Origin of the sequence: Symbioplanes lichenis, from assembly GCF_030709675.1 — a bacterium.
GTDB classification, from domain to species: Bacteria; Actinomycetota; Actinomycetes; order Mycobacteriales; family Micromonosporaceae; genus Actinoplanes; species Actinoplanes lichenis.
Genome location: NZ_JAUZQD010000025.1, coordinates 1 through 57671, shown reverse-complemented (window position 1 = coordinate 57671; position 57671 = coordinate 1). Strand labels below are relative to the sequence as shown.

Genomic DNA, 57671 nt, shown 5'->3' with positions numbered 1-57671 from the left:
CACCGAGCAGGCCCACGAGCGGCTGGCCACCATCGCGCAGCACACCGAGCTCGGCGCCGGCATGTACGTCGCCATGAAGGACCTCGAGATCCGCGGCGCCGGCAACCTGCTCGGCGGTGAGCAGTCGGGCCACATCGAGGGCGTCGGCTTCGACCTCTACGTGCGGATGGTCGGCGAGGCGGTCAGCGCCTTCAAGGGCGACCGGCCCGAGGAGGAGATCGAGGTCAAGGTGGACCTGCCGGTCGACGCGCACCTGCCCACCGACTACATCGCGGTCGAGCGCCTGCGCCTCGAGATGTACCGCAAACTGGCCGAGGCCCGCGACGACGCCCGCCTCGACGAGGTGGTCGCCGAGATGACCGACCGCTACGGCGAGCCCCCGGCGCAGGTCGCCAACCTCATCGCGGTGGCGCGCTTCCGGCTGCTGGCCCGGGCCTACGGCCTGACGGACGTCTCCGTGCAGGGCAAGCACCTGCGCTTCTCGCCGCTGCCGCTGCCCGACTCGAAGCAGATGCGGCTCAAGCGCTACCACCCCGACTCGGTCTACAAGGCGGCGAACGACCAGGTCAGCGTCCCGCGCCCGAGCACCCGCCGGATCGGGGGCGAGCCGCTGCGCGATCTGACGCTGCTGCAGTGGTGCGCGCAGCTGCTCAAGGACGTGCTGGGGGAGGCGCCGGCTCCGGTCAAAGCCTGACATTCCCCGGGTACGCGTACGCAGGCCCGGGCCGTACCATCGTGCGGCCCGGCTCTGCGGTTTTCGTGCCGTATCCGGAGGCTCGAGGGACTTCCGTGACGCTTCGCGTTGTGCTGCCGGTGCTGCTCCTGACCACGATGGCCCTGGCCGCGTGCACCCGACCGGCCGGGCCTTCGCCGAGCGCGGCCAGCTCGAAGCCCGTGTTGGTCTCCCCGGCCAGTCCCTCGGTCACCCCGTCGCCGGCGCCGCCCCGACCGGTGATCAGCAAGGCCGGGCTCGGCTACTTCTTCGACATCGCGCTGGGCTCGGAGTACGGCGAGAAGTCCGCCCCCGTCATCCGCTGGACCAAGCCCCAGGTCACCATCCAGGTGCACGGCAAGCCGACGAAGAGCGCCAAGACCTGTCTGGCCAAGGTCGTCGCCGACTTCAACGCGCTCAGCCGATCGACCGACCTGAAGATCAAGAACGGGCCGGCCGACATCGACCTGCACTTCGCCCCGCTGGCGACGTTCAAGTCACTGGAACCCGACTACGTGACCGGCAACGACGGCTTCGTGCACGTCGAATGGAACGGCGCCCGCGTGATCACCTCGGCGAACGTCCTGATCCGCTCGTCGGGTCTCGGCTCCGCCGTCCGCTGTCACCTGATCCGCGAGGAGCTGACCCAGGGCATGGGTCTGCTCCGGGACTCGAACAAGCACCCGGGCAGCATCTTCTACGGCAAGTACTTCCCGGCGCCGACCCGCTATTCCAAGCTGGACAAGGAAGTCATCCGGCTCCTCTACAGCGACGCGATCCATCCGGGCGACACCAAATCGGTCGTCACCCGCGCCGTCACCGTCCGATAGCCGCCCACCGCATCGCGGGCGGGCGATCGAGCCCGGCAGCGCCTGCTCGGTCGGGGTGCTGCCTCACGGCCGGGCGACCGAGCCCGGCAGCGCCTGCTCGGTCGGGGTGCTGCATCACGGCCGGGCGACCGAGCCCGGCAGCGCCTGCTCGGTCGGGGTGCTGCATCACGGCCGGGCGACCGAGCCCAGCAGCGCCTGCTCGGTCGGGGTGCTGCTGAGCATGACCCACTGCAGGCGGGCGCGGCTGACCAGGCCGACCATCTCGCCTGGCAGCTGCGGCAGATAGGTCTGTGCCTGGCGGATGCCCAGCACCGACGCGGCCATCGCGGCCTCGGCCGGGCTGAGACGCTGGAGGACGACCACGTCGCTCTGCTGGAGCAGGCCCTCGTCCCAGGAGGCGAGGTCGTCGCGGACCACGAGGGTGGCCTGCCACGGGCCGCCGGCGCTGGGCGGGGGCCCGACCGCGGCGCCCGCGTCGACGATGACCAGGTGCGGGGCGCCGAGGGTGGCGGCGATGGGCGGGGCGCTCTCCGGAGGGAGGAACGCGGCCGTCTCGCGGCCGACGCCGCAGCGGCGCAGGAACGCGTCCCACACCTGCTCGCGGGCCGTCTGGATGAACAGCCGGGCGCCGATCGCCAGGGCCCGGAAGGCCAGCAGCTGCGCGCAGCCGACGCCGCCGATCACCAGCATGCGGGTGGGCGCGGGGCGGAAGGGGCGCAGCGTGACGGGCTGTTTCTGACGGTTGCGGCCGACGACCAGTCCGGCGCCGCCCGAGCGAAGGCCACCGTCGTCGAAGGTGCCGGCCCCGGCGGTGAACGTCGCGCCGATCACAGGAAACCTCCCAGGGGCAGGGTCGCGGCGAGGCCGAGCACCTGTTCCCCGTCGTAACGTTCGGTGCGGCCGCCCGCCGCCCGGACCGCGTCGTCGAGCGCCTGGTCGCCGGTGGCCAGCACGCCCGCGTCCGGGGCGGCCAGGCGGAAGGCGACCTCGACGAGGATCGACTCGTCCTCGGCCACGCGGGCCGGGTTGTGCGCGACGGCCACGGACAGCACACTGCCGACGGCCGGCAGCTTGAGCAGCATCTCCTCGGGCTGCCAGTCGCGCACCGGCCAGTGGACGACGCGGCGGCAGCTGTGCACGAGCTCCTCGACCCAGGCGGCCCGCCAGGTCTCGCGGCCGGTGGGCGGGGTCTCGGGGCCGGCCGGGCGCGGGGGTGTGCCGGAGAGGCGGCCCAGGTGGGTGACGGCGCTGACGAGCCCGTCGCGGTCGAGCACGCGGGCGGCCACCTTGTCCATGCGCAGGTGACGGCGGGCGCGCTTGACGGCGGAGAGCAGGGCGGGGCGCAGCTCGGCGTCGGCGTACGCGTCGGCGGTGCGCGCGGCCTGCAGGACCAGCCAGCTGCGGCGCTCGGCGGGGACCTCGTTGCCGGTCAACTCGCGATAGGACCGCTCGACCACGCCGGGTCCGACCACGGGCGCCGGTGAGACGGACACGAGCAGTTGCGCGGTGATCGGGAACGCGTGGGCGTCGGCGAGCGGGAGCAGGGCGACGGGCGACGGCAGGCGTACGGGCTCGCCGGCGAAGAGAACCGTGTCCTCCGGGCCCAGCTCGAGCACCGCGCAGAGGCCGCCCCGATGGGTGAGGAGGGCCACCGGCCGGTCGTCGAGCTCCACGGAGTCGAGGGCCACGGTCGGCTCGGCGAACCCCAGCAGGTCGAGCGCCGCGCCCTCGCCGGTGGCCGGGGCGCGGTGCGGGCGGCCCCGGAAGCGCAGCCACACGCCGAACCAGCGGTAGAGCCAGCGGCCGCGGAAGCGGATCAGCGTCGGCGAGACGAGCAGCAGGGCGACGACGGCGACGGCGATGGTGGTGACGAGGTTGCCCAGGGTGTACGCCGCGAGGATCGCCGCGGCCGCGAGCTGCCACGCGAGCAGCTGGCCGAGGCTGAGCGCGCCGAGGGCGGTCTTGGCGAGGCGAGGGTGGCCGGGCTTGGTGACGACGGCGGGCGGCGGGGGCTCCGCCGGGGCGGCGCCGGGGCGGAAGTCGTAGTCAGCCTGCGCGGTGGGGCGCGTTGCGGTCACCGTTTGCACTTGCGCCTGAGCAGCCGCAGCCGCGGCCGGACGAGCCTGACCCGCGTACGCCGGGAGGACAGGCTGAGGGGCGGCCTGTCCCGGGGCGGGCTGCGGCTGGGCGGCCGGCTGTCCATAGGGGAGGGCCCGCCCGTACGGATCGGTCATCGCGCGCCTCCGGTGGCCGCGACGACGTCGGCCACCTCGACGGTGCGCAGCTCGTCGAAGCTGGGCCGCCGGCCGGACTGCCGCAGCCGTTGCGCCTGCGCCTTGCGTACCCCCTCGAAGAGCTTGCGCGCCTCGCGGGCGTTGCCGAAATTCTGGTCGCGCTCGATCGTCGCGAAGTGGCGGTGCAGCACCTCGGTGACCTGGTCGGCGAGCAGGTATTCGTCGGCGGTGGCCATCCGGCTCACGATCGTCACCAGCTGCTCGGGCGAGTAGTTGCCGAACTCGATGGTCTTCGCGAAGCGCGACGCCAGACCCGGGTTGGCGTCGAGGAAGTCGAGCATCTCGCCGGTGTAGCCGGCCGCGATCACCGCGATCTCGTCGCGGTGGTCCTCCATGAGCTTGACCAGCGTGTCGATGGCCTCCTGGCCGAAGTCGCCGCCACCGCCGAGCGACCGCGACAGCGTGTAGGCCTCGTCGATGAAGAGCACGCCGCCGCGGGCCTTGTCGAAGGCGGCGGCCGTCTTCTCGGCGGTGTGGCCCAGGTATTGCCCGACCAGGTCGCGCCGCGAGACCTCCCGGAACGGGCCGCCGGGCAGCGCGCCGAGCGCGGCCAGCAGCTCGCCGTAGATGCGGGCCACGGTCGTCTTGCCGGTGCCGGGCGCCCCGGCGAAGATCAAGTGGTGGCTGACCGCGCTGACCGGCAGCCCCGAGGCGCGCCGCCACTCGTTGACCTGGATCTCGTCGATGAGCGCGCGCACCTCCTCCTTGACGCCCTCGAGGCCGACCATCGCCTCCAGCTCGCCGAGCAGCTCCTCGGTGCGCTCGGCGTCCTGCTGCACGGCCTGCGCCGCCGCCTCGGCCCCGAAGACCGCGCGCTTGCCGGACGCGCCCTCGACCACTGTCGGCGTCGCGCCCTCCTGAATCTCCACCGCCGGCAACCCGGTGTTTTCAAACGTGCACGCCTCGACACTGCCGCCGCAGCCCCGCCCGAACGAGACGGCCGGCCCGCGGGTGTCGTGGATCTTGCAGCGGACCAGCGACGGGCTGCTCTGCTGGGCCACGGCCACCCCGGCGCCGGAGGTCTGCGAGATGTCGCACGCCTCGATGACCGGTTTGCCGTACTGATAGACATAGATGCCGCGGCTCGCACAGCGGGTGATCGTCGTGGTGCGGATCGTCGGCGCCGCGCCGATGCGCACGATGATGCCGTCCTCCGAGAGGTCGGCGAACTCGCAGCCGTCGACCGTGCCGTCCGCCTCCTCGACGACCAGCCCGTAGCGGGCGCCGGTCACCTTGCAGCGGCTCAGGTCGAACTCCGCCCGCCCCTTGATCGACACGGCCGGGCCGTGACCCGCCGTGAGCGTGCACCCGCTCATCGACAGGCGCGTGTTGTCGCTGGTCACCACGGCCGCGTCACCGGCCTTCAAGGTGAGGTCGCGGAGCTCCACCTTGCCGCCGGTGCAGGTCACCGTCGCGTACGCCGAGCTCGACACGTCGATCGTGACGGTGCCCGCGCCCTGGGCGGCGACGATCGTCACGTCCCGGTCGGTGATGAACAGCGCCTCGTAATAGGTGCCGGGCGCGAGCGACACGACGGCGTCCTCGGCCACCGCGGAGAGCGCCTCACCGATCGACGGATAGGCGCCGGGCTGGCCGGGGGCGACGAGCAGGGTGCGTGACATGGATCCTCGCGGGCTGGGGTGGAACCCGACGATATCGCAGGTCGCCGGGTCCACGGGACCCCCGGCGAGGCCGCTACGCTGTCCTGCACACACGGGGAAGGGGAACAGGTGGCACACGAGCGGATGCTGCCCCTGGCGGCGGGTGCGCTCCTGGTCGGCGGCGCGGTGCACACGCACACGTCGATCCGGGGGGACGGCACGCCGAATCTGCATCCGGTCCTGCGCCGCCTGATCGACGAGCTGCCGGCCGGGCAGCGGGAGCGGTTCGCGGGGTGGTGCGCGGAGACCGTACTCATCTCGGACCGGCTGCACGACGCGGGCGCGGACCTGACGGCCATGGCGGCCCGGTCGCTGTTGTGGGGGGCCCAGGTGCAGGTCGTGCACGTACGCGAGGACGGGGACCCGTTGCAGGGTTCGTCGTTGCCGCCGTGCCGCACGTGTGCCGCGGTGCTCGATCACTTCGGGATGGAGTTCTCCGAGTCTGGGGTGCGTACCGTCGATGCTCCGGCCGCTCGTGACGAAGCTCGCGGGAAACGCTGGGCGCTCGATCTGGCGGCCAGTCGCCACACCGTCGTGCCGGCGGCGATCGAGGCCTGGTCGGCTTTCGGCGGCTTGGCGCAGGCCGCGGGGGAGACGGGCGAGGAGGTCGCTCCCCGGTCGTTCGTGATCGACCCCCGCCGCGTACGCGCCAGTGTGGCGACTCTCACGACGCTGGCCGCAGCCGTCGGAACGCCCCTGACGCCGCTGGGCGAGGAGGGCGACGGCACGGGCATCCTCTCGATCGACGCCGGCGGCCGGGTGTTCGTGAGCGATCACACCGGTGACTGGTTCCTCGGCCCGTCCGTGCGCGAGGCGCTGGAGGTCCTGACGCTCGGGCGCGCCGCCGCCCGGGTCTCCGCGGCGGGCACCTGGTGACCGAGTGGGTCCCCGTCACTGCGGCCGAGCGGGCGCTGCTGGCGGCCGGGCAGGATCCGGCGGCGCTGTTGGCCGCTTTGGTCACCGGGCCGCTGCTGATGCCGGTGTCGCCGGCCGCCGCGGCGGGGCACGAGCCGGCGGGCTGGGCCACCGGAACGTACGACGGTGTGACGCATGTCCTGGCCTTCACCTCCCCGCAGGCGATCGCGGCCTGCCTGCCCGGGCAGCCGGTCACCTATCGCACCGACAGCGTGCCGTCGCTCGTGGCGAACTGGCCGGACCCGTCGTGGCGGCTGGCCGTGAATGTTCGCCTGCCGATCGGCTTGATCCTCGACAGTGCCGATCTGGCCGCCCTGCCGGATTTGTCCGTGCCGGGGGAGGCGCCGCTGCGCGCCGCGGTGGAAGCCCGGGACGAGAACGCGGTGACCGCCGCGATGCTGCGCGCGGAGCTGATCGTGCCGATCACTGCGGCGACCCGCGACCTGGGCGACCCGGATTTCTCGTGGCCGCGCGGGCCGGAGGGGATTGCGGTTTACACCTCCGAGGAGCGGATGCGGCAGGCGGTCGGCGAGGCGGACTTCATCGCCGTCACCAGCCTCCAGCTGACGACGAACTGGCCTCTTGATGGCCCTGCGCTGCTGCTCAACCCGGGGACGCCGCTCGCGGTCGCGATCGCCGGATCGACCGTACGGGAGCTGGCCACGTGGTTCGGGGAGCTGCGCACGGCCATGTCGCCGGAGCGCTCCCAGCTGGTGATCGCGCCCATGTACGTGTCCGCTTATCTGGACCACGGCTACGACCGGGCGTCCGGGCAGGTGCACAGGCCGGTCGCCGGGGAGACGCCGCTCGCGTTGTACGAGCGGGTCGGGCTGCTGGGGGAGGGGTCGCCGTTCCAGCCGGACGACGACTGGGTCGTGGTGCTGCGCTTCGACGGCCCGGCTCCGGCCGAGCCTTCCTTCGTCGAGCCTTCCTTCGTCGTGCCGGACGGCGCTTCGCTGCACCGCATAGCGGCCGACGGGGGCGAGGTGCTCGTTGCTGTGTTCTCCGAGCGCCGCTGGGTCGCTCCTAGTTCTTGACTGTCTTGTAGACGGCGATCGCACCGGCGGCTGATGCCCCGGCAACAAGTGGGCCGATCATCGTGGCGTTCCACTCGATCTTCCCCTGGATCAGCAACGCCACGACGGCCACCAGGCACAGCCCGGCCGTGATGCCGGCCGCCTGCGGAAACCCGCTCTCCCGCACACCGGCGAGCACGGCCAGCATCGACACCACGTGCATGGCCGTGAAGGCGAGCGTGATGAGGCCGAAAAGCGTGAAGAGAACGTACGTAAAAACGACCCCCTCGCCGTCCGCCCCGACCAGCACCCGCACGCAGCCGACCGTGGCCGCACCCCACAGCACAACGGCCGGAATCAGCAGAACAACGGCGGCAATCCTATTGCTGCCGGCGGAAGCTTCCCCGGCTCTACGCGGCCGGACCCGGTTGTTCGCCGCATCGGCACAGTTGTCGACGATGGCCTTGGCCCCCGGCTCGTACGTGACCCCACTGAGCGTGACATTCGTCAACTCGGCCCGGCTGGTGCCACGGAGCTCGACCCCTCCGGCAATCTGTCCGAAATCGACCCGCCCGACGGCCGAATCGGCATGCAACGTGCCGTCGATGCTGGAGTGGCTGATCGCGTACGTCGTCCGGGCGCCGACCTTCACGGCCGCAACCAGCACGCAACTCTCCACCGTGAGCCGCCCGCCCTCCGCGACCACCGCGGCGCCCCGAACCCGCAGCCCCCTCAACGTGACCTGCGAATCCTTACAGCTGACCGCGTCGTACGCCGAACTGCTCACGTCGATCGTGACAGTCCCCGGCCCCTGCTCCGCCAACAGCGTGACGACCTTGTCCGTGAGAAAGAGCGCCTCGTAGTACGTCCCGGCGGCCAGCACCACGACGCCACCCTCGTCGCCCATCGCAGCCAGCGCGTCCCCAATCTTCTGGTGCGCCCCGTCCCGCCCGGGAGCAACAAGCAACTGCTGAGTCAAGGCCCCGCTCCCCACCCTGTCACCGGCTCAGGCCCCCGGCGGCCGCCGCCAACCCTGATCATCCTCAACCGCGCGCGCCGCCGGCTGTTGCTGCTGCTGCGCGAAAGCCGGCTCAGGAGCGTTTTGGCGCCGCTTCTTCCGAGACCGCCGAACCAGCAAAAACACAATCAACCCAATGACGATGCACAGCCCGCCGAAGAGGGCGACAATCTGCACCACCTGCTCGGCTGTCGACGGACAGCCGTCACACCCTTCGTACTGCGCCGCCCCGTTCAGCTCGCCGGTCGGCGTCGGGGAAGCCTGCGCCACCCGCTCGTCGGGCTTACCAGTCACCGCTCGTTCGAGATCGAGGACACCCCAGCCGTAATCGAGATCTTTACCCTTGTCCCCGGCATCCTTCGTCGTCCACAGGAGCTGCTCCTGCAGACCTTCGGAGTTGAGGTCCGGGAACTGCGCGAGGACGAGGGCCATCGCGCCGGCGACGATGGCGGTGGAGTCGCTTGTGCCGGAGCCTGCGGGATCGGTGTAACCGCCTCCGGGTGCCGCGGCGATGATGTTCTCGCCCGGCGCCGCGATAGCGGTGGCATTGTTCCTGCTGCTTTCCTTCGCCTTGCCGCCCTTCTCGTCGATGCCGGTCACCGCGATCGTCTCGCCGTAGGCGGCGGGAAAGCCGGAAGTGCTGTTCTTGTTACCCGCCGGCGCGATCACCGGCACCTTGCGTTGCCAGGTCTGCTTCATGACGGTGGCCAAGGTGTCGTCATAGCCGGTGCCGAGCGAGACGCTGATGACATCGGCGCCGTTATTCAGAGCCCAGGTGATGCCGGCGGTGATGCTCTCCCGGCTCATCTTCTTGTTCTCGTTCATCACGGTCACCGGCAGAATCTTCGCCTCGGGCGCGATGCCGAGCACGCCGTTGCCGCCGCCGCTGCCGTGCCCGTGGCCCGCGATGAGTGACGCCATGGCCGTGCCATGACCGAGCCGGTCCACCTGCCCTTTCGCCTTCTCGTCGAAGAGGTCGATGCCGGGCAGGACGTTGCCCTTGAGGTCGGGGTGATCCGCATCAACCCCGGTGTCGACGACGGCAACAGTGATGCCCTTGCCTTGGGTGACCTTGTGCACGGCCGCCACGTCGAGCGACTCGAGCCACCACTGCCTGTCCCGGGTGGAGTCGGCAAGAGCCGGCGTGGCAGGGGCGACCAACGTCGTGACCGCGGCGAGTGCGATCGCCACAAGCGTCACCGATCGGACGGCACGCATGTCGAACAACCTCCCGGGACCGCATGGCGGCCCACCAAATCGTTGGAACACCGGAGGGCCGGCCGCCTCTCTGGTGAGGTGGCCGGCCGCTGCCGGATCATCTGCAGTTCTGACTCAGCTCTGGCCGAGAGCGCGACCCTGCTCCTGGGGCCGGTGGTCGGCGGGAGTCTCGACGTTGCCGACCCCGGACTCGGTCACGAACAGTTCGTCGTCACCGTCATACATCCACTCGCCGGTTTCTTCGGACTCCTCCCGGCACCTGTCCCGGGGGCCTGGCACGGACGGTTGAGCCTGGCGGCCGCCCAACGCGGGCTTGGGACCCGTAGCCGGCGCTTTAGCACCCGCAGCGGGGCCGCGGCCTGTCAGATCCGGCTTCGCCGCGCCCGGCCGCACGGGTTGACCAAGACGCGCAGCTTGCGGCTCTGCCAGACCCGGTGTCCCGGGACGTGCGCCGCGGCCGCCGAGCTGCGGTGCGCCGGGCCGGGAACCCGGACGTGCACCGGCTTCACCGGGCATCGGGCCACGCTTGCCGCCGAGGTTGGGAGCCTGCGGACTCCGGCCGGTTCCCGGAGCGCCGGGACGTCCCGAGCCCGCGCCGGTGCTTCCGGGAAGCCGGGGCTGCCCGGGGCGAGGACCATTCGGTGTGCCCGGCGGGTTCGAGCGAGCGGTCGGCCCGCCCGGCCCCCGGGTTCCGGGCAGTGTCGGCTTGCTGGGCGCCGGCCCGCGCGTCGGCGGCGGGGTCGGACGTCCGGCACCGGGCAGGCTCGCTTTGTTGGGAACGACGGGCCGGCCTGGAGCCGGTCCGCCGACCGGAGGCAGCCCGGGCGTGACCGGCGGCGTGGGTGCCGGTCCCGAGGGCGGCGGTGCCGGAGCAGGAGCCGGTGTGGTGACCGGCGGCGGGGCAGTCGGAGCCGCCCCTCCGGCGAGGTCGACGCCGGGCGGGGTTGGAGGCGTCCCGGGCGGAGCGCCAGGCGGCGGAGCCGCTGGACCAGCCGAGGGCGGAGTTACCGGGGGGGTGCCGGGCGCTGGACCAGCTCCGGGCGTGGTCGGTGCCGTCGGTGGGGCGCCCGGGCCGCCGGCGGGAGGCGCGGCTGGAGCGCCGCCGCCAGGAATGCCCGGTGCGCCGGGCGCGCCGGGCGCGACCGGCCGGGTGCCACCAGGCATCGTGGGCGTGTAGACCGCGGAGTCCGTTGGTCCCTGATATGTCGAGCCGCGGCCGATCTTCTCGAAGTAGGCGTCCATGAAGGTGTCGGCGAGGGGCTTGACGACCGCCAAAGCTCCGGCCTTCGCGCCGTCACGCACCTCGTTGAAGCTCTTCGGGTTGTCGCCGAACGGGTTGATCTTGCCGAGGACCGTCTCCTCGTCCCGCTTCTTCTTCTCCGCGGCCTGGTCGGCGAGGTAGTTCTCGTAGATGGTCTTCATCTCACGCTGGGTCTGCGCGATCTTGGCGCCGACCTGCTCGAGGCCACTGGCGTTGTTGTCCGCGACCTCCTGCCACTCGTCCAGCGAGGCCATCGCGGCGCCGACCTTCTGCATGAAGACACGGCCGGCGTCGGAATCCCACCGTGCGGCCATCGCGTCGGCATGCCGCTGCAGATTGAGCCTGGTGGTGTTGAGCAGCGTGCTGGCGCGGCGCCACATGGCCGCGAGGGCGAAAGCCCGCTCGTCGCTCTCCTTACGGACCATCTCCCAGAGCTCGTCGATGCTCTTGCTGCCCCAGTCGGTCGCCTGGTAGGGCGTGGGCGTGCCGGAGGTGGGCTTGTAGTCGTCGGCTGCCCCGGCGTAACCCGGGATGTACGGCTTGCTGTAGCCGTAGTACTGATCGGACTGTCCAGACATGTCTCGTCCCCCGTCAGGACCTGTAGTCGGCGCTGTTCGAGACGTCGAGTGACGGATCGTTCACGCCCTCGTCGTCGGCGCCGACGATGTACTGACCCGACTCGCCCTCGGCCACGATCTGCTGGGCGTAGGGATCGAACGCGGGATTCTGACCGTCCGCCGACTTGGGCTCGCCCTGGGCCTGAGGCGGGATTCCCTGATCGGTCGCCTGGCCGTCCTCACCCCGCTGCTCCTGCTGCGCCTGCTCTTGGAGCGAGCTCAGAGATGGCTTGCCGTCCTGCGGGTTGAAGACATTCACGACGTCGGCGATGTCTGCCGAGTTCGTGGCGTCACCGTCTGAGTACTCCCCCGCGATGCTCGAGGCGGCCAGGTGCAGGGCAATGAGACCCTTCTGCACGTCCTGCAGCATCTGTGAGAGGGCGTCGCGGCTGTGGTCGTGCTGGCCTTTGAAGAATTTGGCTTCTTCCATGCCGCCGGTGCCGAAGGGTGCGGCGACCTGGAGCATGGGCATGATGCCCTGCTGGAAGCTGGGCCCGAAGTTGTTGTTGACCTCGGCCTCGACGGCCTTGGCGAAGTCGCGCAGGCTCTGAACGTCGACCTCGATGTTGCCGTTCGCCAGCCATCCTGGGCTGGCGCCGCTGTCGTCGTCCAACATGGTGTACCTCCCCCGTTTTTCTTGCGTCCGCCGGTGCGGCAGCCTGGGCGCCGTATCGACGTTCTTTACCACTTTCGCCCAGCCCAGGGTGCCTGTGCAACCCCGCGGACGTGCGACGTTACGGGCGTGGGGGCAGGTCGAGCAACTGGACGAGCCTGGTGCCTCCACGGCGAGTGACGAGCCAGCCACGGCCCGGTGGGAGCGGGCCCGGGCGGACCGTGCCGAGGAGGACGCCCTCGTCTCGGTCGCCGGACATGACGATGCCCGGGGTGCTGAGTTCGCGCAGGCGCTGGAGGAGGGGCTCGTACAGGGCGCGGCTGGCCCCGCCGGAACGCCGGGCGATGATCAGGTGCAGGCCGATGTCCTGGCCCTGGGTCACGTACGGGAGCAGGGGGTTCAAGGGGTTGCTGCTGCCCCCGGCGACCAGGTCGTAGTCGTCGACCAGGATGTAGAGCTCGGGGCCCTTCCACCAGTTGCGAGCGCGCAACTGCTCCTGGGTGGTGTGCTCGTTGGGCAGCCGGTCCTGCATCACCGCGGCGATCTCGTTGATGATGCCCTCGGTGACCTGCTGCGACGAGCCGTAGCCGATGAGGTGCGGGCTGTCGATGTCGCCGAGCAGGCTGCGGCGGTAGTCGACGATGACGAGCCGGGCCTGGGTCAGGTCGTTGCGCTCGACGATGCTGGTGGCCAGGGCGCGCAGGAAGGTGCTCTTGCCCGACTCGCCCTCGCCGAAGAGCAGGAAGTGCGGCTCGGACATGAAGTCGACGTGCACCGGCTGCAGGTCGATCTCGGCGATGCCGACCGGGATGCCCGCGGCGCCGGTGTCGGGCAGGCTGCCGTACGGAACGTTGGGCGGGAGCAGCCGGATCGGCGGCGCGCCCGGGCCCTGCCACGCGTTGGCGAGGTCGCTGATGAGCTTGCGCGAGCCCTCCTGCAGCTGCTCGGGGTCGGGGATGCCGCCGGCCCGGGGCAGCGCGGCCAGGAACTGCATGCCGTCCGGGGTGATGCCGCGCCCGGGCGACTTCTCGGGAATGTTGATCGCGGCGCGCCGGTCGAGCAGGGAGTCGCTCGGGTCGGCCAGCCACAGCTCGAGGCGGGTGCCGAAGGTGTCGCGCACGGCCGGGCGTACGTCCATCCACCGCACCGCCGACACGAGCAGGTGCACGCCGAAGGACAGTCCGCGGTTGGCGATGTCGACGACGGCCGGCTCGAGGTCCTCGAAGCCGGTTCGCACGCCCGCCCAGTTGTCGATGACCAGGAACACGTCGCCGAACGGGTCGTCCTGGTGCTCGCCCAGCCGGCGGGCCCGGCGGTAGTCGGCCATCGACTCGACGCCGAGCGCGGCGAACCTGCGTTCCCGCTGCATCATCAGCAGTTGCAGCTCGGCGATCGTGCGGCGGACCTGCCCCGCGTCCAGGCGCGTCGCGACGCCACCGACGTGCGGAAGGTCACGCAACGAGGCGAGCGCGCCGCTGCCGAGGTCGAGCGCGTAGATCTGCGCCTCCCGCGGCGTGTGGGTCAGGGCCAGCGACATGACGGCCGTACGCAAGGCAGTGCTCTTGCCGCTCTGCGGGCCGCCGACCACGATCGCGTGCCCGGCCGCACCCGCGAGGTCGAGCCACAGCACGTCGCGGCGCTGCTCGAACGGCTTGTCCACGATGCCGACCGCGGCCTGGAGCTGGCCCTGCAACGCGGGGTCGGAGACGGTGATGCCCCGGTTCGGGTCGGATGCCAGCGGGGGCAGCAGCTGGTCGAGCGTCGGCGCCTCCTTGAGCGGCGGCAGCCACACCTGGTGAGCCGGCTCACCCCGTCCGGCCAGCCGCGCGACGAGGATGTCGAGCACGCTCTCGCCCATGAGGTCGGGCGCCGGCTCTTCGCCGGAAGGCTTCTCGACCGGGAGACGCGCGGGGACGTACGCGGTCCCGTACTCCTGGACGCGGTCGTCGGTGTCCCCGGCCGCGACCGCCTCGGCGGTCTTGCTCCGATAGGCCCCCGACACGTACGCCGCCTTGAACCGCACCAGCGGCTCGGTGCCGAAGCGCAGGTAGCCGTGCCCGGGCGCGCGCGGCAGCTCGTACGCGTCGGTGGCGCCCAGCACGACCCGGCTCTCCATCGCGGAGAAGGTCCGCAGGCCGATCCGGTACGACAGGTGCGTGTCGAGCCCCCGCAGCCGGCCCTCCTCCAACCGCTGAGAAGCGAGCAGCAGGTGTACGCCCAACGACCGCCCGACCCGTCCGATCTGGACGAACATGTCGATGAAGTCGGGTTTCGCCGTCAGCAGCTCGGAGAACTCGTCACAGATGATGAGCAGGCTCGGCAGCGCGGCCAGCGGCGCACCGGCGGCCCGCGCCTTCTCGTAGTCCCGCTGCGACGCGTAGTTTCCGGCGGCGCGCAGCAGCTCCTGGCGCCGGACCAGCTCGCCGTTGATCGAGTCGCTCATGCGGTCGACCAGCGGCAGCTCGTCCGAGAGGTTCGTGATGACGGCACTGGTGTGCGGCAGCCGGTCGAGCCGGGTGAACGTGGCGCCACCCTTGAAGTCGACCAGGACGAAGTTCAGCGACTCGGACGAGTGGGTCACCGCGAGCGCCAGCACCAGCGTGCGCAGCAGCTCGGACTTGCCGGAACCGGTCGCGCCGATGAGCAGGCCGTGCGGGCCCATGCCGTCCTGCGCCGATTCCTTCAGGTCCAGCTCCAGCGGACTGCCGTCGGCCGAGACACCTAGAGGTACGCGCAGCCGGTCGCGGTTCGGGCGCGGTGTCCAGGCCCGGTCGGCGTCGAACTCGTACGGATCGCCGAGCTCGAGCAGCTCCACGAGCCCCTGCTCACTGCCGAGCGGACTGGCCGACCCGCGGGACGCCACCGACAGTCGCAGCGGCGCGAGCTGCATGGCCAGCGTCTCCATCTCGGGGATGCCACAGGCGTCCGCCTGGCCGATGGGAGCGCGGCCGTCGTACGTGGTGCTGTGCATCTCGCCGTCGGCCGCGACCTCGAGCACCAGCCGGGCCCGGTCGAGCACCCGCGGCGGCGGCTGCGACAGGTCGATGATCGTGACGCCCTCGACGCCGCCCTCGGTCATCAGGTGGTCCGAGCCCGCGGTGTCGCCGCCGTCGATGATGACGACCACGTGCGGACCCTCGACCGACGTCTCGCCGCCGGACGGGTTGAAGCGCGGCCGGCTGCCGAGCACGTCCTCGAGCATGGCGTCCAGGCCGGCGACGGTCGGGGCGACCATGCGCAGCTGGCCGAGCGCGTCGGACTTCACCGGGTGCAGCGCGTGCGGGAGCCACTTGACCCACTCCCAGTCGGCGCGCCGCTCGGGCGACGCGGCGACCGCGACGAGCATGTCGTCCGGCGCGTGGAACGCCGTCGCCTGCGCGATCAACGCCCGGACGAGGGCCCGGCCGGCGTCGGCGTCACCGCGGACATGCACCCGGGCGAACCCGTTCAGGGCCATCGTCACGGGCAGGTCGGGCACCTGGGCGTACGTGGTGACGAAGCGACGCAGCGCGAGCGCGCACATCGGCTCCATCTTCTCCAGCGTGGTGTTCGCGGGCGGGACCAGCGGCGTGGCCAGGTCCTGCGGGCCGAGCCCGAGCCGCACGGTGGCGAAGTCGGCGTCGCCGCGGCGGCGTTCCCACAGGCGCGGGCCGACCGGCAGCGACCACAGCACGTCCGGATCCGGGTGCCGGTAGAGGGCGGCCTCGCGCTGCGCGCGGACGGTCTTGAGGACCTTCTTGCGCTGGCGCGACAAATGCTGCATGTACTCCCGGCGCTGTTGCAGCATCTCCTGCTTGCTCGGCCCGCCGCCGGACTGGAACTGCGACGCCATCATGCCCACCGCGGACAGCCCGAACAGGCCGCCGGTGATGTAGCGCAGCGTCGCCCCGGAGCCGGTGGACTGGCCGGCGAACATCAGCGCCATCGCCATCGAGCCGCCCAGCATGGGCAGCGTCATCATCATCTGGCCCCAGCCCCGTCCGGAGGGCGGCGGCACCTCGGGCGGCGCGTCCAGCAGGATCTCGCCGGACGGGTATTGCGGCTCCGGCCTGCGCGCCGGACGCCTCACCACCACCGTGCCCACGCTGACGACCTCCCCGTTGTCGCTGGCCGGGGCCCCCGGCCTGGGCCCATGGTAGGTAACCTTCTCCCCGCGAGGACACCCGCGGGCCGTTGGCCCGACCGGCACGAGGGAGCGACGTGGTCACCCAGGCAGGAACCGGACTGGCGCGCATCGCCCTGATGGCGCCCAAGCGCCGGATCGATCTCGCACTGCCGGAGCACTTGCCGCTGGTCGGGCTGCTCCCCGCCGTCCTGCGCCAGTCGGACGAGGAACCCACCGACGGCACCGGGCACGGGGGCTGGGCCCTGCGCCGGGCCGACGGCACGATGCTCGACCTCGCCCGCACCCTCGCAGCACAGAACGTGCGTGACGGTGAGATGGTTCACCTCGTTCCGCGCCGCGCCGAGTGGCCCGAGCTCATGTACGACGACCTGACCGAGGCCGTTGCCGCCGGCGCCCGTCTCCGCGGCCGCGCCTGGACCCCCGGCGCCACCCGCCTCACCGGCCTCGTCGCCGCGGTGATCCTGCTCGCCCTGGGCCTGGTCGCCATCCTCTCGGCCGCGAGCCTCGGCTGGATCGGTGGCGCGGCCGCCCTGGTCGTCGCGGTGGTCCTGCTGGGCGCGGGTGTCCTGCTCGCCCGCGCGGTCGGCGACTCGGTCGCGGGCGCCGTCGTGGCCGGCCTCGGCCTCCCGTACGCGCTGGTCGGCGGCGCAATGGTCCTCTCCTACGGCGAGCCGCTGACCGAGTACGGGGCCCCGCACGTCCTCCTCTGCTCGGTCACCCTCCTCGCCGCCGGTGTCCTGGGCATGCTCGGCGTCGGGGACGGCAGCCGCGTCTTCGTCGCCGCGATCTGGTCGGGTCTGCTCGGGGCGATCGCGGGCGGGCTGGCGTACGGTCCGCTGGACGCCCCCGGCGCCGCCGCCGTGGTCGTCGCCCTGTGCGTCCTGCTGCTGCCCGCGATGCCGGCCCTCGCCGTCCGCATGGGCAAAATGCCGATGCCCGTCCTGCCCCGCACCCCCGCCGACCTGGTCCGCGACGACGACCAACCGGCCCGCGAACGCGTCTACCAGGCCACCGCCCGCGCCGACGAGGTCCTCACCGGCATGATCTTCGGCGCCGCGGTCGTGAGCATCGCCGCCCTCTACGCCCTCACCCGCGCCAACACGGTCGCCACCCTGATCCTCAGCGGCGTGGTCACCCTCGCCTGCCTGCTGCGCGCCCGCCTGGTTCCCACCGTCCGCCACCGCATCCCACTGCTCTGCACCGGCTTCGCGGGGATCATCCTCCTTTCCCTGTACGCGCTGAGCGACTCCCTGTGGCGAGTAGCCGTCCTCGTCCCAGTGGTCCTCATCGCCGGAGCCTTCGCCATCGGCGCCGGCCGCACCTACAGCCGCCGCCAGCCCTCACCCCGCCTGGCCCGCCTGGGCGACGTGGCCGACATCGTCCTCCAGCTGGCCGTGGTGCCGGTGGCCTGCAGCGTCCTGGGCCTCTACGCCTTCATGCGAGGCCTGGGCGGCTGATCACTCGGCAGGCGGTGTGAAGCCGTTCATCACCGGAGCGAACTCGTGCGTCCGGCAGAGTGTGATCAGGGCCTCGTCGATGGTGTGGCCGAGGAAGAAGTCGCGGGCCCAGTGCAGGAGGAACACGCGTCCACGCGGATCCACGACGACTTCGGACGGCCCGTCCTCGTGGTCACCGAGCGGGAAGGCCGGTCCGGCGTAGGCCGTCAGATCCTCGTACTCCTCGATGAATCCGGAGATCCGGGACGTCGAGACGCCGTCGGGCAACGGCAGGAGCATCGTCCCGTACCGGCCCTCGCCGGGCTTGACGACCAGCCCACCGAATTCGTTGAGCACCGTTCGCGCGGCTTCCGAGATCGGGAACTCCGCCAGCACCCGGGCCTCCCGCTCGAGCCACGCCTCGATGGTCTCGCTGACGTCGCGGCCGGGGAACCAGCCGGCCTTGGTCAGGATCAGGTGCACGTCGGGCGGGAAGCGGTCGGCTTCGGCGTGGGCGGCGGTGTATTGCTCCGCAATGGCTGACGGCGCGATGGAGGGCCAGCGGCTGATGTCGCCGGTCTCGCGGTCGACGACGATCTGGGGGCCGCCGGTGGAGGCCGGGGGGCCGCCCGGGGCGACGGGTTCGGGGGTGCGCCAGGCGACCCAGCCGAGGTCGAACTCGTACAGGCTGATGTCCGCGGGCTCGGGGCGGGCGGAGGAGAGCCACGCCTGGGCCAGCTCGTGCGCCTCGTCCGCGCTGATCATGCGGAGGCTTCGTCTTGGTCCGGCGAGGTGAAGGCGCCCCAGGCAGACGGGGGACTGGTGGTCCGGCACATGGTGATCAGGGCCTCGTCGATGCTGTTGCCGAGGAACAAGTCGTCCGACCAGTGCAGCGAGAAGACCCGGCCGCGCGGGTCCATGACGATTTCCGCCGGTCCGTTCTCGTGGAAGGCGATCGGGAAGGCCGGGCCGGCATAGCCGTCCTCGTCCTCGTACTCCTCCGCGAACCCGATCGTCTGACTGATCGCGACCTGCTCGGCCGCGGGATAGAACAGAGTGCGGTGTGCGGGGTCGATCGTCGTGGCGAGAACCAGCCCGCCGAATTCGTCGAGCGCGGCCCGGGCCGCGTCGGAGAGCGGGAAGTGCCCGAGGGGACCGGCCTTCTGCTCGAGCCACGCCTCGATGGTCTCGCTGACGTCGCGGCCGGGGAACCAGCCGGCCTTGGTCAGGATCAGGTGCACGTCGGGCGGGAAGCGGTCGGCTTCGGCGTGGGCGGCGGTGTATTGCTCCGCAATGGCTGACGGCGCGATGGAGGGCCAGCGGCTGATGTCGCCGGTCTCGCGGTCGACGACGATCTGGGGGCCGCCGGTGGAGGCCGGGGGGCTGCCGGGGGCGACGGGTTCGGGGGTGCGCCAGGCGACCCAGCCGAGGTCGAACTCGTACAGGCTGATGTCTGCGGGCTCGGGGCGGGCGGCGGAGAGCCACGCCTGGGCCAGCTCGTGGGCCTGGTCACGGGTGATCATGCCGGGTTCCTTCCGGGAGGGTTTCGGACCAGCCGCGGCGCCTGATCAGGGCGGTGATGACGGCGTCGATGCCGGCGGCCACGTGGTGCTGGTGGTCGGGGTGAAGCAGGTAGAGGTTGGCGGCGGGGTCGAGGACCAGCTCGGCCGGGTGCTCGGTGGCCTCGCCGCGGGGGACGGGCTCGCTGATGCCGACCGGGAAGCCCCAGGCGGCGTACGCGTGGGGCACGTCGCCGGGGGCCGGGTGGAGGACGCTCATGGGGCCGAGGCCGATGACCTTTTCCTCCGGGCCGCCGTACTGGGGGAGGACCAGGCCGCCGAACTCGCGGAGGAAGTCGCGGGCCGCCACGCTGAACACCAGGTCGGCGAGGAAGGCGTGCCGGCGGGCCCAGGCGTCCACGAGGTCCGAAATGTCCCGTCCGGGGCGCCAGCCGGCGTCGACGAGAAGGTGGGTGACGTCCGGGGGGAAGCGGTCGGTGCGGGCCCGGGCGACCGCATATTGGGCGGCGACCACGGGATCCGGGGCGACGAGCCAGGGGACCAGGTCCTCGGTCTCGCGATCGATGACGATCTGGCGGGTGTCCGGGAAGGGCGGGGGCGCCGGCGGCATGCCTCCGGTGGCGCTGTGGTCGCGGCGGATCACCCAGCCGTGCTCGAAGTCGAGCACCTTGAGCGGCGGCTCCGGGTCGTCGGGTTGCGCGAGCCAGGTGCGGGCGCGGGCTTCGGCCTCGCTGCGGGCGATCATCCTTTTCCTTCCGTACGGACGGCCGCGCGCGACCGGGGCGGGCGACGGCGCACAGCCGGGGTGCCTATCGTAGGCACCGGCGAACCGGGCTGACCTGGCACACCGGCGCGCCGTCACGGGAGGTTCGAGGGGTATGCCGTCACGGCGTGATCAGGTTCAGTCGTACCAGTTCTTCGTGCAGCGGTTGACGTCCGCGCTGGTGGCACGGGAGCCGGACCCGGAGGCGGCGCCGTTCCGCCGGCTCGGGGGCGCCGGGCTGGGCGGGATCATGATCGCGGTGCTCGTGCTGGCCGGCGCCGGCGTCTACGGCATCCTGCGGCCCGGCGGCGCCACCAGCTGGAAGGAGGGCGACGCGGTCATCGTCGAGAAGGAGACGGGTACGCGGTACATCTACCGCAAGGACGAGGACCGTCTCCACCCGGTGGCCAACTTCGCCTCGGCGCTGCTCGCCCTGGGCAGCTCCAGCACCCTCCAGGTCTCGCGGAACTCGCTGACCGGCACGTCGCGCGGGACCGTGATCGGCATTCCGGACGCGCCGGACTCGCTGCCCGACCCCAAGCGCATGCTCGACGGGCCGTGGACGCTGTGCTCGCAGCCGACCCGGGACGAGGCCGGGGAGCGGGTGGCGACGACGGTGCTCACGGTCGGGCGCCGGATCGGGGGCGGCCGGGACCCGCAGGACGCGGCGCTGCTCGTGCGGGACGACGCCACCGAGGTGCTCTATCTCGTGTGGCGCGACCACCGCTACGAGATCAAGGACAAGGACACCGTGGTCGAGGGACTGACGCTGATCTCGGCCCCCGTGGTCGCCGCGGGCGGCGCGTGGCTCAACGCGCTGCCGGCCGGTGAGCCGATCGGGCCGCTCTCCGTGGCCGGGCGGGGCGGGGCGTCGTCGGCCGTGCCCGGGGGTGTGATCGGCCGCGTGTACGGGGTGGAGAGCGCGGCGGGCGGCCGCCAGTACTACCTCGCGAAGCGCAGTGCCCTGGTGCCCATCACCGAGCTGCAGGCCAGTGTGCAGCTGGCTGATCCGGCGACCCGGGCGGCGTACCGGAACGCGAAGCCCGGGGTGCAGGGGCTGGCCGCCGACACCGCGGCCGCCGCGCCCAAGGAGGAGCCGGGGGCCGACGGGCAGTACCGGGCGCCGGCCCAGGTGCCCGAGATCGCCCAGCTGACCGGGGACGCGCCGGCGGTGTGCGCCGAGTACGCCCCCGGGGAGGATCAGCCCCGCGTGACCCTGGACGCCCAGGTCGAGCCGATCACCGAGCCGGTGGGCACCGCGGGCCGGACGAGCAACGGGGTGCCGCTGGCCGACCGCGTCGTCGTGGAGCCCGGCTACGGGGTGCTGGTGCGCGCGATGGATTCGCCGGACGCCCCGGCCGGGACGCTGAACCTGGTCACCGATCTCGGTTTGCGTTACCCGTTGTCGTCGGACGATGTGCCAAACGTGCTCGGCTACGGCGCCGTGACAGTCGTCGATCTGCCGTCCAGCCTGGTCGTTCGCCTGCCGGCGGGCCCCGCGCTGGATCCCGAAGCGGCGAAAAGTCCACTTGACGAAGATTGAGGCATTTACCGGTCTAGCGCCTTCCGGGCGGTAGCCGTTACCGTCATTGTCAGGAGGCGGCGCAAGGTCGCTACCAGCACTGTTCCGCAAGGGACGGCGCGAGACCGCCCCGGAGAGACCGGGGCGATCCAGTGAGAACGGGGGTGAACCGCCATGTCGCAGATGCAGTCCGACACCGGAATCATGCAGCGGACCGCGCAGGACGTCGATGGTGTCGCGGACCGGCTGACCAGTCAGCTCAACGGTCTGATGGCCCAGCTGGCGCCGCTCGAGAGCGCCTGGCAGGGTGCCGGCGCCGGGTCCTTCCAGCAGGTCCGCCAGCGCTTCGACCAGGACATGGCCAAGCTGAACGTGGCTCTGCGGGCGGTCGCCGAGGCCGTCGGTTCGGCCGGTAAGGACTACGACGTCAGCGACGAGGAGATCCGCTCCGACATGGAGTCGGCCGGCGCGACCGCCGGTCAGATCACCGCGGCGCTGAAGCTCTGACGGGGGAAATGGCATGATCAAATACAACTTCCCGCAGCTCAACCAGGCTGCGGACGACTGCGGCAGCGCGACCAAGAACCTCACCGCCGAGCTCGACGGGCTCACCTCGAGCCTGCAGGGCATGCTCGGCACCTGGGACGGCGCGGCGCGCGAGGCCTACTACCAGCGGCAGAAGGAGTGGGACGCGGCGGCGAACGACCTGCGCGACCTGCTCGGCCGCATCGAGAAGGCCCTGCGCGAGTCGGCCGAGAAGATGCAGGCCCGCGAGAACGCGAACAAGGCCAAGTTCGGCGGCTGACCCGTCGCACCACGCGAAGCCCGGCGCCCTGTGCAGCGCCGGGCTTTCGTCGCATCAGGACCCGTCGACGCAGCGAAACCGCGGCAGTCCGGCGCGCGTCGATGCGTGCGGACGCGGCTGTCAGCTTGTCGGCGCGGTGGAAAGGCCGTCTCAACTCGTCGGGGCGGTGGGCACGCGGAAGAACACGTCCTCCGGCTCTTCGGTCTCCGCGTCCGGCTTCGGCGACTGCTGTGCGGCGGCGCGGGTGGGCCGCCAGCGGCGCTTCCGCCCGTACGGCGTCAGGAGGGCAATGGCCGCGATCAGCGCGACCGCCGCGGCCAGGCCGAGCGCCACCCACATCGCGACCAGCCCGATGGTCTCCCAGCGGTCCGCGCGCGCTGCCCGGGCCGGATCGTCCGGCAGCGGGGGAAGGGCCTGCTGCGCCCGCGCCGGCTGGTCGGTCAGCCGCTCCGTGACGGCACGGTACGGGTCCACGACCCCGTTCCCATAGCCCTGCGCGGCTCCGCCCCGGGCCGGATCGGCCGTCGCGAGCAGGCGTTGCCGCACCTCATCGGCGTCGAGCCCGGGTTCCGCCGCGCGGATCAGCGCGACGGTGGCGCTGACCATCGGGGTGGCGAAGCTGGTGCCGGTCCACTCCTGGTGGCCGCGGACCCGCGTGGCGGCGACGACCGCACCACCCGGGGCGACAATGTCCACGTACGACCCGATCTGCGACACCTTGTCGAGCCCGCCGTCGTTGTCGATCGCGCCGACGCCGATGACCCCGTCGTAGGCCGCCGGATAGGGCACCGGGTTGCCGTTCTCCCGCAGGTTGCCCGCGGCGGCGACGAGCACCGCGTCCTTGGCCTGCGCGTATCGGACGGCGGCGGCGACGGCGGGCGAGTTCTCGTAGAGCGTCAGCGACATGTTGATGACCTTGGCGCCGCGGTCGGCCGCGAGCCGGATGGCGTCGGCGAAGCCCTCGGGCGAGACGCTCTGGCCCGAAGCCTTGCCGTCCACCACTTCGCGCTCGGACACGCGGATCGGGAGGATCCGGGCGTCCGGGGCGATCCCGGCGAAGCCCACGCCCTGCACCCGTTGCGCGGCGATGATGCTCGCCACCGCGGTGCCGTGGGAGACGCAGTCGATGTCGCCGCCGGCACTGTTGCTGAGCATGTCGAAGCCGCGGTCCACCTTGCCGGCGAGCTGCGGGTGCGAACTGTCGGTGCCTGAGTCGACGACGGCGACCCGGATGCCGGCGCCGGTGCTGAACGGCCACACCCGCTCCGGGGCGAGCCACTGCTGCTGCCAGGGCGTCGCGGTGATGACCTGTCCCGATTCGGACGGGTTCTGACAGGGCGCGGGAGCGCGTCGCGCCGCGGCGGCCGGAGCGGCTCCACCGGACGTGACAAGGACCGCCGCCGCTGCCCACGCGACCGCCCGCTGACCGAACCGCACCCGCGCCACCTCCCCGTACTCGTCGGCGCCGCAGGCATCGTAACCGGGCGGCCGGGGCCGCCGGGGATCCCGTAAGTCGTCGCCATTCAGTATGGTCGAAGGGTCGGACCGCAGGTCGCAGACCGGGTTCGAGCAGCACGGGGGAGGAATGGCATGGATCTGGCGGCGATGCGCGCGCACGCCGACGAGTTGATGACGCGCTTCGAACGCATGCGCTCCGACGTCGGTGGTCTCCAGCAGAAGCTCAAGGCGGTCAGCGTCACCCACACGTCCGACGACGGGCTCGTGACGGTCACGGTCGGCCCGCGCGGCCAGGTGATCAAGGTCGACTTCGACGCGCGCATCTACCGGCGGCCCAACTCCAAGGAGCTCTCGGCCACGGTCACCGAGACGATCCGCCGCGCCACCGAGAAGGCGATGGGCGAGGTGGAGGAGCTGTGCCGGCCGTTCATGCCGAACGCGCAGTTCCAGGCGTACATCGATCATGATCTGGACGGGATCTTCCGGCAGTTCGACGCCGACCTCCCGCAGCCGGACGACACGAAGGGCACCCCGCGATGAGCGACTCGCAGGACACGTTCCTCGACCCCGCCGAGGCCGCCGCCGGGGCGAGCCGGCTCACCCACGCCGGCGAGGGCCTGCACAGCAACCTCAGCCGGATCGTGACGCAGATCAACGCCCTCAACGGCGGCGCGCCCTGGGGCACCGACGAGACCGGCACCAAGTTCAACGAGCAATATCTGGCCGGTGAGGCCCCGGCGAAGCTCGTCCTCGATGCCAGCGTCAAGCTCGTCGAGCGGGTCCGCCAGCTCGGCCCCGACGTGACCGCGGCCGTCGAGGGCACCGTCGAGCAGGACGACCTCGTGGCCAAGTGGTTCGGCGGCGGTCAGCGTGGCGATTCCTAACCCCCGGGACACCTTCGGGGAGTACGCCTGGGTCTGGGACGCCGTCTGCTGGCTCAGCGCGGGCGAGGCCTGGCCCAAGGGCGACGAGGATCAGCTGCGCGAGCTGGCCGACCAGTGGCAGCAGTTCAGCGAGGCCATCGGCGCCGCGCTCAACGAGGCCGACCCGGCGGTCATGCAGATCGCCCAGGCCTGGGGCGGCGGCGCCGGCGGGGCCTTCAACACCCTCTGGAACCAGATCGGCGTCGGCGCGGAAACCGGTCTTCCGCTGCTCGCCTCGTCGGCGGCGGCCCTGTCGGCCTCGGTCACTTCCACCGCACAAGAGATCGAGTACGCGAAACTCACCGTCCTGATCGCGGTCATCATCACCGTGATCTCGGTCTTCGTCGCCCTCCTCATGGCCTGGCTCGGCGGCGTCTCCGCGACCGCGATCCCGGGCATCCTGGCCGGCGGCCGCCAGGTCGTCACGATGGCCATGAACCGGCTGCTCATGATGGTCGGCAAGAAGGCCCTCGTGAAGGGCGGCGAGAAGCTCCTCAAGGAGGCCGGCGAGCAGGTCGCCAAGAAGACGCTGAAGGACACCCTCAAGCACGGCGCCAAGCACCTCGGCAAGGAGATCGTCGAGGAGGTCGGCGAGGAGCTCATCATCGACGTGGGCGCCCAGGCCTACCAGATCAACAAGGGCACCCGCGACGGCTTCGACACCCAGCGCACCCTCATGTCCGGCACGGGCGGCGCCATCGGTGCGGTCATCGGCGCCCCGGTCGGCAAGGGCTTCAGCAAGGTCACCGGCGCCATCCCCACGCCCAAGGTCAACATGAACTTCAAGGGCGCCGGCGCGGTGAAAGGCGTCGGCAACTGGGCCGGCAACGCCGTCTCCGCGGGCACGGTCAACGCCGTCGTCTCCCCGGCGTCCAGCGTCCTCACCAACGCCGCCTTCACCGGCCAATGGGAAATGCCGGGTGCGAGCGACTTCCTGGGCGGCTTCGCCGGCGGCGCGGGCCGTCCGGCCCTCACCGGCGTCGGCACCGGTACGGGCAACCTGCTGGCGGCCGGCACGAACGGCACCGTGAACCTGGCCGGCAAGGTGGCGACGGCGTTCTCCGGAGCGCCCACCTCAACCGCCCCGATCGTCGGCGACCCGGGCACAACCGTCATCGCCCCTGTTACCGGCGACTCGTCCTCGTCTTCTTCCTCATCCCCGTCTTCTTCCTCGCCGGGCTCCGATTCGTCGTCGTCTTCCTCCGCTTCTTCCCCGTCGTCCCCCTCTTCTCCCGGCTCGGGTTCCTCCTCCGACGCGGGGTCCGGTCCGAGCTCCGGCGCTGGTGGTGGACCGCCGTCCGGCGACGCCTCCCTGGCGGGCTCCACCGCAACCCCCACCACAGGTACGCCCACAGCCGCCGACCCGGCCGCCTCCACCCCCGCCGACACCGTGGCAACCCCGCCGCCACCCGGCGCCCAGTCCATCGAAGTCCGCGAGCCCTCGCCATCGGTCGAAACACCGTCCACAAGCGACACCTCGCCGGCCCCGGCCACCAACGCTCCCGTGGCGTCCGACACTCCCGTGGCGGCACCCGCGCCCTCCGGCCCGGTGGCGGACAACTCCTCCCCGCCGCCCGGCGGTGACAACTCGACCTCCTCTTCCTCGACCTCCACTTCCTCGGCCTCTTCCTCCTCCTCTTCCTCCTCCTCTCCTCCTTCCTCCTCCGACGCCTCTGCTCCCGGCGCGTCTGCTCCTGGCTCGCCCGCTCCTGGCACTACTGCTCCTGGCTCGCCCGCTCCTGTTTCCTCGGGGCCAACCGCGGCGGATCCTTCTTCCGCGCCCGTCGCCGCTGAACCCTCGTCGAGCCCTGTCCCGTCCGCGCCGAACCCCGCCGGGCCGCTCTCGGACACCGCGGTCTCACCCGATGCCGTGTCCTCACCCGACGCCGTGTCGGACCCCGCCGCAAACCCCTCGGCCACCATGCCCGGCACGCCTGCGCCCGGCTCTCCCGTGGCGGGTGTCTCTCCGAACCTTTCCCCGACGCCAGTCACGACCACCACTTCGAGCTCAACGTCGCCGGTCACCACCACATCCACCGCCGTTGGCCCGACCACCACCTCACCCACGGGCCCAACCACCACGTCGACCGCCGGCCCGACCACCACGTCGCCCACCACGACGCCCGGCACCAACACCACAACCTCCGGCACCACCGCAACCGCAACCAACCCGTCGTCGAACCCCAGCCGCACCAACCCGAACGCCCCCCACCTGGCCGGCGGCCCCACCGAAGCCCGCCCCATCGCCGGCACCGGCACCGTGAACGTCGCCCCGGCCGTCGACCCCGGCGCCCTCACCAGCGACGTCCAGGTCGGCACCCCCGACCACGCCGCCCCGGCCCCCCTCGACCCGGCCACCGACACCCCCACCCCCGACCGCAACATCCCGGCAACACCCGTCGACACCGACGCCGCCCCCGACAGTGACCGCGACCCCAACGGCGACAGCAACTCCGACAACGACAGCAACCCCGACACCGGCGGAGCTGCCGGTCCGCGTCTCGACAGCAGCCACACCGGCGACACCACCACGAACCCGGCCGTCGCACACCACGCGGACACTGACCCGCGTACAGGCTCAAATGCCGACGCCGGCCCGCCGAGCGACACCGACAGCGACCGTTCCGACCCGGCTCTGGTCGCCGTGCCCGTCAGCACCGGCAACGCAGCCGACAGCGGCCGCAGCGTCGCCGGCGGTGTTGATCCCGACACCTTCGCCCGCTCCGACGGGGCGACGGTCGCGGGCCAGTTCGGCTGGCAGCTCAGCCCCGTCCAGCTGGATGAGAACCTCGACGTGCGAGGTCCGGAAGCGCGCGCCATGCTGATCAGCGCCTCGCACGCCTTGGCGCAGAAGATGCTCGCGACGACTCGGGACGACGCGGACCCCAAGATTCATCGGAAGAGGATGCCCGGCATGGCCGGCGCGATGCTTACGCCGAGTGGCCGCCTCTACACGCACACGAGCATGCGGACGATGAAGAACGTCAGCCTCAACGTGCATCCGCTGCTCGGCCGCATGCTGGCGGATATAAAAACCCAGACTGAGGAGAACGGCGGCACCCTCGCTCGAGGCCACGGCAAGTGCGCCGAGGTAGCGCTCATCTCCGATGCCCTGCACGATCTCCAGTCCCTCTACGACACTGCGCGATCCGCCGCCGACTATCCGTCTTTCGCCGCCGTGGCCCCTTCGTCGTCGGACTTCGCCGCCATGAGCGATCAAGCGCTGCTGTCCCAGTACGAGGCCGCGACGAGCGCCTCGTTCGAGACATTCGCGAAGTCACAGCTCCAGGGCTCACAAATGGTGACCCACCAGGTCATCCATGGCGACGACGGCCGCCACGCCGATCATGGCACCTACTGGGAGCCGTGCTCGACGTGCAGCCAGTACATGCCCAACTTCGGCATCGAAGCCGTCACTGACCCGGATCGCCTGCCCGGCATCAACCCGCCCCCGTCCGACACCGGTGCCCTGGGCGACGGCCGGCCACTGGGCGACTCGCGCCCGACCGGCGACCAGGGCTTGACCCCGCCGGCCGAGGTGGACCAGCAGGCGCTCGACAACGAGGTGCCCCGCGCCGCTGACGGCCGGCCGCTGGTGCACCCGGACCCGCGTACGTCTCAGTGGCCGCAGCTTGTCAACGACGGCGGTCCGGATGTGCCCGGGCGGAACAGCAACTGCGCCGACGTTGGCCTGTCTGTTCTGTCGACCTGGTTCGGCGACCCGCAGGTGTCCGGCGCCATGGCGCAGCCGGATACGACGGAGGCCGCCAGCACCGCGCGCCAGCAGCAGTGGCTGGGCGCCGACTTCGAGCATCGGGGTGGCGGGCGTACGGGCCTGGACGCCGTGGCCGACCAGTTGCTCCAGGCGGGCCCCGGCTCCGCCGCGATCATCATCTCGACCTGGTCCGACGGCGGCGTCGCCCACACCTGGAACGCCGTCAACAGCGGCGGCACCGTCGTGTGGATCGACGCCCAGACCCGCCAGGTCAGCGACACGGCCCCCCTCTACGCCGACCGCGTCGCCAACAGCTGGTCCATCACCCTCGACGACACCGGCCGGCCCACCAACCCGGCCGTGGTCTCCCCGGCCGCCACCCAGCAGTCCACCGGCGTCTCCACCGGCCCGGCCGACCAGGACCGCACCCCGGGCGATCGCAGTGACGTCTCGCCTGTGTCGCCCGAGCCGAGTGGACCGCTCGACAACCCGGGACCAGCTGCTGACGCCGATGCGGACGGCGACCGAGGAGGCGAATCCGGGCCCGCTGACGCGAACCCTGGAGGCGATCGCGTCGAGTACGACCCCGCTGCCGACATGGGCGCGACCTATGCCGGGCTGTACGACGACGAGCGGAATGCGGTGCAGCAAGCCATCAGCGCGGCCAGGGAGCCCGCTGCCCGCATCTTGTCGGACCTGCGGGCACTGGTGCTGTCGGCCAATGCCGAGCTCGGTCTCGACGGGTCGGACGGCGCGCGGCTGGACAAGGAGGACAGGCGCATCAAGGGCGCCGAGTCCATCGCCCAGAAGTTCCGGGCCGAGTACGAGGTCCAGAACTTGGACATGTCGGCTGCGCTGGCCGACATCAACGACATCGTCCGCTTCACGATGATCTCGCCGGGTGGAGCGGCGTACGGTTCCACCGTCGCTCATGTTGTCGACGCGTTGCGAGCCAAGGGCTACGTGGTCGATCCGCGCGACGACATCAAGAACTTCTGGCGCCCGGGCAACCGCTTCTACGGCATGAACGGCACGTTCACCGCGCCTGACGGGCAAGTTTTCGAGCTCCAGTTCCCGACGGCGGCGAGTGCTGCGGTGGGCGCGACGACCCACGAACCGTACGAGCGGTTCCGGAAGATCAGCAACCCGATCGATGTCCGGATCGGTGCGTTCCTGGACATCCTGCGGCAGAACATGGACGGCCAGGTCGTCGAGTCGTTGCCGGGCGGCCTCGACCAGCGCCCGGACCTGTTCGAAGCGGCCCGGGACACCAGTTTCGGAACGTGGCTGGGCAAGGTCGCCCAGCAGATCGAGCTCCCGCGTTATCGGGCGTGGCTCGAGGCCGAGGGGATTACATTCGCCGGAGAAGTCGCCGGCCGCGGGCTGACAGAGACCTATCTGCCCGGCCTGGATCACATCGTCACGGAGATCGACCATGGAAGCAGCGACGTTCAGCTACGCACTCCTCTACAAGAGGGGGGATCCGGAGAAGGAACCGATCGGCCCGGAGGAGGCTCCGACCAATCTCCTGGCCGTGACGGCGAATCTGGAGCCGACGCGGTCGGTGGTGTGGCACTACCGGTCTCGGACGTGGATGCGGGACACGGCGGTGTACGAGGGGATGTGGACGCATCCCGAGCGGTACCGGGCGCGGGCCGTGGACAGGGTGACGGCGGAGCGCGAGGCGCTGAGGTTCGCGACGACACCGTTGCCGAGCGAGGCGGAGCTGGCGGAGATCGCGGAGGCCGGCCAGGCGGACTGAGCGAGGACGGGCCGGGGACGGCGCCTGGGGAGAGTGGGGGAGACGCCGGGGCGGATTTGCGGCGGGCGGCTGCGGGGACGACTTTCGGCGGAGTCTCGCTCACTGCGGATCTGGGGCGGACCGAAGGGGCCGTGGCGGCGGCGCTCAGTGGCGGAGTCTTGCCGGCGGGTGCCGTCGTGGATCAGCAAGGCGTCACGCTGCGGGCGGACGGCGGGGAGCCGCATCGGGTTCGGTTCGAGTTCGCGGAGCCGGCGGGGCGGGTGGCGCCGGTGGCGGTTGTGCGGGCCGGGCCGGTGGAGACGGTTGTGCGGGTTTCGACGGCGGCCGAGCCTGATCTGGTGCGGCGGGCGGTGGCGGCGGCGCTGGCTGAGGCGCAGCAGGTGCAGTCGGAGCGGGCGGCCGGGGTTCGGGTTGATGCGACTCGGGCGTTGTCGGAGGGGTCGCGGGAGGACACGTTCAGTGCGCGGGATGCGGGGCGGGTGGCCGAGCTGGCCGTGCTCGCGTCCGATCTGGACAGGGCGACGGATACGGGGCGGCGGGCTCAGCTGGAGGCCGATGCGCACAGTTTGCTGATCACTTCCGGGCTGCTCGAGGGGCCGCGCGACGTGCACGGGCACGACGGGAACGTGCCGGTCGTGGGCGCGGACGCGGTTGCCGTCCGGCTCGGTCTGCTGGCCCAGCACCCGGTCGTCACGGGCTTGCTGGCCGGGATCGGGGGCGCTGCGGCGCGCGAGACTGCCTTGCGAGCGGCCCAGGCGGAGGTACGCGCCACCGCCCGCGACCTGGCTCGACAGGCGACCGCCGAGCGGGATCAAGCCGATGCGCGGCTGACGGCGTACGTGGACAGCAGTTTGGATGTTGATCCTCAGCACGTCTTCACGCGGGTGGTCATCGGGGGCGGATGGGCCGCGACGGCCGACTTCGTGACGATGGGCGCGCCGGGGCATGTCGACGGCCAGTTGCCGCCGGTGCTCGCGATCGGGCAGGCGACCGAGCCGTGGGCCGGGCGGGCCGACCTCGGGATGGGGCAGGTGCCGGCCGAGCTGGAGCTGCCGGGGCTGCCGTTCCAGCCGGCCGATCTCGCGGAGGACGGGACCGCCTTCACGCCGTCGAGCGTGTTCGCGACCGCGATCGGGGCGGCGCGGGCGCTGTCCGGCATGCCGACCTATCACGGGCAGGCGACCAGGGTCGAGACGCGGGCGCGGAGCGACGGCGCGGGCTGGCCGGACAACGCCAAGTACAAGGTGACCGTGGGGGAGCGGACCTTCTGGGCGTCCTCGGTGGACGTCGCCACCGGGCCGGGGCCCGCGCGGGTGCCGACTCCGGCCGGGGCGCCGGACGGACGGTACGCCGACCCGGCGACCGGTTACAGCGTCGACTACGCCGGCGGGGACGCGACGTTCCGCGACGCGGACGGGAACGTGGTCGACCGGGCGGATCTGCCGGCTGCCGCGCGTACGGTGCTGGGTGGTGGAAAGCCTTTGCTCGTCGACACGGCGGGTCAGGTCACCGACACGCGCATCGCGGACGTCGACAGCGCCGGGAGGCCGACCGGCTGGACCGTGGACGCGGCGACGGGAGTGGTGCACGACGCCGACGGGCGGCCGAGTGACGCGGCGCCGGAGGACGTGCGCGCCCGGTTGGCGACGCGGACAGCCGGACCCGCGGTTGATTTCGGGGGCTCCAACCTCGCGGACGCGTACCGGGAAGATGATGCCGTCCTGGTCTTCGGCGCGGGCGCGTCGGCCGCGTGGGACGTCGAGCAGGCGTCCGCGGGCGGTGCCGGCCCGATCGAGTGGGCCGCGCGGGCGACCATGACCGACGAGATCCGCGCCATCAAGAACGACGACGAGCGGCAGCAGGCGCTGCTCGCCAAGAGCTTCGAGGGCGGCAAGAACCGGCGCAACACGCTGCCGGGCCAGGGCGCCTACGACATCATCGGGCCGCAGGGCATCAAGCAGTCGCTGCGGGAGCTCTCCTCGGTGCGGCACACCGTGGACGGCCGGTTCCTGGTGACCTTCTCGGACGGTGCGCAGAGCTCGTTCGACCGGGTCGTCTTCTCCGTCGGGCTGGACGGTCAACTGCCCGGCGGCCCCGCGGCGCTGCTCGACGGCGTCCCGCTGCGCAGCATCAGCGGACCGCCGACCACCGGGCCGGACGGGCTGCAGGACCTGCTCGGGCTGGGCGACGGGCGCGGGCTGCGGGTGCTGGGTGCGGCGGCGGTCGACCGTACGCTCCGCGGGCAGCTCGGGGACGTACAGGTCGCCGAGGCGGCGATCGCCGCGCAGGAGCAGGCGCTGCCGGCCGACTCGCACAGGATCGCGCCCAGCATCCGCTTCCACGCCCAGCGCATCGCGGAGGCGAACCGGCTAGACGGTCCCCCAGAAGGGGCCGCCCTGCCAGGCCCAACCCCCACGCATCCAGGCGAAGGGGCCGAACCGCTCGTTGAGGGCGGCGCCGTGGCCGGGGTAGTCGACGTAGAGCGGGTGGATGCCGCCGTCGTGCCCGAAGCCCGAGGGCCACGGCTGGACGGAGACGTCGTTGCCGTCGAGGTTGAGCCACTGCAGGGCGGGCATCCGCTCCGGGAGGGCCGCGACGAAAGCGTCGGCGTCGGTGATCCCGGCCTGGTAGAGGTCGAGGTGGCGCAGCCGGCGGAACCGGTCGGAGGCGCCCAGCGCCCGGAGCCCGTCGTTGCCGAGCGGGCAGAGCCGCAGGGCCAGACTGCTGAGCCGGTCGACCAGCGGACTGCCGGCGAGCCGGGTGGCGAGGGCAGCATCGACGCCGCTCAGGGCGACGTGGCGGACGGGCAGACGCTCGTACAGGGAAGCGCCGTGCTCCAAAAAGGCGGCACCGCTCAGCATGACGGCCTCCGGGAAGCCGCAGTACGTGACGGCGCCGTCGAGCCACTCGGCGTCGACCCCGAACTTCGCCAGCAGCCGAGCGTCGTCCCCGAAACCGGGACCGCGGAAGTAGGCGAGCCCCGAGTTGGGCCGCTCGACCAGCGTCATGAGCCGGACGTGCTCCCGCCGGGTCGCGGCGATCTGCTCCCGGATCAGCCGGGCGTGACGAGGGTCGGAGCCCTCGGCGGCGTCGGCGTAGGCGAGCCGGACGTCGAGGTCGTCCGGGGCGGCCAGGACGGCGGCGTACAGCTCGGCGGCGGAGAGGCTCATCCCGCGAGCCTAGACGCGGACGGGGCGCTGGCCGAGGCGCGGCGGGCCCTGCCTTCCGTCGTACGCGCGGCCGCCGTCACGTCGATCGTCGAGCTCAACCGCGACTACTACGAGGTGCACACGGGCGCCGCGACGGCGGTCCGCGTCCGGCTGCGCGTCGGGCCGCTGACCGGGATCGCGCAGACCACCCGGGACAACGACGGCAACTACACGGTGACGGTGTCCGACCGGGCGGCCGCCGGGGCGATCCGGCCCGCCCTGGCCCGCGAGATCGCCGGGCTGGCGGCGTGGCACAACACCCACGTGTCGGTGCCGACCGGAGTGCTGTCGGGCGGCGCGAGCGGCCCGATCGACCCCGCGGGGCTGAGCGTGCACGACCACGGGCGGCTGGCGGAGATCCGGGCGCTGGCCGAGCAGTACGCGGGTGGGGACAAGGGGACGCGTACGGCGCTGCGGGCCCGCGTGGACGACCTCGCCGAGCAGCTGGGCCTGCGCGCGCCGGACAGCCCGGACACGCGGGCGCGCTGGAGCCTGGTCCCGGCGGACGTCACCGCGGCCCTGAGCCGGCTGAGCACGCCGGCGATCAGCTCCGCGTACGCCCAGCACGTCTTCAACTCCCGCTGGGACACCGACAATGAGCACTACCGCCAGCACGACTACCGGCGCAAGATCTTCGACGCTCAGATGCAGCCGCTGTCCGACGCGCAGATCGCCGCCAACCTGCGGGAACTCGCCGTGGCGGCCGAGCACGAGCGGTCCGGCGTGGCCCTCATGCCCGAGCACGCCGGTCAGATCGTCAGCCTCCCGGACCACCTGCTCAACCGCATCCACCAGGCGGATCCGGCGCTGGCGGCGCGCGTGGCGGCCGAGGGCGTCTACGTCAACCTGTCCGGCCGGCCGGAGCTCGGCCCGTACTCGGTGACCGGCCTGCCCATGCCCAACTACGCGACGGCGCAGGGCGAGATCGCCTTCGACACGAGCACGCCCGAGGGCCGCTACTCGCTGCTCCTGGAGGACCGCGCCCGCGTCGAGGCGGCGATGCGACTCGCCCCGAACGCCCACATTCCGCCGGAGATCCTGTCGACGCACAGCCTGCAGTACTTCCAGGCCGCCGAGACGATGTACTACGTACCGGACGCGCTGACGGCGGCGCTGGCCGAGATGGCGCCCGAGCCGGTCCGCTACCAGGAGGGGGCGGCGACCTCGGTCACACCGGCGGCGACGACGGCGCTCGCCCACCAGGTCACCGTGGCCGAGCCGGACCAGGTCAGCGTCCCCACCTCGGGCTACGGCCGGGTGCTCGATCCGGCCACCGGGCAGCCGGTGCCGCTCTTCGACGGTCCGCCGGCCCGGCACCAGGCGCGGCAGGGCGGGGTCGGCGACTGCGGCATGATCGCGACCATCGGCGCCGTCGCGGGCCACCGGCCGGACCTGCTGAGCCGGATGATCCAGCCCAACCCGGACGGCACCGTGGACGTCGTCTTCCATGAGACGAGCCTGCCCGGAGCGGTCGTGACCCCGACCGGCCGGGAGTTGCGGATCACCGTGACACCCGACGTGCCGCTCACGTCGTTCGACACCACGGAGTCCGCGTACGTCCGGCAGGTCCAGGTCGGCGCGAGCTGGGCCGCCGTGGTGGAGAAAGCGGTGGCCGCCCTCGACCGGACCTGGAGCGACGCCCGGCGCGACGTGTGGCAGAAGATGTGGAACGACTTCCATGAGACCACCGGTGAAGCCGCACCCGCGGGATACGCCCGGCTGACCTTCGGTAGCACCTCGGCGTGGCAGGCCGAGCTGCTGTCCCAGCTCACCGGGTTGCCGGCGCGAACGGCGACGTTCAACCCCACGGTGGGTGTCGAGCCGGCCACGGAGGCCCGGCTGAGCGCCCTGCTCGCGGCGGGCAATCCGGTGATCGTCGGCTCGCGGCCGGGCTATCCGAACGGAGAGCCGTTCGGGCTGGTCAAGGGGCATGCGTACGAGATGGTGGCCGTCGCCCAGGGGAAGGTGTGGCTGCGCGATCCCTATGACGCGCGGCACCCGGACCCCATGACGATCCGGGAGTTCCTCGACAGCATGGCGCCGTCGTTCGCGTACCTCGACGGCACGGCGCCTCCCGCGCCGGCACCGGCGCCTGCTCCCGCGTCCGCGCCTTCGCAGGGAGTGCCCCACACGGCCGGTCGCATCCACACCGACGACTATGTCGCGACCGTCACGTACTACGCCGTCATGTCGGCCGGTGCCGCGGCCGAGGGCCTCACCGTCGTGGCCGTGGACGGGCAGGAGACGAAGGTGGGCCGCTGGACCGCTCCGGACGCCTCCGGGGCGGGTGGCGAGCGCCCGGTGACCCGGGACGTGGCGGAGCGCATCGCCGCGGACGTGCTCGGCTTCGCCCTGCCGGACGAGCTGTCCCTCCGTGACATGCTGGGCCGGTGACAGGGATGGGTGACGACGCGAGGGAGCTGCCGCAGCCGCTCGAGATCGGGCTGCGGGACAACACGGCCGTTGCCGATCTGCCGAACGGCTGGCAGGTGCTCATCGTCGGGTGGCAGGGCCGGCCGGAACCGGTGGTGAGACTGCGGGCTTGGGAGTGGCGCAGCGAGCAGAAAGTCGAAGTCGCGGTGCCGCTGGGCGGCACGTTCCAGGTCGGGGACGAGACGTGGCGGCTGATGGAGATGACGTCGTCCGACAACGTCGACGTCCGCATCAGGATCCGCCGGATCGGCCCGGGCGACCCCGGGGGCGAGCCCGTGAACAACGTCGTCGAGCCGGCCGAGATGCGGCCCTTCGGCGAGATCGGCTGGGACCGGATCGCGGCGCTGAACGAGCAGCTGCCCCAGCCGGTGCTGCCGGGATATCAGCACTGGCTGCGCCAGAACAACGGCGCCCAGCCCGTCCGGCCGTGCCGGCTGCCGGGCCAGCACTATCTGCTCACCCCGGAGCGGCCGCTGCTCGGCCTGCATCCGGACTACCCGCCCTTCGACTTCCTGACCGCCCAGCGCCAGTGGCGCGACCCCTACCTGCCGCCGGACCACTTCGTCATCGCGGTCCCGGGCGGAGCGGGCGGACTGCTGGTGACCCACTTCCGGCTGGGCGTCGAGACGATCAACTATCTGCCGCCCGACGCGATGACGGGCCGGCTCGACCCGGAGGAGCGCGCGACGTTGCTGAGGCCCGCGGCCCAAGGCATCGAAAGGCTCCTCGGAAAGCTGGAGTACTACGAGCCGCCGGCCGGGCCGTCCGCCGAGGAGATCGTGCCGGAGACCCCTCGTTACTGGGACCGCTCGATGATGTTCGAGGACTGAGCGGCCAGCTTCGCGTACGTGTCCCGGACCGCCCGCAGCCGGTCGGACTCCTCGAACTTGAGCGCCTCGTCCACCGCCGCCGCGGCCCGGGTGAGCAGGGCCCGGGCGCGCCGGGCGTCGCCGGGGGCGAGGGCGTCGACGTCGGCCGGGGCCTGGCTCGCGTACGCGTCCGCCACCGCCAGCCACTCGGCCGCGTCCAGCAGCTCGGACGGCTCCGGGCCGCCGTAGGTGAAGACGGGGCCCGGGGGCGCCGGCTCCGGCGGCAGGCGGAAGGTGACCTCGTGCTGCTTGCCGCAGCGCGGGCACGCGTACGTGTAGCGCTGGCCGAGCTCGCCGTCCTCGAGGACCACGACGGCGCTCTCGGGCTCGAAGGTCTGCTCGCCGCAGTCGCAGCCGTGCAGCTCCAGGTAGAGGTGGGCTTCGGCGCTGGTGCGGGCGAGCGGGGCAGGCATGCCGACCACCGTACTCAGCCTGGCGCGCCCGGCGGAAGAAACTCAGCGACGTAGATCACACCCGGGTGCAGACAGTGGACACGTGGCGTGAGAGAGTCATGACCATGCCGCGTGCTCGCCGACTTGTCTCCACCGCCGTCGCCGCCGCTCTTGCCGCCGCCGGGCTGGCCGGGTGCCAGCAGTCGCCCGAGGTGGCCGCCTATGTGGGCGGGGGGACCATCACGGAGGACCGGGTCGAGAAGATCTACGACCAGGTCCGCGACGAACTGACCACCGCGCAGGAGCAGGCCCGGGCCGCGGGCGAGGCCAACGGTGCCTCGGCCGAGCCGATCAGCCCGGTGACCGTGCCGATCAAGCGGCAGGAGGTGCTCAACACCCTGCTGAGCCTCGACGTGCTGCGCCGGGCCGCCCAGGCGCACGGGGTCCAGGCCGCCGCCGAGCCGACCGTCGACCAAGTGGCGCAGGCGCGCAGCTACTCGCCGCAGTGGGAGTACACGCAGCTGTACGCCGAGACGTACCGGCTGCGGGCCGCGCTGCAGCCCGTCGTCTCCCCGGCGACGCTGACCGACGACGATCTGCGCGACGTCTACCAGCGGCTGACCACGGGCGGGGCGGCCGACCCGAGCGCGACGTTCGACCAGTTCAAGAGCACGCTGAGCGACGAGAACAAGAAGCTGCTCGAGACGTACGTGTCGCTGCGCAACGAGCTGCAGCAGATCGCCTCGGACGAGAAGGTCAAGCTCAACCCGCGGTACGGCAACCAGCAGGTGACGCTGCTCTCCGCCTCCACGCAGAGCGGGGGCGAGGTGCCGCTGGTCGTGGCCACCTTCACCGGGGCGAGCGACGAGGACCCGTACGTCACGGACGTCTCCGCGGTGACTACTGTCGCCTGATGGATCCGTCCGCGCGCATCGTTCTGCTGGTCACCTCGCCGCGCGTACCGGCCGGGCTGCTCACCGCCCAGGCGTGGGACCTTGTCCGGCAGTGGCCCGTGCTCACCGCCGCGGAGACAGACCAGACAGACGCGCTGCGCGCCGCGGGCGTACGCGTCGAGATCGTCGAATTTGATCCTGAGCGTCTCGTGGCGCTGCTGGCCGAGCACGCGACCGTGGTGTGGCTCGCCGGCGCGTCCGGGGACGAGGACTTCGCCCGGCGCCTCGGGATGCGGCTGGCCCGGGAGCCCGGTCTGGCCGAGCTCGAGCTGTTCTACGGCTCGTGGGATCCGCCCGGCGCCCGGCTGCTCGACGCGGTCGCGGTGATCGACCGGCTCGTCTCGCCCGGCGGCGACCCGTGGAAGCGGCAGCAGACGCACCAGACGCTCGCCAAGTACCTCATCGAGGAGAGCTACGAGGCGTACGACGCGATGGTCGACGGCGACCTCGGCGCGCTGCGCGAGGAGCTCGGCGACGTGCTGCTGCAGGTCGTGCTGCACTCGCGGCTGGCCGAGGAGCTGCCGGAGGACCAGCGCTGGACCGTCGACGACGTGGCGGGCGGCATGGTCGAGAAGATGGTCCGGCGCAACCCGCACGTGTTCGCGGGCGAGGCGGTCGACGGCGTCGAGCAGATCATCGAGAACTGGGAACGCATCAAGCGCGAGGAGAAGTCGCGCACCTCGGCTCTGGAGGGCATCGCGCTCTCGCAGCCGGCGCTCGCCCTCGCGGCGAAGATCCTGCAGCGGGCGTCGCGCGCCGGCCTGACCGTGCCGTTGCCGGCCGGCGACGATCTCGGCGCCGAGCTGCTGCGCCTCGTCGCGCGGGCGGCGCCGGAGGACGCGGAGGCGGCGCTCCGGGCGGTCGCTCTGCAATACGCCGATGACGTGCGCGAAGCGGAAAGTGTCGCACCCGGCGAGTAGATTTCGCTCCATGCCGGAGTTCGTGCCCCTCGCAGAGCGCATCGTCGACGCCGTCCTGGAAAGTGACCCGGGCCGCGCGTCGGTGGCGGGCGATCATCGCCACGACGACCGGCTGCCCGACCTGTCCGCGGGCGCGATCGCCGAGCGCGTGACCATGCTGCGCGACGCCGCCGACGCGCTCGCCGGCATCGACCCCGACGCGTTCGACCAGCAGGACCAGGTCGACCACGCGATCCTGTCGGCCCTGGTCGAGCGGGACATCTTCGAGCTGACCGACGTCCGCGAGCACGAGTGGAACCCCCTCGAGCACAACCCCGGCCCGCTGCTCCACACCCTGCTGTCCCGCCCCTTCGCGCCCGCCGAGGAGCGACTGACCAGCCTGGCCGGCCGCCTCGCCGCGATCCCCGACGCCCTGGCCACGGCCCGCGCGGTGCTGCACGACGTGCCCCGCCTGCACGCCGAGGTGGCCCGCGACCAGTTCCGGGGCGCCGCCGCGCTGATCCGCGACCAGGTGCCGGCTCTCGCCGCCGAGGCCGGAGCCTTAGCCCCCGACGTCGCGCCCGCCCTGGCCGCGCTGAGCGAGTTCGAGGGCTGGCTCACCGCCCGGCTCGAGAGCGGCGAGCCCGGTCGCGACCCCCGCCTGGGCCGCCGCCTGTGGGAAGCACGCCTCTGGCACACCCTCGACACCGAGCTTCCCGCCGCCGAGGTTCTCAGTCGCGCCCGCCGCACTATCGAGGAGACCGGCGCCCGCCTGCGCGAGGCCGCAGCCGAGCTGACCGGCGGCCCGCCCACCGACGAAACGGTGCGCCGCGCCCTCGCCACCCTGGCCGCCGACCACCCCGACGACGCCACCATCGTCGACCTGGCCCGGGTCACGATGGGCGAGGCAACCGACTTCGTCCGCAAGCACGACCTGATGACCCTCCTCGACGACCCCTGCGTCATCGAGGAGATGCCGGAGTTCGCCCGCGGCGTCGCCGTCGCCTACTGCGACCCGCCCGGCCCGCTGGAGACGGCCGACCTGCCGACGTTCTACTGCATCGCGCCGCCCCCGGCCGACTGGTCGCCGACGCGCATCGAGTCGTTCTACCGCGAGTACAACGACCACATGCTCCGCAACCTGACCGTCCACGAGGCCATGCCGGGCCACTTCCTCCAGCTCGCCCACGCCCGCCGCTTCCGGGCCGCCAGCCGGGTCCGCTCCCTGGGCTGGTCGGGCCCGTTCGTCGAGGGCTGGGCCGTCTACACCGAGGAGCTGATGGCCAACCTGGGCTTCGGCGGCCTCCCCGTCCGTCTCCAACAGCTCAAAATGCAACTCCGCATGAGCATCAACGCCGTCCTCGACCAGCTCGTCCACTGCGACGACCTCACCGAAGAGGAAGCCATGATGCTGATGACCGGCACCGGCTTCCAGGAAGAAGGCGAGGCCGCCGGCAAGTGGCGCCGAGCCCTGCTGACCTCGACCCAGCTCTCGACCTACTTCGTCGGCTACACGGAGATGGCGGCAATCGCGGCGGCCCGCCCGTTCGGCGCCACCCCCAAGGCCTGGCACGACGCGATGCTGGCGCACGGCTCCCCGCCGCCCCGCCACCTGGGCTTCTTGCTCGGCGTCTGATCCGGCCGGCTTCGCGTCGGAGGATCGCAGGGACGCGCGGCGGGCGATCACGTCCGCGGCATGTCAGCGTCGCTCGGTGCTCGGTGCTCGGTGCTCGGTGCTCGGCGTTTGTTGCCCGCTGCTGGTTGCTCGTTGCCGCGTGGCCCGTCGCCCGTCGCTGGTCGCTGGTCGCTTGTTGCCGCGCGGCTCGTTGCCCGCTGCTGGTTGCTCGTGGCTTGTTGCTCGTGGCTTGTTGCTTGTCGCTGGTTGGGCGTCGCTCGTCGCCTGTCGCCCGTCGCGCCCGGCCCGAAAAGTCGAGCGGCATCTGATCCGCCGAGGACCGTTGTCTGCCGGCACGTCAACTTGCGCGAATAGTCAACCGCCCGGGGCGAAAGCCCCCAACCACCCCCGCCATCCCGTCCGCCGTCGACTCACCCCTTGGGGGTGCAGACCGCCGCCGGGGCCGCCACTATCCCCCCAGCGCAAGCGAAGTACAAAGGCTGGCGGCCCCGGCGGCGGTCTGCTCGGCTCGCCTGAGTCGACGGCGGCCGGGATGGCCCATCCCAGAAGCCCGAAGACCTCCCGCCGGAGGCACCCCGAATCCCACTCGATGAGATCGCCGTCCGCACGTTCGATGGTTTGAAGAGAGCCGTCCGCGCGTTCGATGGTCTGGAGAGAGCCGCCCGCACATCGGTCAACGAAAAAGCACCACACGCCAAGCCCGCAGATCAGCCGCCAGGCCGGCGATCGGTAACAGCAGCACCGGCAGGAAGATCAAAAGCCCCGACCGAAACCCGCTCGGCATAATGCGTCATGGCGACATCAACCTCCACGTCCCCGACAACGCCCCGGAAACTCCCCACCACACCCTCATTCGTGACGCAGGCTTCATATTCGCCCACCGCCGCCGCATTCCGGGGAGCACTGCCGGCAACCGCCGCCGAAGTGGCTTCCTGAGCCACACCCGCCGCGGTGACCTCAAGCCCACTCAACTCGACACAAGTGGCATGACGCCCGGCGATCGTGGTGTCGTGCTGAGCGATCTGAACATCCGACTCAAGCCCGGCCCGAGCCAGCAACAACTGCACCGTCCCCGCAGTAACCAGCCCGGCCGCCTCCGCCGACGACACCCGCTGCGCCTGCGCCGCCCGCTGAGCAGCCGCAGCCGAAGCGGCAGGAGCCCCTGAAGCGGCCGGAGCCCCCGAGACAGCAGGAGCCCCAGAAACCCCCGCAGGGGCCGAAACCGTGATCGAACATGCCACCGGCCGCACCCGAGTCCGGCACTCCGTCACCGTCTCAGCCGTCACCAGCGCCTGCCCAGCCGGATACACGTACATCGTCCGAGCCGGCTCCTGAGCCTGACTCACCGTCGCCGAACCGCCCCCGGCCAGCTGATAAGTCGCCTCGTAGGTCCGCCCCGCCGACCCGGCCAGCTGCCCCGCCAGATCGCTCATGAGATCACTGCGCGTGAGCCCCGCCGCCGCCGGCTCGTCGATCTCGGAGCAACCCGTCGTGACGACGAGAAGACCGGCGGCAACGGCGATCAGGCGGAGGCTGCGGGAGGGCACGAGCCCACCTTGGCTCATGCCCGCAACCTCGCGCAAACCAGATCCGGCCCGCGCAAGATCAACCCAACTCAGGCCCTCGTACGACTCAGCAGCTGCAGCTTCATCACGTACCGCCGGATGATCCGGGCCTGGCTCTCGCCCGCCGCGAAGATGGCCACCATCTCCACGGAGAGTGGTCCCGGCGGCACCTGCTGCGGCAGCGAGGCGACCCGGGAGGTGATCGCCGGCAGTTCGACGGTCTCGTCGCCGAGCTGGATCCAGAGGTCGAGTTCCTCGCCCTCGGTGACGGCGATGCCCTCGAAGTGGGCGCGGGCGCTGTGCTCGCTGATGTCGCGGATCCAGCCGTACGCGTCGGCCTGTCCCGCGCGGCGCATGACGATCTGCTCGCCACCGCCGCCGCGGACGAAGTGGCGTTGCTGCTCGATGAGGGCTTCGCCGTCGGGCCGGAGCTCGACGCGGTTCTCCTCGGTGCCGACGACGGCGCAGGAGAGGGCGTAGCGGCCGCGCGGGGCGGCGGACCAGCGCAGCGTGACGGACGAGCCCACCGGGGGCACGGCCGCCAGCGGCGCCGAGAGAGTCAGGCCCGCGCCTTCGGCGTGGACGATGCGGACACGGGCGGCCTGCTCGTCGGAGGCGGTCATCTCGACGTACGAGCCGGCATCGGGAAGGTGCGCGGTAGTGGTCATAGCAACCGGGCCATCGTCGTGGCGGCGGGGTAACTGAGCGACCTGATGTTTTCTTGAAGGAAGGACGGCCGCCGCCACGGGGTCCGCCGCGGATGACTACGCTCAGGGGCGGCGTCGGCCGCAGGGTCGCGGTCCGGGGAGTGTCGAACACAAGGAGCGATACGACAGATGGCCACCATTGAAGCGATCGTCGCCCGGGAGATTCTCGACTCGCGGGGCAACCCGACCGTCGAGGTCGAGGTCGGGCTGGACGACGGCACGATTGGCCGCGCGGCGGTGCCGTCGGGCGCCTCCACCGGCGCGTTCGAGGCGATCGAGCTCCGGGACGGCGACAAGGGCCGCTACCTCGGCAAGGGCGTCGAGAAGGCGGTCAGCAACGTCGAGGACAAGATCGCCGACGAGCTGATCGGCTACGAGGCGAGCGAGCAGCGCCTGATCGACGAGAAGATGCTCGACCTCGACGGCACCTCCGACAAGTCGGAGCTGGGTGCCAACGCCATCCTCGGCGTGTCGCTGGCCGTCGCGAAGGCCGCCGCGCAGAGCGCCGAGCTGCCGCTCTTCCGTTACGTGGGCGGGCCGAACGCTCACGTGCTGCCGGTGCCGATGATGAACATCCTCAACGGTGGCGCGCACGCCGACTCGAACGTCGACGTGCAGGAGTTCATGATCGCCCCGATCGGCGCGCCGACCTTCCGCGAGGCGCTGCGCTCGGGCGCCGAGGTCTACCACGCGCTCAAGAGCGTGCTGAAGAAGAAGGGCCTGTCGACCGGCCTGGGCGACGAGGGCGGCTTCGCGCCCAACCTGCCGACCAACGCGGCCGCGCTGGACCTGATCGCCGAGGCCGTGCAGGCCGCCGGCTTCACCCTGGGTACGGACATCGTGCTCGCCATGGACGTCGCGGCGACCGAGTTCCACAAGGACGGCTCGTACGTCTTCGAGGGCGCGCCGAAGTCGACCGAAGAGATGATCAACTACTACGCCAAGCTCGCCGAGACGTACCCGATCGTCTCCATCGAGGACCCGCTGGACGAGGAGGACTGGGCCGGCTGGACCGCGCTCACGTCCCAGATCGGCGGCAAGGTGCAGATCGTGGGCGACGACCTCTTCGTGACGAACCCCACTCGCATCGGCCGGGGCATCGCCGAGGGCGCCGCGAACGCCGTGCTCGTCAAGGTCAACCAGATCGGCTCGCTCACCGAGACGCTCGACGCGGTCGACCTGGCGCACCGGGCCGGCTTCAAGACCATGATGAGCCACCGGTCGGGCGAGACCGAGGACGTCACCATCTCCGACCTGGCGGTTGCCGTGGGCAGCGGTCAGATCAAGACCGGCGCGCCGGCCCGCTCGGACCGCGTCGCGAAGTACAACCAGCTCCTGCGCATCGAGGAGGAGCTGGGCGAGGCCGCGCGTTACGCCGGGGCGGGGGCTTTCCCCCGTTACCGCACCGCGTAACGCTCTGTCACGGGATCATGGAGTTGTGGCGCCGCGTTTCGGGGGCATAGTGTCCTCGGAAGCAGGTGCCGCAGCTCCATGGTCGCGCGTGCCGGGGGGAGGGCAACCGATGACGCAGCGCCGCAGTCCGAGCGGGCAGGGGCCGACGCGCCGCCCCACCAGCTACGCCGGGCGACCGGGCGTGCGCACCGCGCGCACGGGCCAGGGTCGCAGCCGCGACACGGCCGCGACCCGCATCGAGCCGCGCCGCAATCCGGCCGCCCGCACCACGGGCAGCATCAGCCGCTCCGGCAGCCGTCCGGCGGCGGCGCGCCGCGCGGCGGCGACCGGGGCGACCAAGCGCACGGTGGCCACCCGGCCCAAGACCTTCACCGGCCGGGCCGCCGTGCTGGTGGCCGTGCTGGTCGCGCTGGCCCTGGCCTACACCTATCCGGTGCGCGTCTACCTCGCCCAGGAGTCCGAGATCGCCCAGATGCAGGCCGACCAGGCCGCGCAGCAGGCGACGATCCAGGGCCTGGAGGAGGAGGCGGACAAGTGGAACGACCCCGCCTACGTCAAGATCCAGGCCCGCGAGCGTCTGCAGTACGTCGAGCGGGGTGAGACCCCCCTGCTGGTCTACCGGGACGAGGCGGGAGCCGCCCGCGACAGCAGCAGCACCCCCGCCGGGACGCCCGCCGAGCCCGGCCGGTGGTACGACACACTGTGGGGCAGTGTGGCGGCAGCGAACGAGGAATGAGACTCCAGTTAACGAGATGACGACCCCGTCCGAGAACGATCTCGACATCGTCGCCGAGCAGCTCGGCCGCCGTCCCCGCGGCACCCACGCCGTGGCCCACCGTTGCCCGTGCGGCAACCCGGACGTCGTCGAGACCGAGCCGCGGCTGGACGACGGCACGCCGTTCCCGACCACGTTCTATCTGACCTGCCCGCGGGCGACGGCGGCGTGCAGCCGGCTGGAGTCGGCGGGTCTCATGCGGGAGATGCAGGAGCGGCTGGGCACCGACCCGGAGCTCGCGCAGCGCTACGAGAAGGCGCACGAGGACTATCTGGCCCGCCGCGAGGCGCTCGGCCACGTCCCCGAGATCGCGACGATCTCCGCCGGCGGGATGCCCGACCGGGTGAAGTGCCTCCACGTGCAGCTCGGGCACGCGCTCGCGGCCGGCCCCGGCGTCAACCCGTTCGGCGACGAGGTGCGCGCGGCCGTCGAGCCGTGGTGGGAGGACGGCCCGTGCGTGTCGCCCCCGAGCGAAGCATGACCGAAACCGACAGCAAGGTGCAGATCCGGCGGGCCCGGACCTCGGACGTACGCGGCATCCGCGCGCTCGTGGACACGTACACCGCTGATCGCAGGCTCTTGAGCAAGGCCACGGTCACGCTCTACGAAGCGGTGCAGGAGTTCTGGGTCGCCGTCGAGCCCGAGCAGCAGCGCGTCGTCGGCTGCGGGGCGCTCCACGTCATGTGGGAGGACCTGGCGGAGATCCGCACGGTCGCCGTCGACCCGTCCTGCCGCGGGCAGCGGATCGGGCACCAGATCGTGCAGGCGCTGCTCGACGCCGCCCGCGAGCTCGGCGTCGCCCGGGTCTTCTGTCTCACGTTCGAGACCAAGTTCTTCGGCTCGTTCGGGTTCGCCGAGATCGACGGCGCGCCGGTGCCGCACACCGTCTACGAGCAGCTGCTCCGCTCGTACGACGAAGGTGTCGCCGAGTTCCTCGACCTCGAGCGCGTGAAGCCCAATACGCTCGGGAACACCAGGATGTTGCTGCATCTGTGAGGGAGAGCTCGTGCGCGTCGCGGCCATCGACTGCGGGACCAACTCGATCCGCCTGCTGATCTCCGAGGACGGGCGGGATGTCGCCCGCCGGATGGAGATCGTGCGGCTCGGGGAGGGCGTGGACCGGACCGGCATGCTCGCCCCCGCCGCCATCGAGCGCACCCGCCGCGCGCTGGAGGGCTACGCGGCTGAGATCCGGGACTCAGGGGCGGAACGGGTCCGCATGTGCGCCACGAGCGCGTCGCGTGACGCCTCCAACGCCGCCGACTTCCGGGCCATGGTCCGCGCGGTGCTCGGCGTCGAGCCCGAGGTGATCAGCGGCGACGAGGAGGCCCGGCTGTCCTTCGCCGGTGCGGTGCAGGGGCTCGACGCCGAGCCGCCCTACCTGGTGGTGGACATCGGCGGCGGCTCGACCGAGTTCGTGGTCGGGTCGGGGTCGGTCGAGCACGCGATCTCGATGGACATCGGCTGCGTCCGGATGACCGAGCGGCACCTGCACTCCGACCCGCCCACCGCGGCCGAGATCGCCGCGGCGGAGCAGGACGTCACCAAGGCCGTCGACACCGCGCTGCGCAAGGTCAGCGGGCACGGTACGGCCACCCTGGTCGGCCTGGCCGGCTCGGTGACCACGGTCGCGGCGCTGGCCCTGCGCCTCCCCGAGTACGACTCCGCCCGCATCCACCACGCCCGCGTGTCCGCCGACGAGGTGGCGAAGGTGACCTCCGACCTGCTCGGCGCCACGGTCGCGGATCGGCTCGACCTGCCCGTCATGCACCCCGGACGCGCGGACGTCATCGGGGCCGGGGCGCTCATCCTGCGCATCATCATGGAACGCGCGCGCAAGACGTCCGTGGTGGCGAGCGAGCACGACATCCTCGACGGCATCGCTTTCTCGATCGCGTGACCGAGCTTTCGCGTACCCCCGCCGACGTTGCCGCCCACGCGGCCGCGGCGCCCGATCTGGCCGTGCTCGACGCCCACATCGCGGAGTGTTTCGCGTGCCCGCGCCTCGTCGCCTGGCGCGAGGAAGTGGCGGCCACGAAGCGGGCGAGCTTTCGCGACTGGACCTACTGGGGGCGGCCGATCGCGGGTTTCGGGCCGGCCGACTCGGCGATCGGCGTGCTCGGCCTCGCCCCGGCGGCGCACGGCGGCAACCGGACCGGCCGCATCTTCACCGGCGACCGCTCCGGCGACGTCCTGATCGCCGCGATGCACCGCGCGGGTCTCGCCAACCAGCCGACCAGCGTCCGCGCCGACGACGGGCTGGAGCTCTTCCACACGCGGATGTTCCCGGCCGTGCGCTGCGCCCCGCCGGACAACAAGCCACTGCCGGAGGAGCGCGACACGTGCGCGCCCTGGCTGCTCCGCGAGGTCACCCTGCTGCGGCCGACGCTCAAGGTGGTGGTCGCGCTGGGTGCCTTCGCCTGGGCGGCGTGGTGGCCCGTCCTTTCCCGGGTGTACGGCATCCGCCCGCCCGTCCCGCGCCCGCGCTTCGGGCACGGGGCGCAGGTCGCGCTGCCGGGCGCACCGGTGCTGCTGGGCAGCTACCACGTGTCGCAGCAGAACACGTTCACGGGCCGGTTGACGCCCCAGATGCTCGACGACGTGTTCGGCCGTGCGAAGGGTGTCGCGGGCCTGGCATGATGCGGTGCAACACCCCCCGGTAAGGACAAAAGTGGATCTCGCCGCACTGCGCCGCTGGTGGCCCCTGGCCGCCGTCGTCGCGCTGCTCACGCTCGCCGGGCTGGCCGCGACCCGGTCGGCGCCGCAGCTGGAGCGCTTCAATCCGGACGCGCCGCCCGCCGCCGAGGAAGTCGCGCCGCTCCTGCCGCCGTCGCCGGAGCCGGTCGCCTCCTCGTCGTCCCCGGAGCCGGTCGAGGCCGCCCGGGGCCTGCCCGACTGGGCGAGTACGGCGGCCGTCTGGGCGCTGGGCGTGGTCGGTGCGGTGCTGCTGGTGCTCATCGTCTGGGCGGTGCTGCGGGACACGGCACGCCGGCGAGTGCGGCGTGGGGGACGGCACGGGAAGAAGCGCCCGGACGCGCGTACGGCGGAGGATCTGGTCGCCGCAGTGGACGCCGGCCTGCAGGAGCTGTCCGATTCCGATCGGGACCCGCGCCGCGCCGTGATCGCGTGCTGGGTGCGGCTCGAGGACGCCGCGGCAGCCGCCGGCACCCCGCGCCACGCCGGGGACAGCCCGACCGACCTCGTGGCGCGCCTGCTGGCCGAGCAGCGGGTCGACGCGGCCGTGCTGCACCCGTTCGCCCACGTCTACCGGCAGGCCCGCTACGCGACCCACACGGTCGACGACCAGATGCGCAGCCAGGCCCGGCGGGCGCTGGAGCGGCTGCGCACCGACCTCGGGGCGGGGGTGGGCGCGTGAGCCTCGACGAGCTCTTCACCGCCGAGGGGGACGAGCGGCCGGCCGAGTCCGGGGAGAAGCGGCGCTCGCGGTTCGGCTGGATCGTCCGGACGGTGCTGCTGGTCGGCGGGGCCACCGCGATCACCCTGGCCCTGCTCAACTCGCGCGGCATCAAGGTCTCGGTCCTGCTCGTGGTGACGGCCTTCCTGGCCCTGCGGCTGATGATGTGGGCGGTGTCCCAAGTGGCCCCGCCGCCCGCGCCGCGCCGGTCCGCGCCGGCGCGTTCGTCCGACGCGCAGCGCGGCGACACCCTCCAGCAGGCCGTTCGGCGCTGGGAGCGGCAACTCGACTGGTCGAAGGACGACGGCGAGCGGTTCTCGCGTATCGTCCTGCCCGCACTCGTGGAGCTGACGGACGAGCGGTTGCGGTTGCGCCACGGCGTGACACGGGCGTCCGATCCCCAGCGGGCGCGCGAGATCATGGGGGAGCCGCTGTGGCAGTTGCTGGCCGGTTCGGAGCGGCGCCTGCCGAAACCGCGGGAGATGGCGTCGTACGTCGACGCGCTGGAGAGGATCTGAGAGGGATGGATCGGTGACGGACGCGAACGTGGAGGCGATGCCGCCCTACGAGGTGGGCCGCCTGGCCGGCGCGATCCTCGACTCGGTCGGCAGCGTGGTGGTCGGCAAGCGGGACGCCTTGGAGCTGGTGCTAGCGGGCATCCTCGCCGGCGGTCACGTGCTGCTCGAGGACCTGCCGGGGCTGGGCAAGACGCTGACCGCGCGGTCGTTCGCGCAGGCGCTCGGGCTCGACTTCCGGCGGCTGCAGTTCACCCCCGACCTGTTGCCGGCCGACGTGACCGGCTCCTTCCTCTACGACCAGCGCAAGGGCGACTTCGCGTTCCGGGCCGGCCCGGTCTTCACGAACATGCTGCTCGCCGACGAGATCAACCGCACGCCCCCGAAGACCCAGGCGGCGCTGCTCGAGGCGATGCAGGAGAAGCAGGTCTCGGTCGAGGGCGTGACCTATCGCCTGGACCCGCCGTTCCACGTGCTCGCGACCGCCAACCCGATCGAGTACGAGGGCACGTACCCGCTGCCCGAGGCCCAGCTGGACCGGTTCATGCTCCGCGTGTCGTTCGGCTATCCGACCCAGGACGAGGAGTGGGACGTCCTGCGCCGGCGCATGTTCCGCCGCCAGGAGGAGGCGCAGCTGTCGCCGGTCGTCGACGCGCGCACGCTGCAGGCGATGCAGACGGCCCTCGAGTCCGTGGCCGTCGAGGACTCGATCGGCCGCTACATCGTGGCGCTCGCCTCGGCCACCCGTGAGCACCCGTCGGCGCTGGTCGGCTCGTCGCCGCGGGGCTCGCTGGCGCTGCTGCTGCTCTCCCGGGCCCGGGCCGCCATGGCCGGCCGGGACTACGTGGTGCCCGAGGACGTGAAGGACGTCGCCCTGCCCGCGCTCGCCCACCGCATCACGCTGCGGCCGGAGATGTGGCTGCGCCGGGTCGACCCGACCTTCGTGGTCCAGGAGGTGCTGCAGAGCGTGCCGGCGCCGGCCAGCGGCGCGCTGCCGACCTACGCGGGCGGATACGCCGAGCAGTGACCGTCACCGACTCCCCGACGCTGCGGGCCGCGGTGCCGCCCGCGGACGCGGGCGCCGCCGAGGGCTGGTCCGCGCCGGCCTGGGTGCCGACGCGCGCGCTGGGGCGTACGGTCCTGCTCACCGGCCTGTTCCTGGTGCTCGGCGTGGCGCTGGGCCGGGTCGACCTCGTGCTGCTGGCGGCGCCCTTCGCGATCGGCGCCGCCGTGGGGCTGCGCCGGATGCCGCGCTCCGCGCCCGAGCTGACTATCGACGCCGACGGGGACCACATCGTCGAGGGCGGCGAGGTGCACGCGGCGGTCACCGTGGGCAACCCCGACGTCATCCCGTACGACCTCGTAGTTCTGCGCACACGCACGTCGCCGTGGGTGAAGCTGGAGGACGCCGACCGGCCGTTCGCGGTGCGGGTCGAGCCCGACGGCTGGACCGCCGTGGACTTGTCCGGGCGCGCGGTGCGCTGGGGCCGGCAGGACGTCGGACCGGCCGCCGCCCGGGTCGCCGCGTGCGGAGGGCTGCTGGCGTGCCGTCCGGTGGTCGTCCCGGCCGCGGGCGTGCGCGTCTATCCGGAGACCGAGCCGTTCGCCGCGACGGAGGCGCTGCCGGCCGCCGCGGGACTGGTCGGCAACCACCGGTCGCGGCGGCCGGGAGAGGGCGGCGAGCTGGCGGGCGTACGCCCCTTCGCGCCCGGGGACCGGCTGCGGCGCATCGATTGGCGCGTCTCCCTGCGTACGCGGGATCTGCATGTCGCCGCCACCCTGTCCGACCGCGACGCCGAGGTCCTGCTGCTGCTCGACGTGCTCGGCGAGGCCGGGGTCTCCGGCGGGGTCGAGGGCAAGGCGTCGGTGCTCGACACGACGGTTCGCGCGGCGGCGGCGATCGCCGAGCACTATCTGCAGCGCGGGGACAGGGTCTCCCTGGCCGAGTACGGGTCCACGGCGCGCCGGTTGCGGGCGGCGACCGGCCGCCGGCAGTACCTCACTGTGCTGGAGTGGTTGCTGGACGTGCGCGCCTCGTCCGACTCCGCCGAGGACTTCGTTTTCGGCGCGCACAATGTCTCGTCCGATGCCCTGGTCGTCGTGCTGACCCCGCTCGTGGACCCGCGCGCCGCGGACATGCTGGCCGGGCTCGTGCAGTCGGGGCGTTTCACGGTGGCGGTCGACACGTTGCCGGCCGATGCGTCGGCGGCCGCGTCGGGACCGTTCACCGAGCTGGCCACCCGGTTGTGGCGGATGGAACGCGAGAACGTGCTCGGGCGGTTGCGGGAGCACGGCGTACCGGTGGTGACGTGGGCCGGGGCGGGTAGCCTCGACCTGGTGCTGCGGGACGTGGCGCGGCTGGCTTCCGCGCCGCGGGGGCGCTGACATGGCCGGCCGGTTGTCGGGCGGCGCCGCGCGGGTGCGGCGCACGGTCACCCGCGCGACGATCCTGCCGCTCCTGGTCCGCTGCGGCATCGCCGTCGCCTTCTTCGGCGCGCTGACGGTCGCGTGGCCCGTCTCGATCGTGACCAGCCGTTATGCCGGTGTCGTCGTGCTCGCCGCGCTGTGGCCGGCCGTGGCCCCGCGCGGCCGGTCGGTCACCCTGGTCGCGATCGCCGTGGTGGGTGGGTGGATCGCCGACACCACCTGGTACGACTCCCGGGTCGCCCTGTGGCGGGTCATCGTCATCGCCACCCTGCTCTACCTCGGACACACGCTGGCGGCGCTGGCGGCCGTGCTGCCGACCGACGCCGTCGTGAACCCGGCCGTCCTGACCGGCTGGCTGACCCGGGCCGGGCTGGTCGTGCTGGGCTCGGCCGTCCTGACGGTCGTCGTGCTGAGCCTGACGGCCGGGCTGGCGGGCGGCGCGTTCCTGCTCGCGACCCTGGTCGGCATGGCCGCGGCGGTGACCGCGACGGTGCTCATAGCCCGGTTGTTACGCCGTCCGTGACGAGTCGTTCACCATTCGCCGTCGATCTTGACTGCGGCAAGTTGTCCTTGGTCACACAACGGGGCATGAGAACGGGCTGAGCGCGACAATGGGCAGCGTGAACCCGCAACGCATCGTGGTCGTCGGCGCAGGGCACGTCGGTCTCTACACGGCCCTCCGCCTGTCGAGGAAGCTCAACTCGCGCAAGGCTGAGGTCATCGTCATCGACCCGCAGCCGCACATGACCTACCAGCCGTTCCTCCCGGAGGCCGCGGCCGGCAACATCTCGCCGCGTCACTCGGTGGTGCCGCTGCGCCGCGAGCTGAAGCGCTGCACGATCGTCGCGGGTGAGGTCACCAAGGTCGAGCACGCCCGCAAGACGGTCACCGTGCAGCCGATCGACGGCCCGGTCAAGGAGATCGCCTACGACCACATCGTGGTCGCCCCGGGCTCGGTCTCCCGCACGCTGCCCATCCCGGGCCTGCGCGAGCGCGGCATCGGCCTCAAGACCATCGGTGAGGCCATCTACCTGCGCAACCACGTGCTCGACCGGCTCGATGTCGCGGCCGTGACGCCCGACCCCGAGGTGCGCAAGGCCTCCCTCACGTTCCTCTTCGTCGGCGGTGGCTTCGCCGGGGCCGAGGCGCTCGCGGAGATGGAAGACGTCGTCCGCGACGGCCTCAAGTACTACCCCGAGCTCAAGCAGGAGGAGGTCCGCTTCATCCTGGTCGAGGCGGCCAACCGGATCCTGCCCGAGGTCGGCCCGCAGATGGGGGCCTACGCGGCCCGCCAGCTGCGCAAGCGCGGCATCGACATCCGCCTCGAGACCATCATGAAGTCCTGCGTGGACGGCGAGGTGCACCTCTCCGACGGCGAGGTGTTCCGCTCCGAGACCATCGTGTGGACCGCCGGCGTCAAGCCGTCCCCGATGCTGGCGCAGACCGACCTGCCGCTCGGCCCGCGCGGCCACGTCAACTGCCTGACCACGCTGCAGGTGGCCGACGAGAGCGGCACGGCCCTCGACGGCGCGTGGGCGGCCGGCGACTGCGCCCAGGTGCCCGACCTGACCAACCCCGGCGGCTGGTGCTCCCCGAGCGCGCAGCACGCGGTGCGTCAGGCCGCGGTGCTCGCCGACAACATCAAGGCCGTGGTCATCGGCGCGCAGCCCAAGGACTACAAGCACAAATACGCGGGCTCCGTCGCCAGCCTCGGCCTGCACAAGGGCGTGGCCAAGGTCTACGGCGTCAAGCTCAAGGGCTGGCCGGCGTGGATGATGCACCGCATCTACCACGTGAGCCGCATCCCGTCGTTCAACCGCAAGGTGCGCGTGCTGGCCGACTGGAGCCTGGCTTCCGTGCTCAAGCGTGAGGTCGTGTCGCTGGGTCAGCTGCACGAGCCGCGCGAGGAGTTCGAAGAGGTCACGCCGCACCTCGAGCCCGCTCCCGCCTCGGACAAGCCCGTCGCCGCCGGAGCTCGCTGATCGATTTCACCCACAGGCGCTCGCGGGGATTCCCCGTGGGCGCCTGTGTGCTTCACCGCTGACCCCGGCTGCGTCCCGCGGCGTTCTGTCCTTCGTGCTCGCCCGCGTCCGGCCCGTTGTCTTGGGACGGATCGCTCGTCGGGGGGCGGGTGGTCGGCTGTCGTGGCTTGGCGGGGCGGCAACCGATACGGTTAGGCGGCAGCATCCGGCCCGGGTGGTGGAACGGCAGACACGGCCGCCTTAAAAGCGGCTGCCTCACAAGGCGTGCGGGTTCGAGACCCGCCCCGGGCACCGTGGTTTTCGGGGCGGCTCGCTCCTGGGCGGGGCGGCTCGGCATACTTTGTGGCCATGAGTGCTGAGTTGCCGGTCGAGCTGCGGGCCGGGCTGGTGGCCGAGTCGGGGGCGGCTTCCGAGGAGCGGCTGGCGCAGTCGGTCGAGCGGCTCATCGAGGCGTACCGGTCGGGGCGGCCGGCGAGTGCTCCGATTCTGGCGTCGCGGGTGGATGTGGCCGCTTATGCCGCGTACAGGATGCCCGCCACGTTCGCCGCGGTGCGGTCGGCGCTCGGTCAGCTGGCCGGCGCGTACCCGGACTTCGCGCCCCGCACCCAGCTGGACATCGGCGGCGGCACCGGGGCGGCCACGTGGGCGGCGGCGGACGCCTTTCCCACGCTGACCGGGATCACCGTGCTCGACCAGGTGGGCGAGGCGCTCGACCTCGGCCGCCGGCTCGCCTCCGGGGCGGACGCTCCGGCTCTGCGCTCGGCGACCTGGCAGCAGTGGCAGGCCTCTTCCGTTGCTGCGCTTCCCGCCGCCGACCTGGTCACCATCTCGTACGTGCTCGGCGAGCTGACCGCCGCGGCGCAGGCCGAGCTGCTCGACCGGGCGCGCCGGGCGGCCGGGGTGCTGCTGGTCATCGAGCCGGGCACCCCCGCCGGGTACGAGCGGATCCTCCAGGCCCGTACGACCCTCCTCGGGCACGGGCTGACCGTCGCGGCGCCGTGCCCGCACCAGGACGACTGCCCGCTTGCCGCGGTTCGGGGTGACTGGTGTCACTTCGCCGCCCGGGTGAACCGCTCCGCCCTCCACCGCCGCCTCAAAAACGCCCAGCTCGGACACGAGGACGAGAAGTTCTCGTTCGTCGCCGTGGCCCCTTCGCCGGCGTTGCTCGTGCCCGCTGGGCGCGTGCTGCGGCATCCGCAGTTCCGGAAGGGCATGGTCACGATGCAGTTGTGCCGTTCGGACGGCTCGGCGGGGCCGGAGATCGTCTCCAAGAAACACGGAAACCTGTATCGCACAGCCCGTGACGTGGAGTGGGGCGACGCCTGGCGTTCAGTTTCTTCACAGCTCACGTAGTCGCGGCCGCGTCGAAAGACCGCTTACCCTTGGTAAATCGACCCTCGAGGGAGGCTGGACACAGTGAAGACATCGAACCCGGTGCTCTCGCGCCTCGGCCAGGCGGCCGAGCGGGAGCGCGCGGCCGGATACGGACCGTACGGGCCGCCCGCCCAGCCGGGTTACGGCCAGCCGTACGCGTCGGCGCCCGGCTACCCGGCGGCGCCGCCCGCCGTGCGCCCCATGACGATGGACGACGTCGTCGTCAAGACCGTCACCCTGCTCGGCGTCACCGGCGTCTCGGCGGTGGCGGCGTGGAATCTCATCCCCAACAGCCTGCTCGGAGCCGCCTGGATCGGCGCCGCGGTCGTCGGGCTCGTGCTGGGCCTGGTCATCTCGTTCATGCGGATGGCCAACCCGGTGCTGGTCGTCGCCTACGCGGTCGTCGAGGGCGCCTTCGTCGGCCTGGTCAGCAAGTTCTTCAACGACATCATGGGCTACTCGGGGATCGTCCTGCAGGCGGTGGTCGCCACCTTCGGCGTCTTCTTCCTGATGGCCTTCCTCTACCGCGCCCGCGTGATCCGCGCGACGCCGAAGTTCACCAAGATCATGATTGCCGTCATGGGTGGCCTCTTCGCCGCCATGCTGATCAACTTCGTCCTCTCGCTCTTCGGCGTGAGCACCGGCCTGCGCGACAACGGCCCGATCGGCATCATCTTCAGCCTCGTCTGCATCGTGGTCGCGTCGCTGAGCTTCATCCTCAACTTCGACGAGATCGAGCAGGGCGTCCGCATGGGCCTGCCCCAGCGCTACTCCTGGACGGCGGCGTTCGGCATCCTGGTCGGGCTGATCTGGCTCTACCTGGAGATCCTGCGCCTGCTGAGCTTCCTGCAAAGCGGCGACGACTGACGCCGTCGCGCTGCGTGGGGGTGCCGGCCTGATCGCTGGGTTCCTCCTGAGCGGCGGCGTGTCGGCTGTGTGCTTCCGGGGCGGCGGCTGACGCTGCTTCGCTTTCCGTGTGACCGATGCCCGGTCTGCCTTCCCGGCGGGCCGGGCATCGGTGCGTCCGGGCTCGGATAGTCTCGCGGCGTGACTGCGGAAGACGTGCGCGTGGCGCTCCAGCGCCTGCTGTCCCAGGTCGGCCACTGGGAGACGGACCGGTGGGCCGCCGCGGCCGGCTCGGGCCCGGTGGGCGGCGACGGGTCGGGCGGCAGCCGGGGCGACGTCGTCTTCGGGCTGGTGCAGCGGCTCGCCGACCTGGGCGCCGAGGCGGAGGGCCGCGCGAGCCTGCCCGTGCCGCGCGAGCCCGACATGATCCTGCCCGACCAGCTCAAGGTCATGGTCGACGACCTGGTGGCCGCCGGCCCGCCCGAGACCCTGCTCACCCGCGCCGCCGACGAGATCGGCGCCGCTCGGTCCGCCCTCTGACCGCGCCCGCTGTGCCCGCTGTGCCCGCTGTGCCCGCTGTGCTCTGACTGGGCTCGCCGCCCCGCCGCGCTCCGATCGGGCCCGTCGCGTCAGCCCTGCTCGCCCGGCCCGCTGCTGCGCCGGCCGCCCCGGCCGTTGCGCCGGCCGCCTCGGCTGTTGCGTCGGCCGCCTCGGCTGTTGCGTCGGCCGCCTCGGCTGTTGCGTCGGCCGCCTCGGCTGCTGCGTCGGCCGCACTCTGATCGGGCTCGCCGGCGCTTGCCGTGGTCTGGCCGTCCCCGCCGCGGCCGCCGTGCTTGGGGCGGGGAGTGTTCGCCGTCAGCGGACGGAGGGCGGGGATCGATGGTGGTCGGTGGGGCGTTGACAAGTCCATGGATACCGAGCACACGGGTGTCGACAATGAGGCACTCGATGCCTACAGCCGTGTGGTGACCGGCGTCGCCACCAAAGTATTGCCTTCCGTTGCCGCGCTCAGCGTCCGTACCCCGCGGGGCGCGGGCGCCGGATCCGCGGTGACCTTCACCGACGACGGGTTCCTGCTCACCAACGCGCACGTGGTCGCCGGGGCGACCGGGGGCAGCGCCGAGTTCGCCGACGGGACCGAGACACCGTTCGACGTGGTCGGCGCGGACGCACTCTCCGATCTGGCCGTCGTCCGGGTGCACCATCCGGGGACACCGGCGGCGCCGCTCGGGGACGCCGACAGTCTTCGCATCGGCCAGCTCGTGGTCGCGGTCGGTAACCCGATGGGGCTGGCCGGCTCGGTCACGGCGGGCGTCGTTTCGGGGCTCGGCCGCTCGCTCCCGGCCCGGGACGGCCGGCGCATGCGCGTGATCGACGACGTCATCCAGACCGACGCCGCGCTCAACCCGGGCAACTCCGGGGGCGCCCTCGCCGACGCCACGGGCACGGTGGTCGGGGTCAACACGGCGGTGGCCGGCTACGGTCTTGGCCTCGCCGTACCCATCAACACCACCACCCGCCGCATCATCGGCGAGCTGGTCACCACCGGCCGCGTCCGCCGGGCGTGGCTCGGGGTCGCCGGCGTCCCGGTGCCACTGTCACCGCAGCTGGCCGAGCGCCTCCACCAGAAGATCGGCCTCCGCGTCGTCGAAGTCGTCCCGGGCAGCCCGGCCCACACCGCGGGCATCTTCCTGGGCGACATCATGCTCACGGCCGGCGGCCGGCCCGTCGACACGGTCCAAGCCCTCCAGCGCCTCATGCTGGGCCCCGCGATCGGCGCCGACCTGCCCATCACCCTCTACCGCAAGAACGCCATGGTCGACGTGATCACGGTCCCCACCGAACTCAACTGACCGATCACCGCCCCACCCGGACTCGTCAGCCGCGCAACACGCCCATCCGCGCAAGCGGGCCCGCCGCACGAGCGCACGCCTATCCGCCCGCGTCGTGAGCGCCCACGCCCATTCGCCCCGAGCTGAGCGGGAACCTGAGGCGAGCGCGACGCCCGTCCGGACCCGAGCGGGAACGTGAGGTCAACGCGACACCGCCCGTCTGGCCGGGGCTCGCGCGGCAACG

The 57671-nt window shown here is 72.1% G+C and carries 47 protein-coding genes, 1 tRNA gene and 1 pseudogene (1 of these 49 running past the window's edge); 33 read left to right on the top strand and 16 right to left on the bottom strand.

What is annotated here, in order from left to right; all coding sequences use genetic code 11:
* Both mfd and RAN62_RS39125 read left to right on the top strand, forming a co-directional pair.
* Nucleotides 1-694, top strand: the 3' end of a protein-coding gene (gene mfd, locus RAN62_RS39130) for a transcription-repair coupling factor (protein ID WP_305789941.1). 2921 nt of this gene lie to the left of the window's left edge; the window shows 694 of its 3615 coding nt (coding positions 2922-3615); its start codon lies beyond the left edge, outside the window; it ends in the stop codon at nucleotides 692-694.
* 95 nt (nucleotides 695-789) lie between these two features.
* Nucleotides 790-1542, top strand: coding sequence for a DUF2927 domain-containing protein (locus RAN62_RS39125; protein WP_305789940.1), 753 nt, complete (start codon nucleotides 790-792; stop codon nucleotides 1540-1542).
* A gap of 165 nt (nucleotides 1543-1707) precedes the next feature.
* Here RAN62_RS39125 and RAN62_RS39120 read toward each other — a convergent pair whose 3' ends face one another.
* The 3 genes from RAN62_RS39120 to RAN62_RS39110 all read right to left on the bottom strand — a co-directional run bounded on the left by RAN62_RS39120 (nucleotide 1708) and on the right by RAN62_RS39110 (nucleotide 5458).
* The gene (locus RAN62_RS39120) at nucleotides 1708-2373 is read right to left on the bottom strand and encodes a hypothetical protein (RefSeq protein ID WP_305789939.1); all 666 of its coding nucleotides are present in this window, start codon (nucleotides 2371-2373) and stop codon (nucleotides 1708-1710) included.
* Nucleotides 2370-3620: a type VII secretion protein EccE gene (gene eccE / locus RAN62_RS39115; protein WP_305789938.1), complete on the bottom strand. Its 1251-nt coding sequence runs from the start codon at nucleotides 3618-3620 to the stop codon at nucleotides 2370-2372. The genes RAN62_RS39120 and eccE overlap by 4 nt, the downstream gene beginning before the upstream one ends.
* A 152-nt stretch (nucleotides 3621-3772) precedes the next feature.
* The gene (locus RAN62_RS39110; protein ID WP_305789937.1) at nucleotides 3773-5458 is read right to left on the bottom strand and encodes a right-handed parallel beta-helix repeat-containing protein; all 1686 of its coding nucleotides are present in this window, start codon (nucleotides 5456-5458) and stop codon (nucleotides 3773-3775) included.
* 108 nt (nucleotides 5459-5566) lie between these two features.
* On the opposite strand from RAN62_RS39110, the gene RAN62_RS39105 reads away from it, so the two are divergent.
* Together RAN62_RS39105 and RAN62_RS39100 are read left to right on the top strand one after the other, a co-directional pair.
* A complete protein-coding gene (locus RAN62_RS39105; protein WP_305789936.1) occupies nucleotides 5567-6373 on the top strand; it encodes an SUKH-3 domain-containing protein in 807 nt (268 codons plus the stop codon).
* Nucleotides 6370-7449, top strand: coding sequence for an SseB family protein (locus RAN62_RS39100; RefSeq protein ID WP_305789935.1), 1080 nt, complete (start codon nucleotides 6370-6372; stop codon nucleotides 7447-7449). Before RAN62_RS39105 ends, RAN62_RS39100 begins: the two co-directional genes overlap by 4 nt.
* Here RAN62_RS39100 and RAN62_RS39095 read toward each other — a convergent pair.
* From RAN62_RS39095 to eccCa, 5 genes are all read right to left on the bottom strand, one after another.
* The gene (locus RAN62_RS39095; protein WP_305789934.1) at nucleotides 7439-8407 is read right to left on the bottom strand and encodes a right-handed parallel beta-helix repeat-containing protein; all 969 of its coding nucleotides are present in this window, start codon (nucleotides 8405-8407) and stop codon (nucleotides 7439-7441) included. The two genes, RAN62_RS39100 and RAN62_RS39095, sit on opposite strands and share 11 nt — an antisense overlap.
* A 27-nt stretch (nucleotides 8408-8434) precedes the next feature.
* Nucleotides 8435-9664: a S8 family serine peptidase gene (locus RAN62_RS39090; protein WP_305789933.1), complete on the bottom strand. Its 1230-nt coding sequence runs from the start codon at nucleotides 9662-9664 to the stop codon at nucleotides 8435-8437.
* A 114-nt stretch (nucleotides 9665-9778) separates the two neighbouring features.
* Entirely contained in the window at nucleotides 9779-11503 is a 1725-nt protein-coding gene (locus tag RAN62_RS39085) for a WXG100-like domain-containing protein (protein ID WP_305789932.1), read from the bottom strand.
* Between the two features lie 13 nt (nucleotides 11504-11516).
* Nucleotides 11517-12158 carry a hypothetical protein gene (locus RAN62_RS39080; RefSeq protein ID WP_305789931.1) on the bottom strand — a complete coding sequence of 214 codons (642 nt, stop codon included), beginning with the start codon at nucleotides 12156-12158 and terminating at the stop codon, nucleotides 11517-11519.
* Between the two features lie 118 nt (nucleotides 12159-12276).
* The gene (eccCa, locus tag RAN62_RS39075) at nucleotides 12277-16239 is read right to left on the bottom strand and encodes a type VII secretion protein EccCa (protein ID WP_305789930.1); all 3963 of its coding nucleotides are present in this window, start codon (nucleotides 16237-16239) and stop codon (nucleotides 12277-12279) included.
* Nucleotides 16240-16355: 116 nt separating this feature from the next.
* Between eccCa and eccD the strand changes: the two genes are divergently transcribed.
* Nucleotides 16356-17738, top strand: coding sequence for a type VII secretion integral membrane protein EccD (eccD, locus tag RAN62_RS39070; protein ID WP_305789929.1), 1383 nt, complete (start codon nucleotides 16356-16358; stop codon nucleotides 17736-17738).
* Here eccD and RAN62_RS39065 read toward each other — a convergent pair whose 3' ends face one another.
* The 3 genes from RAN62_RS39065 to RAN62_RS39055 are packed head-to-tail and all read right to left on the bottom strand — an operon-like array spanning nucleotide 17739 to nucleotide 19982.
* A complete protein-coding gene (locus RAN62_RS39065) occupies nucleotides 17739-18482 on the bottom strand; it encodes an SUKH-3 domain-containing protein (RefSeq protein ID WP_305789928.1) in 744 nt (247 codons plus the stop codon).
* On the bottom strand, nucleotides 18479-19240 hold the full coding sequence (locus RAN62_RS39060; RefSeq protein ID WP_305789927.1) for an SUKH-3 domain-containing protein: 762 nt from the start codon (nucleotides 19238-19240) through the stop codon (nucleotides 18479-18481). Before RAN62_RS39060 ends, RAN62_RS39065 begins: the two co-directional genes overlap by 4 nt.
* Nucleotides 19227-19982, bottom strand: coding sequence for an SUKH-3 domain-containing protein (locus RAN62_RS39055; protein ID WP_305789926.1), 756 nt, complete (start codon nucleotides 19980-19982; stop codon nucleotides 19227-19229). The genes RAN62_RS39060 and RAN62_RS39055 overlap by 14 nt, the downstream gene beginning before the upstream one ends.
* A 133-nt stretch (nucleotides 19983-20115) precedes the next feature.
* On the opposite strand from RAN62_RS39055, the gene eccB reads away from it, so the two are divergent.
* From eccB to RAN62_RS39040, 3 genes are all read left to right on the top strand, one after another.
* Entirely contained in the window at nucleotides 20116-21543 is a 1428-nt protein-coding gene (gene eccB / locus RAN62_RS39050) for a type VII secretion protein EccB (protein ID WP_305789925.1), read from the top strand.
* Between the two features lie 162 nt (nucleotides 21544-21705).
* Complete coding sequence (locus RAN62_RS39045) at nucleotides 21706-22029, top strand: WXG100 family type VII secretion target (protein WP_369077250.1); 324 nt, start codon at nucleotides 21706-21708, stop codon at nucleotides 22027-22029.
* A gap of 13 nt (nucleotides 22030-22042) precedes the next feature.
* Nucleotides 22043-22327, top strand: a complete 285-nt coding sequence (locus RAN62_RS39040) for a WXG100 family type VII secretion target (protein WP_305789923.1) — start codon at nucleotides 22043-22045, stop codon at nucleotides 22325-22327.
* 150 nt (nucleotides 22328-22477) lie between these two features.
* Here the strand turns inward: RAN62_RS39040 and mycP are convergent, their stop codons facing one another.
* On the bottom strand, nucleotides 22478-23764 hold the full coding sequence (mycP, locus tag RAN62_RS39035; protein ID WP_305789922.1) for a type VII secretion-associated serine protease mycosin: 1287 nt from the start codon (nucleotides 23762-23764) through the stop codon (nucleotides 22478-22480).
* A 153-nt stretch (nucleotides 23765-23917) separates the two neighbouring features.
* On the opposite strand from mycP, the gene RAN62_RS39030 reads away from it, so the two are divergent.
* The 3 genes and pseudogenes from RAN62_RS39030 to RAN62_RS41335 form a co-directional block, all read left to right on the top strand.
* Nucleotides 23918-24325, top strand: a complete 408-nt coding sequence (locus RAN62_RS39030) for a YbaB/EbfC family nucleoid-associated protein (RefSeq protein WP_305789921.1) — start codon at nucleotides 23918-23920, stop codon at nucleotides 24323-24325.
* Complete coding sequence (locus RAN62_RS39025; protein ID WP_305789920.1) at nucleotides 24322-24669, top strand: hypothetical protein; 348 nt, start codon at nucleotides 24322-24324, stop codon at nucleotides 24667-24669. Before RAN62_RS39030 ends, RAN62_RS39025 begins: the two co-directional genes overlap by 4 nt.
* Nucleotides 24656-28678, top strand: a pseudogene (locus RAN62_RS41335) (WXG100-like domain-containing protein); the annotation flags it as partial. The gene RAN62_RS39025 and the pseudogene RAN62_RS41335, both read left to right, overlap by 14 nt.
* 3876 nt (nucleotides 28679-32554) lie before the next feature.
* Here RAN62_RS41335 and RAN62_RS41330 read toward each other — a convergent pair.
* Nucleotides 32555-33355 carry a TIGR02996 domain-containing protein gene (locus RAN62_RS41330; protein ID WP_369077249.1) on the bottom strand — a complete coding sequence of 267 codons (801 nt, stop codon included), beginning with the start codon at nucleotides 33353-33355 and terminating at the stop codon, nucleotides 32555-32557.
* A gap of 684 nt (nucleotides 33356-34039) precedes the next feature.
* Here RAN62_RS41330 and RAN62_RS41325 point away from each other — a divergent pair.
* Together RAN62_RS41325 and RAN62_RS39015 are read left to right on the top strand one after the other, a co-directional pair.
* Nucleotides 34040-35788 carry a C2 family cysteine protease gene (locus RAN62_RS41325; protein WP_369077248.1) on the top strand — a complete coding sequence of 583 codons (1749 nt, stop codon included), beginning with the start codon at nucleotides 34040-34042 and terminating at the stop codon, nucleotides 35786-35788.
* A gap of 5 nt (nucleotides 35789-35793) precedes the next feature.
* Entirely contained in the window at nucleotides 35794-36657 is an 864-nt protein-coding gene (locus tag RAN62_RS39015; protein WP_305789954.1) for a DUF6406 domain-containing protein, read from the top strand.
* On the opposite strand, the gene RAN62_RS39010 is transcribed toward RAN62_RS39015, so the two are convergent.
* Nucleotides 36624-37109, bottom strand: a complete 486-nt coding sequence (locus RAN62_RS39010) for a hypothetical protein (protein ID WP_305789918.1) — start codon at nucleotides 37107-37109, stop codon at nucleotides 36624-36626. The genes RAN62_RS39015 and RAN62_RS39010 overlap by 34 nt on opposite strands.
* A gap of 104 nt (nucleotides 37110-37213) precedes the next feature.
* On the opposite strand from RAN62_RS39010, the gene RAN62_RS39005 reads away from it, so the two are divergent.
* The 3 genes from RAN62_RS39005 to RAN62_RS38995 are packed head-to-tail and all read left to right on the top strand — an operon-like array spanning nucleotide 37214 to nucleotide 40576.
* On the top strand, nucleotides 37214-38002 hold the full coding sequence (locus RAN62_RS39005; protein ID WP_305789917.1) for a hypothetical protein: 789 nt from the start codon (nucleotides 37214-37216) through the stop codon (nucleotides 38000-38002).
* On the top strand, nucleotides 38002-38961 hold the full coding sequence (locus tag RAN62_RS39000) for a nucleoside triphosphate pyrophosphohydrolase (RefSeq protein WP_305789916.1): 960 nt from the start codon (nucleotides 38002-38004) through the stop codon (nucleotides 38959-38961). Before RAN62_RS39005 ends, RAN62_RS39000 begins: the two co-directional genes overlap by 1 nt.
* Before the next feature lie 10 nt (nucleotides 38962-38971).
* Complete coding sequence (locus RAN62_RS38995) at nucleotides 38972-40576, top strand: DUF885 domain-containing protein (protein ID WP_305789915.1); 1605 nt, start codon at nucleotides 38972-38974, stop codon at nucleotides 40574-40576.
* 707 nt (nucleotides 40577-41283) lie between these two features.
* Here the strand turns inward: RAN62_RS38995 and RAN62_RS38990 are convergent.
* Together RAN62_RS38990 and RAN62_RS38985 are read right to left on the bottom strand one after the other, a co-directional pair.
* Complete coding sequence (locus tag RAN62_RS38990) at nucleotides 41284-42123, bottom strand: hypothetical protein (protein ID WP_305789914.1); 840 nt, start codon at nucleotides 42121-42123, stop codon at nucleotides 41284-41286.
* A gap of 68 nt (nucleotides 42124-42191) precedes the next feature.
* Nucleotides 42192-42809 carry a hypothetical protein gene (locus RAN62_RS38985; protein WP_305789913.1) on the bottom strand — a complete coding sequence of 206 codons (618 nt, stop codon included), beginning with the start codon at nucleotides 42807-42809 and terminating at the stop codon, nucleotides 42192-42194.
* 168 nt (nucleotides 42810-42977) lie between these two features.
* Here RAN62_RS38985 and eno point away from each other — a divergent pair, with 168 nt between their 5' ends.
* The 17 genes from eno (at nucleotide 42978) to RAN62_RS38900 (ending at nucleotide 57448) form a co-directional block, all read left to right on the top strand.
* Nucleotides 42978-44261, top strand: coding sequence for a phosphopyruvate hydratase (eno, locus tag RAN62_RS38980; RefSeq protein WP_305789912.1), 1284 nt, complete (start codon nucleotides 42978-42980; stop codon nucleotides 44259-44261).
* 109 nt (nucleotides 44262-44370) lie between these two features.
* A complete protein-coding gene (locus RAN62_RS38975) occupies nucleotides 44371-44997 on the top strand; it encodes a septum formation initiator family protein (RefSeq protein ID WP_305789911.1) in 627 nt (208 codons plus the stop codon).
* Nucleotides 44998-45013: 16 nt separating this feature from the next.
* Nucleotides 45014-45517 carry a DUF501 domain-containing protein gene (locus RAN62_RS38970; RefSeq protein WP_305789910.1) on the top strand — a complete coding sequence of 168 codons (504 nt, stop codon included), beginning with the start codon at nucleotides 45014-45016 and terminating at the stop codon, nucleotides 45515-45517.
* Nucleotides 45514-46032 carry an amino-acid N-acetyltransferase gene (locus tag RAN62_RS38965; protein ID WP_305789909.1) on the top strand — a complete coding sequence of 173 codons (519 nt, stop codon included), beginning with the start codon at nucleotides 45514-45516 and terminating at the stop codon, nucleotides 46030-46032. The genes RAN62_RS38970 and RAN62_RS38965 overlap by 4 nt, the downstream gene beginning before the upstream one ends.
* A gap of 10 nt (nucleotides 46033-46042) precedes the next feature.
* Nucleotides 46043-46936, top strand: a complete 894-nt coding sequence (locus RAN62_RS38960; RefSeq protein WP_305789908.1) for a Ppx/GppA phosphatase family protein — start codon at nucleotides 46043-46045, stop codon at nucleotides 46934-46936.
* Nucleotides 46933-47676: a uracil-DNA glycosylase gene (locus RAN62_RS38955; RefSeq protein ID WP_305789907.1), complete on the top strand. Its 744-nt coding sequence runs from the start codon at nucleotides 46933-46935 to the stop codon at nucleotides 47674-47676. The genes RAN62_RS38960 and RAN62_RS38955 overlap by 4 nt, the downstream gene beginning before the upstream one ends.
* Nucleotides 47677-47707: 31 nt before the next feature.
* The gene (locus tag RAN62_RS38950) at nucleotides 47708-48412 is read left to right on the top strand and encodes a DUF4129 domain-containing protein (RefSeq protein WP_305789906.1); all 705 of its coding nucleotides are present in this window, start codon (nucleotides 47708-47710) and stop codon (nucleotides 48410-48412) included.
* Nucleotides 48409-48969, top strand: coding sequence for a hypothetical protein (locus tag RAN62_RS38945; RefSeq protein WP_305789905.1), 561 nt, complete (start codon nucleotides 48409-48411; stop codon nucleotides 48967-48969). The genes RAN62_RS38950 and RAN62_RS38945 overlap by 4 nt, the downstream gene beginning before the upstream one ends.
* A gap of 37 nt (nucleotides 48970-49006) precedes the next feature.
* On the top strand, nucleotides 49007-49993 hold the full coding sequence (locus tag RAN62_RS38940) for an AAA family ATPase (RefSeq protein WP_305789953.1): 987 nt from the start codon (nucleotides 49007-49009) through the stop codon (nucleotides 49991-49993).
* Nucleotides 49994-50025: 32 nt separating this feature from the next.
* Nucleotides 50026-51351: a DUF58 domain-containing protein gene (locus tag RAN62_RS38935; protein WP_305789952.1), complete on the top strand. Its 1326-nt coding sequence runs from the start codon at nucleotides 50026-50028 to the stop codon at nucleotides 51349-51351.
* A 1-nt stretch (nucleotide 51352) separates the two neighbouring features.
* The gene (locus RAN62_RS38930) at nucleotides 51353-51916 is read left to right on the top strand and encodes a hypothetical protein (protein WP_305789904.1); all 564 of its coding nucleotides are present in this window, start codon (nucleotides 51353-51355) and stop codon (nucleotides 51914-51916) included.
* Nucleotides 51917-52013: 97 nt separating this feature from the next.
* Complete coding sequence (locus RAN62_RS38925; protein ID WP_305789903.1) at nucleotides 52014-53375, top strand: NAD(P)/FAD-dependent oxidoreductase; 1362 nt, start codon at nucleotides 52014-52016, stop codon at nucleotides 53373-53375.
* A gap of 208 nt (nucleotides 53376-53583) precedes the next feature.
* Nucleotides 53584-53666: transfer RNA gene (locus RAN62_RS38920), tRNA-Leu, on the top strand.
* A 57-nt stretch (nucleotides 53667-53723) separates the two neighbouring features.
* Nucleotides 53724-54728, top strand: a complete 1005-nt coding sequence (locus RAN62_RS38915; protein WP_305789902.1) for a small ribosomal subunit Rsm22 family protein — start codon at nucleotides 53724-53726, stop codon at nucleotides 54726-54728.
* A 63-nt stretch (nucleotides 54729-54791) separates the two neighbouring features.
* On the top strand, nucleotides 54792-55616 hold the full coding sequence (locus RAN62_RS38910; RefSeq protein WP_305789901.1) for a Bax inhibitor-1/YccA family protein: 825 nt from the start codon (nucleotides 54792-54794) through the stop codon (nucleotides 55614-55616).
* 180 nt (nucleotides 55617-55796) lie between these two features.
* On the top strand, nucleotides 55797-56135 hold the full coding sequence (locus tag RAN62_RS38905) for a hypothetical protein (protein WP_305789900.1): 339 nt from the start codon (nucleotides 55797-55799) through the stop codon (nucleotides 56133-56135).
* A gap of 368 nt (nucleotides 56136-56503) precedes the next feature.
* The gene (locus RAN62_RS38900; protein WP_305789899.1) at nucleotides 56504-57448 is read left to right on the top strand and encodes a S1C family serine protease; all 945 of its coding nucleotides are present in this window, start codon (nucleotides 56504-56506) and stop codon (nucleotides 57446-57448) included.
* Nucleotides 57449-57671 lie beyond the last annotated feature (223 nt).

Coding starts and splice junctions, on each gene's coding strand:
- RAN62_RS39110 (WP_305789937.1), bottom strand. CDS start 5,458: ATGTCACGCACCCTGCTCGTCGCCCCCGGCCAGCCCGGCGCCTATCCG.
- RAN62_RS39090 (WP_305789933.1), bottom strand. CDS start 9,664: ATGCGTGCCGTCCGATCGGTGACGCTTGTGGCGATCGCACTCGCCGCG.
- RAN62_RS39085 (WP_305789932.1), bottom strand. CDS start 11,503: ATGTCTGGACAGTCCGATCAGTACTACGGCTACAGCAAGCCGTACATC.
- RAN62_RS39080 (WP_305789931.1), bottom strand. CDS start 12,158: ATGTTGGACGACGACAGCGGCGCCAGCCCAGGATGGCTGGCGAACGGC.
- RAN62_RS39065 (WP_305789928.1), bottom strand. CDS start 18,482: ATGATCAGCGCGGACGAGGCGCACGAGCTGGCCCAGGCGTGGCTCTCC.
- RAN62_RS39060 (WP_305789927.1), bottom strand. CDS start 19,240: ATGATCACCCGTGACCAGGCCCACGAGCTGGCCCAGGCGTGGCTCTCC.
- RAN62_RS39055 (WP_305789926.1), bottom strand. CDS start 19,982: ATGATCGCCCGCAGCGAGGCCGAAGCCCGCGCCCGCACCTGGCTCGCG.
- eccB (WP_305789925.1), top strand. CDS start 20,116: ATGCCGTCACGGCGTGATCAGGTTCAGTCGTACCAGTTCTTCGTGCAG.
- RAN62_RS39045 (WP_369077250.1), top strand. CDS start 21,706: ATGCAGTCCGACACCGGAATCATGCAGCGGACCGCGCAGGACGTCGAT.
- RAN62_RS39040 (WP_305789923.1), top strand. CDS start 22,043: ATGATCAAATACAACTTCCCGCAGCTCAACCAGGCTGCGGACGACTGC.
- RAN62_RS39030 (WP_305789921.1), top strand. CDS start 23,918: ATGGATCTGGCGGCGATGCGCGCGCACGCCGACGAGTTGATGACGCGC.
- RAN62_RS39025 (WP_305789920.1), top strand. CDS start 24,322: ATGAGCGACTCGCAGGACACGTTCCTCGACCCCGCCGAGGCCGCCGCC.
- RAN62_RS41330 (WP_369077249.1), bottom strand. CDS start 33,355: ATGAGCCTCTCCGCCGCCGAGCTGTACGCCGCCGTCCTGGCCGCCCCG.
- RAN62_RS41325 (WP_369077248.1), top strand. CDS start 34,040: ATGCAGCCGCTGTCCGACGCGCAGATCGCCGCCAACCTGCGGGAACTC.
- RAN62_RS39015 (WP_305789954.1), top strand. CDS start 35,794: ATGGGTGACGACGCGAGGGAGCTGCCGCAGCCGCTCGAGATCGGGCTG.
- RAN62_RS39010 (WP_305789918.1), bottom strand. CDS start 37,109: ATGCCTGCCCCGCTCGCCCGCACCAGCGCCGAAGCCCACCTCTACCTG.
- RAN62_RS39005 (WP_305789917.1), top strand. CDS start 37,214: ATGCCGCGTGCTCGCCGACTTGTCTCCACCGCCGTCGCCGCCGCTCTT.
- RAN62_RS39000 (WP_305789916.1), top strand. CDS start 38,002: ATGGATCCGTCCGCGCGCATCGTTCTGCTGGTCACCTCGCCGCGCGTA.
- RAN62_RS38995 (WP_305789915.1), top strand. CDS start 38,972: ATGCCGGAGTTCGTGCCCCTCGCAGAGCGCATCGTCGACGCCGTCCTG.
- RAN62_RS38985 (WP_305789913.1), bottom strand. CDS start 42,809: ATGACCACTACCGCGCACCTTCCCGATGCCGGCTCGTACGTCGAGATG.
- eno (WP_305789912.1), top strand. CDS start 42,978: ATGGCCACCATTGAAGCGATCGTCGCCCGGGAGATTCTCGACTCGCGG.
- RAN62_RS38975 (WP_305789911.1), top strand. CDS start 44,371: ATGACGCAGCGCCGCAGTCCGAGCGGGCAGGGGCCGACGCGCCGCCCC.
- RAN62_RS38970 (WP_305789910.1), top strand. CDS start 45,014: ATGACGACCCCGTCCGAGAACGATCTCGACATCGTCGCCGAGCAGCTC.
- RAN62_RS38965 (WP_305789909.1), top strand. CDS start 45,514: ATGACCGAAACCGACAGCAAGGTGCAGATCCGGCGGGCCCGGACCTCG.
- RAN62_RS38940 (WP_305789953.1), top strand. CDS start 49,007: ATGCCGCCCTACGAGGTGGGCCGCCTGGCCGGCGCGATCCTCGACTCG.
- RAN62_RS38930 (WP_305789904.1), top strand. CDS start 51,353: ATGGCCGGCCGGTTGTCGGGCGGCGCCGCGCGGGTGCGGCGCACGGTC.
- RAN62_RS38915 (WP_305789902.1), top strand. CDS start 53,724: ATGAGTGCTGAGTTGCCGGTCGAGCTGCGGGCCGGGCTGGTGGCCGAG.
- RAN62_RS38900 (WP_305789899.1), top strand. CDS start 56,504: ATGGATACCGAGCACACGGGTGTCGACAATGAGGCACTCGATGCCTAC.